Raw genomic sequence first — 53,338 nt, 5'->3', positions numbered from 1 at the left:
TCGCTTCCGACGTCACCATCTGGACCGCTCAGGCATCGCGAGCACACGCAGCCCTCACCCGAGACTCCTCACCCGACTTCTAAAACAGGCCCTAGGACGTTTGACACACTCGGCGAGGTTCACGCCGGGAGGCCAATACGCTGAATGCCATGATTCGCCCCGCGACACCCGCCGACGTGCCCGAGATCGTCAACATGATCCGCGAGCTCGCCGAGTACGAGAAGGCCGCGCACGAGGCGCGGGTGACCGAGGAGCAGCTGCGCACCGCGCTCTTCTCCGACCACCCCGCCGCGTTCGCGCACATCGCCGAGCACGACGGCGAGGTGGCCGGCTTCACGCTGTGGTTCCTGACGTTCTCGACGTGGCGGGGCGTGCACGGCATCTACATGGAGGACCTGTACGTACGCCCCTCGCACCGGGGCGGCGGCCACGGGATCGCGCTCATGAAGGAGCTGGCCCGGATCTGCGCCGAGCGCGGCTACCAGCGCTTCGAATGGTCGGTGCTCGACTGGAACGAGCCCAGCATCGTCTTCTACGACAAGCTCGGCGCGGTGCGCCAGGACGAGTGGCTGAAGTACCGGCTGACCGACGAGCCGCTGCGCAGCCTGGCCGGCCGCCAGGACTGATCGCTCACATACCGTGACAAGCCACACGTAAGATTACGGCTGATCATCGCGCCGCATTACGAGCGTGTTTCCTCCGTGACGCATGTGCGTGGCTTGTTACGCCGGTGAATCACACGTAACGAACGCACAGCCACGGATCGTCAAAGTGCGTAACGCGCGCTTCCTACTTTGGAGTTCCCCCCGGACGCCGAACGTAGGAGAAAGCCGATGGCGCGCTGGATCGCCGAGTGGCACCCCGATGACCCAGCCTTCTGGGAGAGTTCAGGCAAGCGCGTCGCACGGCGCAACCTGATCTTCTCGATCGTCGCCGAGCACCTCGGCTTCACCGTGTGGACCTTGTGGAGCATCGTGGCCACCAAGATGGGGGTCTACAAGTTCTCTACCGACCAGCTCTTCTGGCTGGTCGCGCTGCCGAACCTCATCGGCTCCGTGCTGCGCGTGCCCTACACGTTCGGCCCGGCCAAGTTCGGCGGGCGCAACTTCACCGTGGTGAGCGCGCTCCTGCTGCTCATCCCCGCGGTGCTGCTCGGCGTGGCCGTCGGCAACCCGGACACGCCGTACTGGCTGTTCCTGGTGATCGCGGCGCTGGCCGGGGTCGGCGGCGGCAACTTCGCCTCCAGCATGGCCAACATCACCTACTTCTACCCCCGCCACAAGCAGGGCGTCGCCCTGGGGCTGAACGCCGCGGGCGGCAACGTCGGCGTCAGCTCGGTCCAGCTCGTCATGCCACTGGTGATCGGGGCGCTCGGGCTGGCCGCGGCCGGGTGGTTCTGGATCCCGTTCATCGTCGTGGCCGCCGCCTGCGCCTTCTTCTTCATGGACAACCTCACCAGCGCCAAGGCCGACCCGCGCGAGCAGCTCGCGGTGGCGGGCAAGGCCCAGACCTGGATCATGTCGTTCCTCTACATCGGGACCTTCGGCTCGTTCATCGGCTACTCCACGGCCTTCCCGCTGCTCAGCAAGAGCCTCTTCCCCGACGCGCCGTTCGCCGCCGTGGCGTTCGCCGGGCCGCTGGTGGGCTCGCTGATCAGGCCGGTGGGCGGCTGGCTGGCCGACAAGCTCGGCGGCGCCCCCGTCACGCTGTGGAACTTCGCCGCGATGGGCGGCGGCGTGCTGCTGGTCTGGATGGCCAGCACCTCGGGCAACTTCTGGATGTTCTTCCTGGCCTTCCAGCTCCTCTTCCTCACCGCCGGCATCGGGAACGGCTCCACGTACCGGATGATCCCGGCCATCTTCCAGGCCAAGGCCGTCGCCGAGCGCGGCGAGGGCGAAGAGGCCCTGATGTACGGCAAGCGCCAGGCCTCGGCCGCCATCGGCATCATCTCGGCGGTGGGAGCACTGGGCGGGTTCCTCATCAACCGGGCGTTCGGGATGGCGTTCGCCGCGGCCGGGACCCCGGCGCCCGCCTTCCTCGCCTTCGGCGTCTTCTACGTGTCCTGCTTCGCCCTGACCTGGTGGTGCTACACGCGCAAGGTGGGCGCCTCGGTCGTGGCCAGCCTCGCCTATGCCCGGGTCTGACCTCATGGCCGAGCCCGTGAAGACCCACTGCCCGTACTGCGCGCTCCAGTGCGGCATGGAGATCGGCCCGGGGCTGGCGATCAGCCCCAGGACCGACATCCCTGCCAACGCCTCCGGCGCGCTGTGCCAGAAGGGCTGGACGGCGGGCGAGCTGCTCACCAACGGCGAGCGCCTGACCACCCCGCTCCTGCACGGCGAGCCCGTGGAGTGGGACGTCGCGCTCGACCACGTGGCCGAGCGGCTGTCCGCGATCCGCGCCGAACACGGCCCCGACGCCGTGGCCGTGTTCGGCGGCGGCGGGCTCACCAACGAGAAGGCCTACACGCTCGGCAAGTTCGCCAGGGTCGCGCTGGGCACCAGCCAGATCGACTACAACGGCCGCTTCTGCATGTCGTCGGCCGCCGCCGCCTCGATCAGGGCGTTCGGCTTGGACCGCGGCATGCCGTTCCCGATCACCGACCTGGCCGAGGCCGACGTCGTCCTCCTGGCCGGCGGGAACGTCGCCGAGACCATGCCGCCGTTCGTGCGCCACCTGAGCGGGCCGCGCGTGATCGTCATCGACCCGCGGCGCACCCAGACGGCCAAGCTGGCCTGGCTGCACCTGCAGCCCACGCCCGGCACCGACCTGGCCCTCGCGCTCGGGATGCTGCACCTGGCCATCGCGGACGAGCTCGTGGACGAGGCGTACGTGGCGGCCAGGACCACCGGGTTCGAGGAGGTCCGCACGTCGCTGGCCGCCTGGTGGCCGGAGCGGGTGGAGCGGATCACCGGGGTGCCGGTCTACCGGATGCGGCAGGCGGTCAGGGCGCTGGCCGCGGCGGGCAACGCGTACATCCTGACCGGGCGCGGCGCCGAGCAGCACGCCAAGGGCACCGACACGGTCACCGCGTTCATCAACCTGGCGCTGGCGCTGGGCCTGCCCGGCCGGCACGGCTCCGGGTACGGCTGCGTGACCGGGCAGGGCAACGGCCAGGGCGGCAGGGAGCACGGGCAGAAGGCCGACCAGCTCCCCGGCTACCGCAAGATCGACGACCCCGCGGCCCGCGAGCACGTGGCGGCCGTGTGGGGCGTCCCGGCCGACAGCCTCCCGGGGCCGGGGCGGTCGGCGTACGAGCTGCTCGACGCCCTCGGCACCCCAGGCGGGCCGCGGGCGCTGCTGCTGTTCGGCTCCAACCCCGTGATCTCCGCGCCCGCCGCCGAGCACGTGGCCGAGCGCATCGCCTCCCTCGACCTGCTCGTGACCTGCGACTTCGTCATGTCCGAGACCGCGGCGCTGGCCGACGTGGTCTTCCCGGTCACGGAGTGGGCCGAGGAGACCGGCACCATGACGAACCTCGAAGGCCGCGTCCTGCTCCGCAACCGGGCCGTGGCGCCGCCCGAGGGCGTCAGGAGCGACCTCGACGTGCTCGCGGGGCTCGCCGAGCGGCTCGGCCACCGCTTCGAGACCGAGCCGGTCAAGGTCTTCGACGAGCTGCGCCGGGCGAGCAAGGGCGGTGCGGCCGACTACTCCGGCATCACCTACGAGCGCATCGCCGCCGAGAAGGGCGTCTTCTGGCCCTGCCCGGAGCCGGAGCACCCCGGCACCCCGCGCCCGTTCCTCGACTCCTTCGCCCACCCGGACGGCCGGGCCAGGTTCGTGCCCGTCCAGCACCGGCCCGCGGCCGAGGAGCCCGACGACGACTACCCGATCTACCTGAGCACCGGCCGGGTGCTCTCCCACTACCAGAGCGGCGCCCAGACCCGCAGGATCGCGCCGCTCGTCCAGGCGGCCCCCGAGCCGTTCGTCGAGCTGCACCCGGATCTCGCCGAGCAGCTCGACATCTCGCCCGGGGACGTCGTACGGGTCAGCAGCAGGAGAGGCGAGGGGAAGGCCGTGGCCAGGATCAGCGACACCATCAGGCGCGACACCGTTTTCATGCCCTTCCACTGGGAGGGCGCCAACCGGCTCACCAATCCGGCGCTGGACCCGACCTCCAGGATGCCGGAGTTCAAGGTCTGCGCGGTCAGGGTGGAGAGGGACAGATGAGGCTCGTCGTCGTCGGCAACGGGATGGCCGGGTCGCGGCTGGTCAGCGAGGTACGGACCAGGGACCCGCACATGAGGATCACGATCTTCGGCGCGGAGACGCGCCAGCCGTACAACCGGGTGCTGCTGTCCAACGTGCTGGCCGGCAGCTCCCGTCCCGAGCAGGTGAGGCTGCTCGAATCCTCCTGGTACGACGCCCACAACGTCGAGGCCGCGTTCGGCGACGCGGTCGCCCACATCGACAGGGAGACCAGGCACGTGGTGACCGAGGGCGGCCGGCGCGAGCCGTACGACCTGCTGGTCCTGGCCATGGGCAGCGAGGCCGTGGTGCCGCCGATCCCCGGCGTGGAGCGGGCCATCCCGTTCCGCACGCTCGACGACTGCGAGCGGATCATGGAGGCCGCGCGGCAGGCCCGCAGGGCCGTGGTCGTCGGCGGCGGCCTGCTCGGCATCGAGGCCGCGCGCGGGCTCGCCGGGCGCGGCCTGCCCGTGACGCTGCTGCACCTGGCCGGGCACCTCATGGAGCGCCAGCTCGACGTCGAGGCGGGCGAGGTGCTCGGCGAGACGCTCGCCGGGCTCGGCGTGGAGATCCGCACCGGCGTCAGCGCGGAGTCGGTGCGGGAGGACGGCGTCCGGCTGGCCGGCGGCGAGCTGGTCGAGGCCGACCTCGTCGTGCTGGCCTGCGGCGTGCGCCCCGTCACCGGCCCGGCCGCCGCGGCGGGGCTGGAGGTGCGGCGCGGCGTCGTCGTGGATGACGAGCTGCGCACCGACGACCCGTCGATCTTCGCCATCGGCGAGTGCGCCGAGCACGACGGCACCGTGTACGGCCTGGTCGCCCCAGCCTGGGAGCAGGCCGCCGTGGCCGCCGACGTCATCACCGGCGGCAAGGCCCTCTACCGGGGCTCCCGGCTGGTCACCAGGCTCAAGGCCAGGAGCGTCGAGCTGGCCGCCATGGGCGAGACCCAGCTCACGGAGGAGCACGCCGAGGTGGTGCGCTTCAGCCATCGGGCCCGCGGCACCTACCGCAAGCTGGTCATCCGCGACGGCCGGCTGGTCGGCGCGATCCTGCTGGGCGAGAGCGACGCCGTGGGCACGCTCACCCAGCTCTTCGACCGTGGCGCGCCGGTGCCGGGCGACCGGGCGGGGCTGCTGTTCCCCGGGCTGTCGTCGGCGCCCGTGGCCGACAGCCCGACGCTGATGCCGGACGCGGCCAAGGTCTGCCAGTGCAACAACGTGACCAAGGGCCAGATCAGGGCGTGCTGGGAGGCCGGGGCCCGCGACGTGGCCGGAGTGGCGGCCGCGACCAGGGCGACGACCGGATGCGGTACCTGCCGCGACGCCGTGGAGGGCATCGTCGGCTGGCTGTGTGAGCAGGAAGGGGTTTCTGTATGAGCAGGATCGTTGTCGTTGGGTACGGGCCGACGGCCCACCGGCTCGTCGAGACCCTTGCGGACAAGGGGTTCGGCGGGCGCATCACCGTGATCGGGGAGGAGCCGCGCCCGGCGTACGACCGGGTGGCCCTGACCTCCTACCTCTCCGGCGTCACCGTGGAGGACCTCACCTACGAGGTCCCCTCGGGGGTCGTGACGAGGCTGAGCACCCGCGTGACCGGGATCGACCGGGAGGCCCGCGAGGTCACCCTGGCCGACGGCGGCACCGAGCCCTATGACGTGCTCGTGCTGGCCACCGGGTCGTCGCCGTTCGTGCCGCCGGTGCCGGGCGCCGAGCACGCGTACGTCTACCGGACCATCGAGGACCTGGACGCCATCCGGGTGGCCGCCAAGGACGCGGCCGAGGGCGTCGTGATCGGCGGCGGGCTGCTCGGCCTGGAGGCCGCCGACGCGCTGCGCGCGCTCGGCCTGAAGGCGCACATCGTGGAGATGAGCCCCTGGCTGATGCCGCGGCAGGTGGACGAGGGCGGCGGCGCGGTGCTGAAGTCCCACATCGAGGGCCTCGGGCTCAGCGTGCACGCCGGGGCGGGCGTCCAGGAGATCATCACCACGGACGGCCAGGTCACCGGGCTGCGCAAGCCGGACGGCACGGTCGTGGACGCGCAGGTCGTGGTGTTCTCCGCGGGCATCAGGCCGCGTGACGAGCTGGCCAGGTCGTCCGGGCTGGAGGTCGGCGAGCGGGGCGGCATCGTGGTGGACTCCTCGATGCTCACCTCCGACCCCTCGATCTACGCGGTCGGCGAGTGCGCGCTCGTCGGCGGCATGGTCTACGGCCTCGTGGGGCCGTGCAACACGATGGCCGAGGTGGCGGCCGACCGGATCATGGGCGGGGCCTCGGCCTTCGAGGGCGCCGACCTGTCCACCAAGCTCAAGCTGCTGGGCGTCGAGGTGGCGCAGTTCGGGGCCATGTCCGGGGCACTCGACGTCACCTACATGGACCCGGTGGGCGGCGTCTACAAGCGGCTGTTCATCAGCGACGACGCGAAGACGCTGCTCGGCGGCATCTGCGTGGGCGACGCCTCCCCGTACACCTCCCTGCGGCCCTTCGTCGGCAAGGCGCTGCCCGCCGCGCCGTCCGACCTGCTCTTCAGCGGGGCCGGGGCCAGCCTCGACCTGCCCGACGAGGCGCAGGTGTGCTCCTGCAACAACGTGTGCGCGGGCACCGTCCGCACGGCCATCGCCGACAAGGGCGTCACCGACGTGCCAGGCATCAAGGCCTGCACCCGCGCCGGCACGACCTGCGGCAGCTGCGTGCCGATGCTCAAGCAGCTGCTGGAGAAGTCGGGCGTCGAGGTCAGCAAGGCGCTGTGCGAGCACTTCACGTACTCGCGGGCCGAGCTGTTCGACATCGTACGGGTCCGCAAGATCACCACGTTCTCCCAGATCATCGCCGAGCACGGGCAGGGCAGGGGCTGCGACATCTGCAAGCCGGCCGTGGCCTCGATCCTGGCCTCGCTCTACAACGGCCACGTGCTCGAAGGCGAGCGGGTCGCGCTGCAGGACACCAACGACCACTTCCTCGCGAACATGCAGAAGAACGGCACGTACTCGGTCGTCCCGCGCATCCCCGGCGGCGAGATCACCCCCGAGAAGCTCATCGTGATCGGCGAGGTGGCCCGCGACTTCGGCCTCTACACGAAGATCACCGGCGGGCAGCGCATCGACCTGTTCGGCGCCCGGGTCGAACAGTTGCCGGAGATCTGGCGGCGGCTGGTGGACGCCGGGTTCGAGTCCGGCCACGCGTACGGCAAGGCGCTGCGCACGGTGAAGTCGTGCGTGGGCTCGACCTGGTGCCGCTACGGCGTGCAGGACTCGGTGGGCATGGCCATCGCGCTGGAGCTGCGCTACCGCGGCCTGCGCTCGCCGCACAAGCTCAAGTCGGCCGTCTCCGGATGCGCCCGCGAGTGCGCCGAGGCCAGGTCCAAGGACTTCGGGATCATCGCCACCGAGCAGGGCTGGAACCTGTACGTCGGCGGCAACGGCGGCTTCAAGCCCCGCCACGCCGACCTGCTGGCCACGGACCTGAGCTCGGAGGAGCTGATCAGGACCATCGACAGGTTCCTCATGTTCTACATCCGCACAGCCGACCGGCTGCAACGCACGTCGGCCTGGCTCGAGTCGCTCGACGGCGGCCTCGACTATCTGCGAGAGGTGATCATGGAAGACTCGCTCGGCATCTGCGCCGACCTGGACGCGCAGATGGAGAACCACATCGCCACGTACGCCGACGAGTGGGCGGCCACCTTGGACGACCCCGAGAAGCTGAACAGGTTCGTCAGCTTCGTCAACGCCCCCGGCGTGCCCGACCCGTCGATCGTCTTCGCCAGCGAGCGCGGCCAGATCAAGCCGGTGATGGCCCGATGAGCTGGATCCGGATCTGCGACTACGAGGCCATGCTGCCGGAACGCGGCGTCTGCGCCCTGGTGGGCGGCGTGCAGGTGGCCGTCTTCCGCACCCACGACGGCATGCTGCACGCGCTGGGCAACCTCGACCCGTTCAGCGGCGCGTACGTGCTCTCGCGCGGCATCGTCGGCACCAGGAAGGGCGAGCCGACCGTGGCCTCGCCGCTGCACAAGCAGGTGTTCTCCCTGGTGTCGGGGCGCTGCCTGGACGAGGACGCGGTGTCCGTGCCGGTCTACTCGGTACGGGTGGCGGACGGGGCGGTGGAGGTCGGCGTGTAGCTCGCCCTGGTGCGCTTGGTCCCAGGGCCGTCTGAGGGCCATGTCCTGTATCAGGACATGGCCCTTCGCGTCGTGCGGCTCCGGGGCTGGGCGGCACCTCCGTCACGAGTGCCGGCCGCCGCCGGTAGAGCACCGCCTTCCGGGGCGTCCAGGTCTTCCAGGGCTTTCAGAGAGCCGTCACGGCTCCGGAAGCCAGGCGAGGTGTCCGGGGGCCGCCTTCCTCGCGTTCGGGAGGCCGCGGCCGATCAGGCTTGCCGTGGGGGTCATCGCTCGGCGATGCCGTTCTGGCATATCGGCTGCGTAGCCGACGGCCGACGGCTATGCTCCAGTCTCCACCGGGGGGTAGACGTGAGGGCTTCGATGAGCTACCGGCAGCACGCAACGCCGTCCTGAATCGATGCTGTCGCAACGTTCGGCGTCCTCGCGCTGGGGGAGGGGTTCCGGGTTCGCCTGGATTCGCGGCACTGGACGGACGCTATCGGCGGGGCTCGGTGATCTGGTCTCGCGGCGGCAACGATCGCAACTCTGACCGGTCTCATCAAATCCAGTGAACCGTTACCGTGAGTAACACCCCGATGAGGCAAAAGCGGGGTGTGGAGTGGTCAAACGTCACATTCGCTCATGACGGGCGCGGGCATCTAAGCGGCCATGAGCAAGGTTTTTCAGCGCAGGGCGCTCCTGCCGGCGGCGATCGTCCCCGCACTCATGGTTGCCGGCTGTGCCACCGGCGGTGACCGTACGCAAGCGATGAAGGCGGTCGCGACCGTGTCCCCGACGGCAACGGCAACGGCGACGGCGGCCGGGCGGCCGCGCGCGGCCGTCGAGTCATATTTCAACGCGCTCAAGTCGGGGAACGTGGACCAGATCGTCGGCGCGTTCGCGGCCAACGCCGTGGTCGAGGTCGACGGTGAGGCCACGGCGCAGGGCGTCCGGGCGATTCGCGGCCTCTACCAGCAGCAGTTGCATGGCGCGACCGACCTGCTGTCGGCCAAGCACAAGATCGAGGACGTGCGTGAGGTCGGTGCCGAGGGCGCCGTCGTCCGCTCGACGAGCAAGCAGGGGGACGCGAACTACCGCGAGCTGTTCGTGCTCACCAAGGAGGGCGGGAAGTGGAAGATCTCCGAGTTCATGAACAACCAATCGGCCTGACCGTAGCCGCCCCCTGAATGGACGCCGCGCGCTTTGCGGGAATTTGTCCGGGAATGCGGGAATTCTGGGGTGGATTGACCGGGCCGGGTTATGGGTGAGCGGGCTACGACTGCGCGGTGCCGCGCGGGATGCGCGGGGTGATGCGGCCCTGGTCGACCAGCGCCAGGTACACGGCGAAGGCGCCCCGCGCCCACGTTTCCGCCTGTCGCGCGGTCAATCTGAGCTCCTCGCCCTCGTGCGAGACGATCAGGTAGCCACCCCAGGGCGTACTTCGTCGCCACGCCACCAATACGTTCTCGTAAACGAGGACGTCGAGCATTGCGGTCACATATGCGCGTCCGGTGGCGGACACGGCGCAAGCCTCCTCGCTCCTCGCCGAATTCTCGCCTTGCTTCTATTGTGCGCGCCGTATCGGGAAATGTCGCAGGCCCGTCAGAACCTGGGCCGCGCTTCCGGTGTATCTGTACCGGAGGTGGTTCCATGAAGAGGATTCTGGCCGTGCTGGCCGCCGCGGCCGCACTGGCCCTGGGCGCCCTGCCGGCCGCCGCCGCGGGCGGGTGGGCGGTGACCTACCTGGATCCGGCGCCGTCCCGGTTCGAGGGCGGCACGTCGTACGCGCTGGGGTTCTGGGTGCTCCAGCACGGATCCCATCCGTTCGAGGGGGATCTGGGGGCCGTCGGGCTGCGGTTCACCGGGGAGGGCGGGAAGAGCCTGCTCTTCGACGGCACGGCCCTGCCCGAGGCCGGGCACTACGCCACGTCGGTGGTGGTGCCTGAAGGGGTGTGGAAGGTGGAGGGCGTCCAGGGGCTGTTCCAGCCGTACGAGGTGGGGACGCTGACCGTGCCCGGTGGGCTGAAGGTCAACCCGGTGCCGCCTGAGATGGCGGCCCCTTTGCCGGCGGCGGAGTCGTTCTGGGGGGCCGTTCGGCCGCCCGGGTTCCGGGACGGAGGTTCGGCGGTGATCACCCGGTCGCCGCAGGGGCAGGAGAGCGCCGGTGCCACCGGGATGCCGCAGGGACAGGCGAGTGCTGGTGCGGCCGGCGTGCAGCGAGGGCAGGGGAGTGCCGGTGCCGCCGGCGTGTGGCAGGGGCTGGAGAGCGGGGTGCCCGCGTACGCTCTGGTGATCGCTGCCGTCGGTGGTGCGCTGGTCGTGGTGGCGGGCCTGTGGTTGCTGGCTCCGTCACGCCTGCTGGGCCTGTTGCCTCAGCCGCACCTGCCGGGTGGGGCGCTGGCGAGGCCCCTGGCCCGGGTGGTGCGCCTGGCTCGCTGGTCGCGCAGGACGGAAGCCGAGCCGGACGCGCATCCGAGCCCGTCCTCGGACCCGCCTGAGGCGGCGGGCTCGTCGGGGGAGACGATCGTCATCTCCGGCAGGTGAGCGGAGGGACCGGTGGGGAGAACGCCGGGTGTGCCCGTGGCGGGTGGGGTCAGAGTTCGCGTTCCTGGTGGTCGAGGATGGCGATGGAGACGGCGACCGCGCGGGCCGCGTCGCCGTCCTCGATCGCGCTCAGCAGGTCGTCATGGGAGCTGTCAGGGGTCAGGGCCGCCTGGTCCTGGTCCCTGACGCTGTCGCGCAGGGCGTCGCTCATGCTGCGGTAGAGGTCGCCGAGCAGGGCGTTGTGCGCGGCGTCCGCGACGAGCAGGTGGAAGTCCACGTCCGAGTCCGCGAACCCGTCGAGATCGCCGGCGCGGGCGGCCGTGTCCCTGCGGGCGAGCGCCGCGCGCATCGCGGTCAGGTCCTCCTCCGTGCGTCTGCCCGCCGCGAGCCGGGCGGCCACGAGGTCGAGGCCGCGGCGCACGTCGATGATGTCCATGGCGGCGGCGGTGTCGAGCCGCCGGCGCAGGGCGACCTTGGACTCGTCGGTGGCGGTCACGTACGTGCCGTCGCCCTGACGGGTGTGCAGCAGCCCGGCGTGCGCCAGGACCCGGACCGCCTCGCGTACGGACAGCCTGCTCATGCCGAGGCTCTGCGCGAGCTGGCTCTCGGACGGGATCTTGGTGCCGACCGGCCACACACCACGCGCGATCTCTCGGCGGAGCTCGTCGATCGCGGCATCCACGAGCGAGGTCCGAGCGACGTTTCGCATGCACCCTCTCCTCATCGGCTGGAGGACATCCACCCTAAGAGCTATCGCGGAAGGCGGGGTAGTCCACCCCGCGATCGCGCCAGGATCGGGCGGGCCGCGCGTCCGGTCAGGGCGGGTGGTGCGGCCGGTCCCCGCAGGTTGCAGGGCCGGTCGAGGGCGGGTGGCGGGGGTGGTCAGTGGGGGCGGAGGGCTGAGAGGAAGGTGGACTGGACGGCCTCGAAGCGGCGGGTGACATCGCCGAGGTCGAACGGCAGGCGCTCGCCGCCCTGGGCCTCCGCGAGGCGTTCCTCGAGCTGGCCGCGGGCCGAGAGCTGGGCCGCGCGCAGTGCCGACACGAGCGCCTCGGCCAGCTCCTCGCTGCCCATCGTGCGCAGCACCCGCGCGTCCAGGCGGATGTCCCGGACGAGCCCGTCGGCCTCCACCGTGGCCTGGATCCGGCCCCCGGCGGCGGTGCCCTCACCGGTGACCTCGTCGAGCCCGTCCATGGCCGCGGCGAGCTTCGACATGTTCTCGTCCGCGCGCCGCCCGATCCGGTCCAGCTCCTCGGGCGTGACGGCGGCCGGATCGAAGTCGAACATGCCATGACCTCCCTGTTCATCGGCGCGACCACCGGAGTCGATCAAGATTTTCTGAACCTGTTCACAGCGATCGGTTTCTCCCGGCCAAACATCCGGTGAACCCGGATGATCAATACTCTCCGTACGACAAAGATGACCTTCGATGCAAAACATCTGAAGGAGCGACATGTCCACCCAGCAGGAGACAAGAGTCATCACGTCTCGGGTCATCGCCGCCATGGGCGAGCGCTACGGCGACGTCTGGTCCGGTTTCATGAAGAGCGGAGACCGCGTCTACGACACCGACCTCGACGGCGCACTGGGGACGCTCATGGGCCGGGTCCTTGGCCCGGCTTACGAGACGGCGCAGAGGGGCTGCCAGGAAGCCCTGCAGGGCGGAGCCATCGCCTCCCTCGGCATCTCCGACAGCCTGTCCGTCTGCGCCGCGAACTGGCGCACGGCCGAGCGGGCCAGCATCGTGGAGTACCGGTGATGGCGCCCTCGCCGTGGCCGATCATCCAGACGCTCCGCCGGCTCCAGCTGTACGCGGGCGTGCCGCTGGTGTCGCTCGCGCTCCTGGAGTCCCTCCAGATGGACGACGACCGGGTCTCGGAGGTCGCCAAGGTCTGGAAGCAGATGGCCAGGGACCTCGACGCCCCCGTGGAGGCGCTGGACGCCATGCCCGCCGAGGCCCGCCGCGGCTGGATCGCCGACGACCAGCGGGAGTTCTCGCGGGTGACCGGCAAGATGCACGCGGGCACCGAGACCGTGCGGGACTCCCTCGACAAGGTCGGAGACAACCTCGAGGGCGTGGCCAACGCCTTCCGGCTCTTCAAGGGGGCGATGGCCACCTTCTCCACGATGATCGCCGCCTCCTCCGTGTACGGGGTCGCGATGATGGCGCTGTCGCCCGTGGGCGCCGTCCAGGGTCGCCTGTACCTGAGATGGCTGCTCAACGCGGCCGACAAGGTGCTGACCGTGATGTGCGGCGCCCTCCTCACGTACTGCATGGGCCAGGGGGCCGTCATCGCCTACCTGATCGCGCAGGCGCAGCAGCTGGCCGACATGGCCGAGCCCTATGAGGAGGGCGGCTGGCCGAGGGCGAGGCTGCGCGAGGCCGACTTCTCCACGATGAAGATCGACAAGTCGGCGTTCCCCACGTTCCAGTCCCCCGACCGGGGCGACACCCTGCCGGACGCCGCGAAGGACTTCCAGTGGGTCGCCCCGAGCCGGCCCCGTACGAAGTGAGCCCCGCCCGGCGCGGTCTATGAGTGACGGGAGGCGGCCAGGGCGGCGCCGATGATGCCGGCCTCGTTCTGGAGGGCGGCGGGCAGCACGGGCGTGTCGATGTGGACGTGCGGCAGGAACTTGTCGGCCTTCCTGCTCGCACCCCCGCCGATGACGATCAGCGTGGGCGACAGCAGCATCTCCACGTGCCGGAGGTACTCCTCCACCCGCTCGGCCCACTTCTCCCAGCTCAGCTCGTGCTCCTCCCGCACCCGCGCCGACGCCCGGTGCTCGGCGTCCTTGCCCCGCAGCTCCAGGTGCCCCAGCTCGGTGTTGGGGACGAGCGTCCCCTCGGTGAACAGCGCGCTCCCGATCCCCGTGCCGAACGTCAGCACGAGCACCGTCCCCCGCTCCCCGCGCCCGTGCCCGAAGGCCACCTCCGCCACGCCGGCCGCGTCGGCGTCGTTCAGCACGGTCGCCCCGCCGAACAACTCGGCCGCGTCCACGCCGATCCACGAGTGGTCCACGTTGGCGGCGGTCAGCACGACCCCGTCCTTGACCACGCCGGGGAAGGTCACTCCGACAGGACCGTTCCAGCCGAAATGTTTGACGATCTCCGCGACCGCCTCGGCCACCTCATGGGGCTTGGACGGCTGGGGCGTGGGAATGCGCAAACGCTCCTTGACCAGCTCGCCGGCCTCGATGTCGACCGGGGCGCCCTTGATTCCCGAACCGCCGATGTCAATGCCCAACACGTTCATGTCAATCCCTCTCCCCTTCAGGACACGAAAAAACTCCTGTCCTGATATTTCCAGAACTGGCTGAACCGCCCCACGGCCCTCCGCGTATCTCGCGTCACAAGCGCTAACTAGGAGGCAACGGATGCGGCCACGCATCATCACACTCTGCGCTGTCGCGAGTGTTCTGGGAGCGACTATCGCCACTCCCGCGGACGCCGCTACAACCAGGAACCGTTTCGACGTGATCAACCTTGTGTCGGATGTTCAGGGCAAAGCCCCGGTCACCGACGCCAAGGTCGTCAACCCGTGGGGCCTGGCCATGGGCAAGACTCTGTGGGTCTCGAACACCGGCACCGGCACCGCCACCGTCTACTCAGGCACGGGCAAGAAGGAGCAGACCGAGGTCTGGATCCCCGGCGGAGCCCCCACCGGCCAGGTGTTCAACCCGGGAGAGGGCTTCACCGTCAAGGGCAAGCCCGCCCAGTTCATCTTCTCCAGCCCGAGTGGTGCCATCACCGGCTGGAACAAGGACGTGGACCCGAAGAACGCGATCATCGGGGCCTTCACCCGCGGCGCCGACTACAAGGGGCTGGAGCTCGTCGAGACCGACGACGGGGACTTCCTGCTGGCCGCCGACTTCGCGAGCGGGCGCATCCACGCCTTCGACGAGGACTTCCGGCGCATCAGCCTGAAGAGCTGGCAGTTCCGCGACCCGGCTGTCCCCAGGACGTACAAGGCCTACAACGTGGCGATCGCCAACGGCAGCATCTGGGTGTCGTGGGCCATCCGTGACCCGTCCACCGGCAAGCCCGAATTCGGCGAGGGCAAGGGTTTCGTGAGCCGGTTCAACGCCGGCGGACGCCTCACCGGCCGCATCTCCAGGGTGGGGCTCAACGCCCCCTGGGGGATCACCGCCGCGCCGAAGGGCTGGGGACAGTACCGGGGCGCGCTGCTGATCGGCAACTTCGGTGACGGCACCGTGCACGCGTACAAGAACAGCCGCCACCTGGGCGCGCTGGCCACGGCCGACGGCAAGCCGATCGTGCTGCCCGGCCTCTGGGACCTGGAGCCCGGCACGGCCACCAACGGCGGAGAGAACTCCATGTGGTTCTCCGCGGGCATCGACGGCACCAAGCATGGTCTGATCGGCATCATCGCCCCGCAGGGCACGAAGCCGACGTCCACCGCGACGCCCACGTCGACACCGTCGAGCTCCCCGACGAACCACCCGTCGGGTCACCAGACGAGCGCCCCCAGTAGCCAGTCGTCGTCCTCCCAGAACCCGTACGGCGGGTACTGAGCGGCGCTCTTTCGCCGTCGCCCCCGGCCTGGCGAGAAGCGCAGCTCGCCACCCAAGGCCGGGGGCGGCGGTCACGCGAACGTTTCCGGCGCGGCTGGCGCGAGCCGCGCCGGAAACAACCCCTGGTTGGTGCTTCCCGCCGCACCCTTGCTCCTCGCCGCAGCACCTCGGCTGAGGTCTCCGAGAGAGGGATAGGGGAAGGGCTGGCTCCTCCTGGAGGACCTCGGTGTCCTCCGGGAGGAAGGGGTTGTGGTCCCCCTGGCGTTTGGCCAGGCCAGGACTTCGGTACGGTCGGATCGTGAGCGAGCGATCCTTCAGCGAATGGCTCAGGCGACAGTGCGAGCCGGAGTGGACGGCGGTGGTGACACACCCGTTCGCGATGGCGATCACGACGGGCTCGGCGCCCGACGACGGCATGCGGCGCTATCTGGAGCAGGACTTCCAGTTCGTGGACTCGTTCACGGCCTTGCTCGGGGCGGCCGTGGCGAGCGCGGACACGTTCGAGGCGCGGGTGCCCTACGGGAAGTTCCTCGGTCAGGTGGCGACCACCGAGGAGAAGACGTACTTCCACCGGGCGCTGGCCGAGCTGGGCGGGCGGACCGACGCGCCGCCCGAGCCGGTGACGGCCGCGTTCAGGCAGCTCATGGACGAGGTGCGGACGTCCCAGGACTACCTGCTGATCGTCGCCGTGCTCTGCGTGGCCGAGTGGTGCTACCTGGGCTGGGCGTCGCGCGCGGAGGAGCCGCTGCCGGAGAGCTTCGTCCACCGCGAGTGGATCGAGCTGCACGAAGGCCCGGAGTTCCGGGCCTGGGTGGCCTTCCTGCGCGGCGAGCTCGACCGGCTGGGCGCGGGCCTGGACGAGGATCGCCGGACGGCGGCGCTGGACGTCTTCCGCCTCGCGGTCGAGCTGGAACACGCCTTCTTCGACCTGGCCGCCGCCCCTTAGCCCAGCACGGCCGCCAGATCCTGGAACGAGCGGTAGTGGACGCCGGTCATGCCGAGCTCCCTGGCCGCCTCCACGTTCTGCAGCCGGTCGTCCACGAACAGGCAGCGCTCGGGCGCGACCCCGGCCCGCTCCGCGGCGATCTCGTAGATCCGCCGGTCGGGCTTGGCCACGCCGACCCTCGCGCTGCTGACCACGTCGTCGGCGAAGTACGTCAGCCCCAGCAGGTCGAGGTGCTGCTCCAGCGAGTCCGTGGCGTTGGTCACGATCACCACGGGCACGTGCTGCTGCGCCTTGGCCAGCAGCGCCCTGACCTCCTCGTCCACCCAGAACCGCACCTGCGCGAACTCCGCCACGGCCTGGCGGGCCCGCTCGTCGCCGCCGAGCGCGACCACGACCGACTCCAGCCACTCGGCCTCGGTGGCGTGGCCGAGCGTGGCGGGCTCGATCAGCGCGGGGTCGAGGGCCGTCTTCATGAGCGGCAGGCCGTACCGGGCTTCGATGCCGGCCTGGGCGTCGTGGTCGAAGAGGCGAAGCACGCCATCAAGATCGGACAGGACCGCGTCAAAGGGGATCACAGCCCCTCATTGTGACAGTCGCCAGCATTTCCTGCGTCGTCAAAGGTCCAAGGGCGACCGGCCGGACTACCATCTCCGAGACAGGATTCGGTATCGGAACGGTAGGGCATGAGCGCACGCGAGCTGGGGCGGCTGTTCGCCGACGGCGGCAGAGGTCACAGGCTGCCCGCGGGGCTGCCGCCGGGCGAGGTGGTCTGGCCCGATCCCGGCTACACCGGGCAGGGCGAGGCGGTCAGGCCGGCGTTCTGGATGAGCGAGGAGGCGGTGTCCGGCGAGGACTGGACGCGCATGCGCGAGTGGCAGCCGCACAGCGGGCTGTGGCCGGTGCTGCTGGACGAGTCGGCGCAGCCCTGGGGGGTCGGACAGATCATCCCGGACGATCCCCGCCAGATCGAGCACTTCACCGCCGAGGGGTTCATGGCCGAGGTGTGGCAGGAGTGGGTGGCCCAGATGCCGCAGGACGCGCTGGAGGAGCTGGACCCTTTCGGGGCGATCTGCCCCGGCCCCGCGCCGTCCGGGGTGCTCAGGGCCGCTCCCGAGGCGGTCGCCGACTGGCTCGCGGGCGAGCTGGCCGTCAAGGGGATGCCGCTCGGGCTGGTCGCCGCCTCCAGGGGCGCCGACGCGCTGGCCGTGATGGGCTGGCAGGGCGCGCTGCACCACAACGAGTGGATGGTCCCCATGGCCGCCGTGGTGCGCAGCTGGGAGGACCGGTTCGGGGCCCGGGTGGTGAGCGTCGGGTTCAACACCCTGGACCTGAGCGTGGCCGCCCCGCCGGTCGATCCCGAGCACGCGTTACACGTGGCCGCCGAGCACTGGACGTTCTGCCCGGACAACATCGTCCAGGGGCCCGGTGACCTGCAGGGCTATGCCGAGCAGATCGTCGGCGCGCACGCCTGGTCGTTCTGGTGGGACTGAACGGCGGCACTGAACGGGGATTCGGCCGGGGTCCCGGCCGAACCCTCCGGTGTCAGGGGATACGGGCCACGGCCCCGTAACTTCCCGAAGAACTCGGCTGTTCGGCGCAGGCGGTGTCGAGGTCGTTCGGCCGCCATTCCGGAATCCACACCAACCCCGGATCGACCAGCACCAGACCTTCGAGCAACGCCGCAACCTCCTCCCTGTTGCGGATCGCGTGACCCGGCAGCGTCATCGCCAGCAGGTCGTGAACCGCCGTCAGCAGCTCCGGCGGGATCGCGTCGAACGTGGTCTGCAGCAGCGACAGATAGCTCCCTTCGGGCACCACCTGCCGGATCCGCTTGATCACGTAGTGGAAGTACTCGTCGTCGTTCAGGCTGTGGGTCGACAGCAGCAGCACGGCCATGGGCCGGTCCCAGTCGAGGAACGTCTGCAGGACCCGGTCATCGAGGAGGTCGTCGATCTCGCGCACGTCGCCCTCTACGACGCGTACGAGGTCGGTGACGGGCTCGATGGTCGCCCGGGCTCCGGCCAGCACCATCGGGTCGTTCTCCACGTAGACCACACGGGGGACCGCGCCGCGCAGGGCGTCACGGGCCACGTCGTGCAACTGTCTGCCCGCCGGCAGGCCGGTGGGCACACCACTCCCGACGATGACGAACTGGTCCACACCTTCGCCGGCCAGATGGCGCACCACACGGGACAAATATTGGAGCACGGCCCGTGCGGCCGTCGTCATGATGGGAGCGGCCTGGTCGTAGCGGCGCACTGCGTCTCTGTCCGCCACGAAGTGGTTTTTTCCACCCGTGGCAGCGTCGAGAACCCGGGTGATCCTTGCTTGGGTCATCTCCAGCTTCGCCAGGTTTCGGATGGCACGCTGACGCATTGAGTGTTGCCCCTTTCCCCTCGCCCACTATCTCGGGAAAAAGTTGATCCTTTCGGACCCCACTCGATGACCCAGAACTTATGATCCTCGCTGGGCGGCAGATGACAACCGGAAAAGCCATTAGTTTTCGGTATATCTGGCTAACCCTCTACCGCGAATAACGATCATGCATTAGGGAAAGAGATCATTTTCCGAGGGAACGCGAAAGCCGCTCGCGATGGAAATTCAACACCTCGAAAGTCTCTTCGCGGGTCGTCGTCGTCACCGACAGCTTGGTGAACGCCTGGTGGTATGCCTCCACCACGGCGGTGTCGGTGATCAGCTCGTCGGACTCGATGCCGTGGGCGCACGCGATGTCCGCCTCGAACGCCTCGGCGAAGCGCCAGAGCGTGAACGGGCCGGTGCGCGGCACGTAGACGGGGTCGTCCGTCGGCACCACGTGGAGCGAGACGTTGGGCCGCTTGGCGTGCTCGATGAGCTGGTCGATCTGGCGGAGCTGGACGTGCGGCCCGACGATCGAGCGGGTCAGCACGCTCTCGTCGACGACCGCCCACACCACGATGCCGCTGTCGCGGGCCACGGCCTCCTGGCGGGCCAGCACGAGGGCGAGCGCCTCGTTGACCGTCTGCTGCCCGAGCGTCGCCGGCCCGGAGACGGTGACGGCCGCCCGGGCGTATTCCTCGGTCTGCAGCAGCGGCGGGACGAACTGGGGGTGGTAGGTGCGGATCACCGTGGCCCGCTGCTCCAGCGCGTACGTGGTGGCCAGCCAGACCGGCACCGACTGCGCGTCGTACCAGGCGGCCTCGCGCTCGCCCCGGGCCAGCGACAGCACGTATTCGCGGATGGGCGGGGCGGTGACGCCGTAGAGGGCGAGCAGCCGCTCGACGGTGATGGGCGCGGGTGCGATCCGGCCCTCCTCGATGGCCGGGATCGCCGCGGCTCCCTTGCCGATCGCGGTCTCCACCTGCTCGACCGACAGGTCGGCGGCCAGGCGAAGGCCGTGCAGCCGCTTGCCGAGCGCCCGCCGCTGCGGCCCGCTCAGCGGCGCGGCCGCGTCGGGGATGTCGTCGGGGGAGGGGGGCTCGGGCTCCTCGGGCAGCCCCTCGGCGCGGCGGGCCAGCTCGACCACGCCGCGCAGCACGGTCAGGGAGCTCTCGGACAGGTCTGAGGCGCCCAGGCCGATGGCGGCCGCGCGCAGCTGGAGGTCCTCGACGGCGCCGGACTCGAGATAGTCGTCGCCGACCAGCCAGCCGACGCTCACCTGCAGGCAGGAGGCCAGCGCCCGCAGCACCTGGAGCGTCGGGTTGGTCTGCTTGCCGGTGCGCAGCTGGCTGACATAGGCGCGGGTGATCGGGATGCCCGCCTCCGTCAGGGCGGAGGCGACCTGCGCGCCGGTGAAGCCGCGCTTGGTCAGCGCAAGATCGAGCCGCTCGGCGAAGTTCGCCACGGCACACCTCCATCCACCGCCCGTGAACTTTTCCAGCGTAAGGGACGCGAGCCGCACTGTCCCCTGCCATGCGGGGCAGCTCTGCCCCGCGAGTAGGTATCAACTTATGCGCAAACTGTCAGTTGACATAGTCCCACTCATAAGCGGACTATCAGAGCGCATGGTAACTGTGGCTTAACGGTTGGACGGGGAGGAGGTGGCAGGACGTGACCATGGAATCCTCGTACCTCGAAGATCAGCCCTCCACCGGGCAGGAGCGAGTGGTCCAGCGGATCTGCGCGCGCGTGGCCGGGCCGGCAGTGGGAGCCGGCGTGCACGTCGCGGGCCTTCCGCTGGGTGGCCTCCAGGTCTGGCTGGACAGCCCGGGTCACCGCTGGCGCTTCCACCACCGGATGGCCCGCGAGCTGCGGCTGGCCGGCTGGCACACGGAGACGGGACCTGATCGGCTGCTGTTGCTCGGGTGGAGTGCGGTCTGCCTGAGCCACCGGGCCAGGATGCTCAGCGCGGCCCTGGCGGGACGGCTGGCCGACTTCGACAAGACGGCCTTCATGGCCGTCATGATCGCCACCCGGCTGCGCCACGAGGGATTCCCCGTGGATGAGCTTCCGGCCGAGGTGGAGGCCCGCTGCAGCGACGCGCTGCGCTGGCCCGCCCGGCTGGACGACCTCGACGGCCTGGAACGCAGGTCGTCGCTGGAGCCGCTGCGCCTCAGGCTCGCCCAGGTGGCGGGGCTCGAGGCCAAGGTCGCCTGCCGCTGCGGCGAGCATCTCGCGCTCGTCTCGAAGGTCGCGCGTACGGTGGCCGGCGGTGCGGTGCCGGCCAGGTCGCGCGCACGTTCGTCGGCATCGTGCTTCGCCACGACGGGTTCATCCCCCGGGGTGGGGCTGACCGAGCGCATGGTCTGCGTCAGCGTGCCCAACGTGACCACCACCGGCGCGGGGACGGCGCGATGACGCCGACGCCCATCCGCGCACCCAGGGCCGCACCGGTCCCGGGAGCCGTGGCGTGGCCGCGGCACCGGGTCAGGAGGCGGTCCGCTCACGACATCGGTGTCGACCCGAAGTTCCCCGCCGCGCTCGCGCTGCCGCCCGGCGCGCCGCCCACCGGCCACAGGCCCTGGGGCGTCGCGTTCCGGTGCGCGTGCGCAGGAGCGGGAATGCTGGCGCTGTCATCAGAGAGCGGGAGGCCGGCGGCCGAGAACGGCCGGCCCGCCCTGCTCGTTTCCTGGGGGCTCGTCCCCCGTGCGGGACTGGTGGCCGCGCTTGTGCCGCTGGCCCCGGCGCTTCCCCATCCCTCCGGCACCGTGCGGCACGTGCCCGACTTAGTCGGTACGGTGCTGTCGACCAGCGCGTTAGCGGCTGGCACGCTGGCCGACGCGAGGGGTAGCGCCTGGGGCCGGCTTTATCGGTGTTCGCCGGGCCGTGCGACCGCGGCCACGGTGCTTCGCGCGGGGTCGTACGCGACCTCGCGGCGGCGCCGTGCGCGCGCGGTCGACCTGCGGCACCGGCGACGTAGCGGACTCCCTTCGGCGGCGGGCGCGTTCTGCCCGTCCGGCGCGGCCTCGTTCGCCGTGCTCGCCATGGGACCGCCTTGTGTGGAGACGGCCGTGCTCCTGCCGGCCCTGATCGCGGCGACTCCGGCGGCCACCCCGGCCGTCCGCCGCGTCGGGATCGGCGGAGCCGTCTACGGCGGAGGCTTCGCTCTGGGCGGAGGTTGCGCGCCGCTGCTCGCCCACCTGTCTTCCGACGGGTGGCGCCTGCTCGGCGCGGTGCTGGTGGGCGCCGGATTCGGCGCGTTCGCGGTCGGCCTTCTGGCGGGGACCACCGCGATGACCGAACCCGGTCAGCACGCCTCCGCGATCGGCACCATCGGCACGTGGGCGCTGCTGGGTGGGGTGATCGGCGCGATGGGCGCCACAGTGCTGATCCGGCCGTTCTCGGAGGGGCCCGGGTCCGGGCCCGTCTCCGTCCTGGTGGCCGTTCTCCAGGCCGCCGTTCTGCTCGCCGCCACGGCGCAGGTGCGGGTCGCCGGGGCGTCGGGCCATGAGACCGAACCTCGATCTCAACGCGCGGCGGAAGAGGGGCCGGCGATGCCTCGCCGGCTCCTCGCCGGGCCGCGCGGCCATCCGACCCCAGTACGGAACGCGGCCGAGGAGGAACTGGCCCGCTTCCCTGCACACGACCCCAGGGTCGTCAACCCGCGATGAACAGGAGCGATCATGCTCGCCGATGAACTGCGCCGGTCACAACCGCATGAAGTGCACGCACGCGGGGCACGCCACGCGCCGCCGTCCTGGGGCGAGGACCAGGGCGAGACGCCGCCGGCCGAACCGCCGCGCACCGTGCACCGGCTGCGCCGCATCCGGCAGGTGCCCACGCGGGCGATCACCGTGATCGACCACCCGTTACGCCACCCGGCTTCCTGACACCCACACCCTTCCCGCACAGGAGGAGAAACACATATGCGCACCGTCCTCGCCCGGAGTATGCAGTGAGCCGCGGGAGGGTGGGAGTGATCGTGGCGCCCGCCAACCCCTCGGCGGAGCCCGAGCTCACCCGACTGCTCGGGTCGCGCGCTGACATGCACGTCACGCGCTTCCCGGTACGGCCAGGACAGTCCCTGGCAGAACGGCTGGAAAGCTACAACGAGGCCCTGCCCTCCATGGTCTACGCGTTCGACGCGCTGCCGCTGAACGCGATGGTCATGGCCTGCAGCGAGCCCCGGTACCTGCTCGGCCCCGACGAGGACCGCGACCAGTGCGCCGAGCTGACGGCCGCGACCGGGGTGCCCTTCGCCTCGGCCACGCAGGCCACACGCGAGGCGATGGAACACGCCGAGGTCAACGACATCGTGCTGGTCTCCCCGTACCAGCCGTGGCTGACCGAGCTGGCCGAGCGGTTCTGGAAGACGACCGGCCTGAACGTCACCCAGGTCATCCAGGTACGCGCGAAGAACGGCTACTCCTCGTACGCGGTCACCCCAGCCGAGCTGATCAGCCAGGTCGAACTGGCGGAGCTGCCGCCGGACGCGGTGCTGCTGTTCACCGGCACCGGCATGGCCACGCTGCCCGTGCTCGGGCCCCTCAGCGCCGGCAACGACCGGATCCTGCTGACCTCCAACCTCTGCACGGCCTGGTGGGCGCTGTCCCGGGCCATCGGCCAGCAGGTGACGCTCGGCCGCGTGCCGCACCGCCGGTACATGGGAGGCGCGGCATGAACGGCGTCATCGTGGTGGGAGCGGGACCCGCGGGCCTGACCGCGGCGCTCTCGCTGGCCAAGGCCGGCATCCCGGTCACCGTGCTGGAGCGCGAGAGCGAGCTCAGCAAGCAGACCAGGGCCTGCACGTTCCATCCGGCCACGCTCGACCTCCTCGACGACCTGGGGGTGGCCTCCCAGCTCGTCGCCAAGGGTCGCGTCGTCGACCGGGTGCAGTGGCGCGACAGGTCCGGCATCGTGCTGGCCGAGATGGGCATGAACCGGCTCAACGGCCTGACCAGGCATCCGTTCCGGATCCACGCCGACCAGGCCTCGCTCACCCCGCTGCTGCTCGCCGCCCTCAGCGCCTACCCGGACGTGGACGTGCGGTTCGGCACCCACGTGGACGGCGTGACAGAAGGCGGCACAGGGATCCGGGTCCGCGTCGGCCACACCTGGACGCGGGCCCGGTACATGATCGCCGCCGACGGCGCGCACAGCACGGTCAGGGGCTCCCTGGGCCTGCCGTTCCCCAGGTCCGCCTATCCGACGCAGGCGCTGCGGGTGTTCACCGACTCGCCGCTGGACCGGCTGCTGCCGAGCCTGGCGCCGCTGACGTACGTGCGGGACGTGCAGCAGTCGTGCACGCTGCTCGGGCTGCCGGACCACTGGCGGATCATCTTCAAGATCCCCTGCGACGCGCACGAGCCGCTGTCGCCGCCGAACCTGTCCCTGCTGGTCCGCCGGGCGCTGCCCGGGGCGAGCGGGCCGATCCACGTGACGGGCGCCGACCGGTTCGGCCTGTCCCGGGGCGTGCTGACGTCGTACCGGTGCGGCCGGGTGCTGTTCGTCGGCGACGCCGCGCACCTGACCTCCACGGTCGGCGGGCTCAACATGAACGCCGGCATCCACGACGCGGCCGAGGTGGGCCAGGTGATCGCGGCCGTGATCGGCGGCTTCGCCCCGCCGGCGGCGCTGGAGGCGTGGGCCTGGCGGCGGCGCTCGGTGCTGCTGCAGCGGGTCATCCCACCTCGCGAGACCCGGCTCGTGGGCGTGCGGGAACGTGACAGCGCCAGGCTGGCGGCCGCCATGGCCGGGCTGCGCGCCATCGCCGGGGACCCTGACGCGACACGTGCCTACCTGGCACAGGCCTCATTACTGGACACCGTGCCAGGGAAGAGGTGACGACCCCCCGTTCCGCGTACTGACTGGAGGAGGTGTGACGCCGGATGTGGCGAACCCTGTCTGACGATGCTCGCCAGGCCATTCGCGACCTGTGCGACAAGCACGGAGCCCGCCTCTACGACTACTGCCGCACTGAGCTCGCCGCGGGCGATGCCGAGCAGGCGGTGGCCGGTGCGGCGCTGACGGCGCACCTGTACGCGGACCGCGTGGTCGATCCCGCCCTGCGGCGGCCCTGGCTGTACGCGGTGGCCCGCGCGCACCGGGCGTTCGTCGCCAAGCCCGCGAGCATCGGCTCGTGGTCGCGCCCCGGCCGGATGTCGGAGCTGCTGCCCGAGGCGCTGCTGTCCCTGGGGCGCCCGCAGCGGGAGCTGCTCGACCTGTCCATGCGCCACGGCCTGGCCGACACGGAGATCGCCGTGATCTTCGAGCTGCGCCAGGACGAGGTGCGGACCATCGTCACCCAGGCGGCCGCCTCCCTGGAGGAGTGGTTCGCCGCGATCATCGCCGCGCGGGGGCGCGACGGATGCCCCGACCTGACGGCACGGGTGTCGGCGTGGGTCGCCGCGCCCGGCCGGCGGGCCAGGGCCAGGATCGGCCGTCACATCCAGTCCTGCGCGACCTGCCGGGCCGCGCCCAGGACCATGTCGGCGGCGGCGCTGCTGCGCCGCCTGCCGATCACCACGTTGCCCGGCACACTTCCCAACCGGCTGGCGTTGGCGCAGCCGCTGCCCGGCGAGGGGCCGCTCTGGCGGGCAGACGGCTTTCCCGTGCAGGCACGCACACTGGTGGAGACCGGTCCTTCCCCGGCTCCTCCGGTCGCCGACGCCACGCCGCAGGTCCCGGTCGCCGACCCCACGACGGCGACCTCGGGAAAGCCCTGGTCGGCGGCGGGCGCGGCTGCCGCCGACCAGGAGCACCCGGCGGCACCCGCCGTGCGCGGACGGCACCCGTTCACGCCGCCGAGCCGTACCCGGGCCTTCCGCGGCGGCGCGTACGGCGACAAGCTCGTCTACAGCGCCGCCATCAAGGGCTCCGGCAACGGCTCCCACAGCGAGGGGGCCATCATCCGGTACGGCGGGATCACCCTGGACGGTGATCTGGTCGAGCTGCAGGACGGGCAGGTGCAGGAGTTCTGGCGCGACCGGCTGGACGACGACGATCCCGAGTCGGGGCCGCCGATCAGGGCCGTGGCCAGGCTCGGGCTGATCGTGGGCGTGGGCCTGCTGGTGGCGGGGCTGGTCTGGGCCGTGATGAACGCCCGCCAGCATCCTCCGCAGCTCACCAAGGCGTCGGCGCAGACGGGCAGCCTGCTGGACGAGGCGCCGCGCTGGGTGGCCGGGGTGGCCCCGATGGCCGCCGGGTCCGGCCTGACCCGCATGGCCAGGAAGGCCGAGCTGCCCAAACCCGCGGCGCCGGTGGCCAGGCTGTCGCCGGCGACGGCGTGGCTGGGCTCGGGGCGTACCGGGACGTTCGCGCTGTCCTGCTCGGGGCAGTGCGAGATCGTCTCCGCCAAGGGCACCGACGGCATCACCGTGTCCGGCGGCACGTTCGAAGTCGCCGCGCCGCTCTCGCGGCCCGGCTGCTCCGGGCGGTCGAGCGTGGAGCGGGGGAAGATCACCGTCCAGTGGGCGGGCCGGGCGAGCGGCGACGGCAAGACCACCGGCGGCACCGCCGCCGGAGGCGGCACCCTGGCCATGAGCGTCGCCTGGACGGTCAAGCACAAGGGCACACGGATGCTCGACATCCGGCGCGGCGTCGTCTACTGCGGGTGAGGGCCCCGGGCGGCGCGCCCGAGGCCCCCTCATGCCGCTAGAAGAACGAGAACTCGGGCTCGGGCTGCGGCAGCTCGACCCGGTCGGGACCGCGGAACCTGGTCGTGTCCTGCGGCACGTCCGCCAGCGGAGTGCCCAGGACGAACGGGACGACGACGCTGGACCTGGCCAGGTCGACCGTCACGATCGCGCCCGTGCCGCTCTCGTCGCTGTAGGTCGAGTCGGTGCCGGCCACCACGAGGCCGACCCGGTGGCCCTTCCTGAAGGTGTAGTCCTGCGGCAGCGTCAGCCACTTGACCGTCCCGTACGTGCCGGGCGGCAGCGGCGTGGCCTGGCTGAGCGAGCCGCGGTTCTGGACGTCGATCCAGCCGCGGGCGACGATTTCGAGCGGGCGGGTGGCCACGTTCGTGACGACCTTCTTGTAACAGGCGTCGTCGGCCGCGGTGCTCTCGCCGTAGCAGTCCTCCTCGGCGAGCGTGGTGATGCCCTGGCCGCGGCGCCAGTCGACGCGGGTCTCCTCGCCGAAGTCGACGAGCAGGGCGGTCAGGTTGGAGGTGGGCTTGTCCAGCTTGACCCGCAGGTCCGCGGTGGGCGTGCCGGACAGGCGCAGGTCGAGCGGGAGCGCGCCCGTGGTGAACGCGACCCGTCCGGGGTTCGCCGTCCCGACGTCGGCCACCATGTCGGTCTCGGACATGGCGACGTCGGTGAAGGAGGCGGTGCTGTTCCTGGCGGCGGGCTTCAGACCGAGCGAGCCGCCGGGCCCGGGGCGCAGGGACGCCTTGAGCGCGAACGGCGCCGGCCAGTCGCGCTGGGTGATCCAGCGGGCCGGGCCGATCTCGACGTCGGCGCGGGGCTCGTTCGTGATCCCGTTGCGTACGCCGTGCAGCCAGTAGTCGAACCACCGGTGCAGGGTGTCCACCCAGAGCGCGCGGCGGCCCTCGAAGTCGAACGGGTCCACGTGCTGGGTCTGGCCGACCCAGATCTTGCGCGGCACGTTCCGGTCGGCCAGGGCCTTCCACCAGGCCGAGAAGTTGTCGGGCTTGACGTTGAGGTCGTTGACCGTGTGGACGACGAACACGCTGGCCTTGACCTTGGAGGCGTCGCCGAGCAGGCCCTTGATGTAGTCGCGCTCGGCCCAGAACGGGTTGTAGTCACCCGTGTCGTCGCCGTCCTCGGCGTCCATCTTGTCGCGCACGGCCTGGCACTTGGCCTCGGGGTCGGTGTCGACGTAGTTGGCCAGCCAGGAGGCGTAGTCGAGGTTGTAGATGACGCCGTTGGAGCGCTGGTACTTGTACCAGGAGCTGATGGCCGAGATGGGCACGATGGTCTTCAGGCCCTCGACGCCGGTGGCGGCGACGGCGTTGGCCAGGGTGCCGTCGTACGACTTGCCGATCATGGCGGCTTTGCCCGTCGTCCAGTCGGCCACGGCCGGGGTGCCGTCCGCCCTGAACGCCTTGGCGCGGCCGTTCAGCCAGTCGATGACGGCCTTGCCGCCCAGGACGTCCGCCTTGCCGCCGATGTCCGGGCAGCCTTCGGACCGGGTGGTGCCGAGCATGTCGACGTTGAGGACGGCGTAGCCGCGGGGGACGAAGTAGTTGTCGTAGAAGAGCGGGAATTTAGCGACATTTCCGGCGGCGTCGTAAACCTTGCGCTCTGCTTCGTTTCCGCGGCCCGAGTTGTCGTAGTACGGGCTCTCATCGATGATCACCGGCACCTTGAGTCCCGGGCCGGACTCCTTGGGCCTGATGATGTCCACCCGTACCTTGTCGAGTTTGCCGTCAAGGTCGCTGTCGACGGTCGACTCGACGTACGCGTGCTCGCGGACGGCGTCCGCGTAGGAGAAGACCGGCTGCGTACGGCCGTTCTGGACGGTGATGGCGGGTGCTGCCGCCGCTTGGGCGGGAGTCGCGATCGCGAGGGTGAGGGCGACTGCGAAGAGGGCCGGGCGTAATTGTGGCACGCGTGACCTCCGGGACGTGGGTCGATTAACCCGCAATCTCTCAGACCGCTCGGGGGCCTGACAAGATTTCCTCATGCGAGTACGGGATCGAGTACGAGGCTGCCTCCTCGGCGGCGCAATCGGCGACGCGCTCGGGGCGCCGATCGAGTTCCAGTCGCTGCGGGAGATCCGCAGGGAGCACGGGGCTGAGGGCATTACCGGATATGTCGCGACGTGGCGCGGGAAAACCGGCCTCATCACCGACGACACCCAGATGACGCTCTTCACGGTGGAAGGGCTGCTCGCCGCCCGCGCCGGCGGATCGCCGGTCTCGGGGAACGGTAACGCGCAGGAGCCGGGTGCCGGCCGTGACGCGCCGGAGCGGGCGGCGTATCCGTACCAGGGGGTGGTGGAGCCGGTGCGGGCGGCGTACCTGCGCTGGTTCGAGACCCAGAACTACGTCGGCCCGCTGCCTGAGGACCGCCCGCACCGCACGGGGTGGCTGCGCGAGGAGATCTGGCTGTACTCGCGCAGGGCGCCGGGCAACGCCTGCCTGTCGGGCCTGCGCCAGCGCTTCCCCGGGCCGTCCCCGCTGGGCCGGCCCGGCCCGGTGAACCCGAACTCGAAGGGCTGCGGCACGGTGATGCGCTCGGCCCCCTTCGGCCTGGTCGCGCTCTCCGCCGAGGGGGAGCGGCCCGACCCGCGGGAGGCGTTCGAGGCGGCGGCGGCGTGCGCGCAGATCACCCACGGGCACCCGACCGGCTACCTGGCCGCGGGGGCGTTCGCCGCGATCACCGCGTGGCTCATGGCGGACGAGGCCCTGGAGCCCGCCGTCCACCGCGCTCTGGACCTGCTGGCCGCCTACCCGGCGCACGACGAGACCAGCGCGGCCCTGCGCGCCGCCGTGGCGCTGGCCGCCGCCGGCGGCGCGCACACGCCGGAGCGGGTGGAGTCGCTGGGCGGCGCGTGGGTGGCCGAGGAGGCGCTGGCCATCGGCGTCTACTGCGCCCTGGCCGAGCCCTCCGCGGAGCGGGCCCTGCTGCTGTCGGTCAACCACTCGGGGGACAGCGACTCCACCGGCTCGGTGTGCGGCAACCTGCTCGGCGCCCAGCACGGCGTCGGCGCCCTGCCCGCCGCCTGGCTGCGCCCCCTGGAGGGCCGCGACACGATCGAACGCCTCGCCCTCGGCCTGGCCTGACCGACAGGCGCCCCGTCCCGGGCGAGATATTGGGATGCGCGCCCCCTGCGGTGTGGGGCAGCATGGTCGGTTGGCTCCGGGGACGCGGGGCTCAAATATCCTGAAAGCAGTATGGGAACGCCTTCCTTGTCCTCTCCACTCGCCGAGCTCAACTCCCGCCTGCCCGAGCTCATGCCGCGCGACCAGCGGCGACTGCGGCGCAGGCTCGACGGCATGCGCCGGGTGCGGTCACGCGACGCCCGTGACAAGATCGTCGCCGAGATCCTGGCCGACGTCGAGCGCGCCGAACAGCGGCTCGTCCGGCGCCGCGAAGCCGTACCGGTGGTGAAATATCCGGAAAACCTGCCGGTCTCCCAGCGAAAAGACGACATCCTGGCGGCCATCCGCGACCACCAGGTGGTGATCATCGCGGGCGAGACGGGCTCCGGCAAGACGACCCAGATCCCCAAGATCTGCCTGGAGCTGGGCCGCGGCGTACGCGGGCTGATCGGCCACACCCAGCCCCGCCGCATCGCCGCCCGCACGGTCGCCGAGCGCATCGCCGAGGAGCTCGGCACCGACCTGGGCGAGGTCGTCGGCTACAAGGTCCGCTTCACCGACCAGGCGAGCGACCGCACGCTCGTCAAGCTGATGACCGACGGCATCCTGCTGGCCGAGCTGCAGAACGACCGCCTGCTCGACCAGTACGACACGCTGATCATCGACGAGGCCCATGAGCGCAGCCTCAACATCGACTTCATCCTCGGCTACGTCAAGCAGCTCCTGCCCCAGCGCCCCGACCTCAAGGTCATCATCACCAGCGCCACGATCGACCCCGAGCGGTTCTCGCGCCACTTCGACGACGCGCCGATCATCGAGGTCTCCGGGCGCACCTACCCGGTGGAGGTGCGCTACCGGCCGCTCAGCGAGGACGACGACCAGACCCAGGGCATCGTGGACGCCTGCCGGGAGCTGATCTCGGAGGGGCCCGGCGACGTCCTGGTGTTCCTGTCGGGCGAGCGGGAGATCCGCGACGCCGCCGACGCCCTGACCAAGGCCGAGTTCCGCAACACCGAGATCCTGCCGCTCTACGCCCGCCTGAGCGCCGCCGAGCAGCACCGCGTCTTCCAGCGCCACACCGGCCGCCGCGTCGTGCTGGCCACCAACGTCGCCGAGACGTCGCTCACGGTCCCCGGCATCAAATACGTCGTCGACCCGGGTTTCGCCCGCATCTCCCGCTACAGCCACCGCACCAAGGTGCAGCGGCTGCCGATCGAGGCCGTCTCGCAGGCCAGCGCCAACCAGCGCAAGGGCCGCTCCGGCCGCACCTCCGACGGCATCTGCATCCGGCTGTACGAGGAGGAGGACTTCCTCAACCGGCCCGAGTTCACCGACCCCGAGATCCTGCGGACCAACCTGGCCTCCGTCATCCTCCAGATGACCTCGATCGGGCTGGGCGACATCGAGGCGTTCCCGTTCGTGGAGCCGCCGGACCGCCGCCAGGTCAAGGACGGCGTCAACCTGCTCCACGAGCTGGGCGCGTTCGACGTCCACGGCAAGCTCACCGGTGTCGGCCGCAAGCTGGCCGGCCTCCCCGTCGACCCGCGCCTGGGCCGCATGGTGCTGGAGGCCGAGAAGAACGGCTGCCTGCGCGAGGTCATGGTGATCGCCGCCGCGCTGTCCATCCAGGACCCGCGCGAACGCCCGTCCGAAAAGCAGCAGCAGGCCGACGAGAAGCACCGGCGCTTCGCCGATCCCGAGTCCGACTTCCTGGCCTACCTCAACCTGTGGAACTACCTGCGCGACAAGCAGAAGGAGCTGTCCTCCAGCGCGTTCCGGCGGCTGTGCAAGGCCGAGTTCCTCAACTACCTGCGCGTACGCGAGTGGCAGGACATCTACAGCCAGGTGCGCCAGTCGCTCGGGGCCCAGCCCAACAGCGAGCCCGCGCAGCCGTACCACGTGCACGCGTCGCTGCTGGTCGGGCTGCTGTCGCACATCGGCGTCAAGGACGTCATGGACAAGCAGCGGGGGCAGGACGGCCGCCGGCCGATCCAGGAATACCTCGGCGCCCGCAACGCCCGCTTCGCCATCTTCCCCGGCTCGGCGCTGGCCAGGAAACAGCCGCAGTGGGTCATGTCGGCCGAGCTGGTCGAGACCTCCCGGCTCTGGGCGCGCGTCAACGCCAAGATCGAGCCCGACTGGGTCGAGCCGCTCGCCCAGCACCTGGTCAAACGCGCCTACTCCGAGCCGCACTGGGAGAAGAACCAGGGCGCGGTGATCGCCCTGGAGAAGGTCACCCTGTACGGCGTGCCGCTCGTGGTGGGCCGCAAGGTCAACTACGGGCGCATCGACCCCGACCTGTCGCGCGAGCTGTTCATCAGGCACGCGCTGGTCGAGGGCGACTGGGACACCCACCACCGCTTCCTCAAGGACAACCGCAAGCTGCTCGGCGAGGTCGAGGAGCTGGAGAACCGGGCGCGCCGGCGCGACATCATGGTGGACGACGAGGCGCTGTTCGACTTCTACGACCAGCGGGTGCCGGCCGACGTGGTCTCGGCCCGCCACTTCGACTCCTGGTGGAAGCAGGTCAGGCAGCAGACGCCCGACCTGCTCACGTTCTCGCCGGACATGCTGGTCAACGAGGGCGCCGACATCAGCGCCCGCGACTACCCCGACACCTGGAAACAGCTCGGGCAGCGGATGAAGCTGACCTACCAGTTCGAGCCGGGCGCGGACGCCGACGGCGTGACCGTCCACGTGCCGCTCCAGGTGCTCAACCAGGTCAACTCCGACGGCTTCGACTGGCAGATCCCCGGCCTGCGCGAAGAGCTGATCACCGCGCTGATCCGCTCCCTGCCGAAGGCCCTGCGCCGCAACTTCGTGCCCGCCCCCAACTACGCCAAGCAGGTGCTGGCGGGGGTCGAGCAGGGCGGCGAGCCGCTGCTGGCGGCCGTGGAGCGCGAGCTGCTGCGCCTCACCGGCGTACGCGTGCCGCGCGAGGCCTGGCAGCTCGACCAGGTGCCCGACCACCTGCGCATCACGTACCGGGTGATCGACGAGCGCAGGCACACGGTGGCCGAGGACAAGGACCTCGACGCGCTGAAGCGCCGCCTCGCCCCGCGCCTGCGGCAGACGCTCTCGCAGGCCGGCGACGACCTGGAGCAGACCGGCCTGCACACGTGGAGCTTCGGGACGCTGCGGAAGGTGTTCGAGCAGGGCCGGATGAAGGGCTATCCGGCGCTGGTGGACGGGGGCGACTCCGTCTCGATCAAGATCTACGAGACCGAGGCCGAGCAGCGCCGCTCCCACTGGCCCGGCGTACGCCGCCTGCTCCTCCTCAACGTCACAAACCCGGCCAAATCCCTGCTGGGCGGCCTGTCCAACCAGGCCAAGCTGGCGCTGTCACGCAGCCCGCACGGCGGGGCGGTGGCGCTGTTCGAGGACGTGGTCAACGCGGCGGTCGACAAGCTCATGCTCGACGCCGGGGGCCCGGCCTGGGACCCGGTGGCCTTCGACCGCCTCTACCAGCATGTACGCGCTCAGCTTTACGACACGGCGGCCGACGTGCTGTCGAAGGTGGAGCAGATCCTGAGCGTCTGGCACGAGGCCGGGGCCCGGCTCGACGCCCTGCGGGCGAGCGCGGCGACGGACGACATCCGCGACCAGCTCGGCAAGCTGGTCTATCCGGGCTTCGTCACGGCCACGGGCTATCGCCGCCTTTCCGACCTCCTCCGATATATCCGGGCGATCGACCGCCGCCTCGCCAAGCTCCCGGAGGAGCCCTGGCGGGACCAGGAGTGGATGGACAAGGTGCACAAGATCGAGGACGACTATCACGATGTGCTGGAGAAGCTCCCCCGGGCGCGGCGAGGGGATCCGGACGTGGTGGAGATCCGGTGGATGATCGAGGAGCTGCGGGTGAGCTTCTTCGCCCAGACGCTGGGCACGCCTACACCGGTCTCGGAGAAGCGCATCACCAAGGCGATGGAGAAGCTCACTCCATGAAGATCGAGGTGTCGAGCTTGAAGTCGACGGGGGAGGGCAGCGCGATCGGGGTGCCGGTGATCACTCTGGTCATCACCTGATAGGCGCCATCCTTGATATCGCTGAACGCGGTCACACTCGGCTCATCGGCGATCGGATCGATCAGCAGGTAGACCGGCACCCGGCCCAGGGCGTAGAGACGCCTCTTCTCCTCACGGTCGGTGTGGACACTACTGGGCGAGACGATCTCGGCGACCATCACCACCCCGGACGACAACAGCTCTCCCGGGCCCCAGCGAGGGCAGAGGGGGTGCGTCAGGACATAGTCGGGTATGAGCGAGTCTCGGGGGCCTTCGATGCAGACATTCAGGCCGCCGGGCGCTCCTCGCCATCCGCGCTCCTTGCACAGCGGAGAGAGGGCGTTGTTCAGGTCTACGGCCATCCAGGTGTGCTCTGGGGTGCCCATAGGACTCACAATCAGCTTCCCTTCGATGACCTCGACCCGGAAGCCGGGGAGGGGGGGGAGGGCATCGAACAATTCGCGGGCGGTGATCGGCGCTCGGGGGAGACGCACCCAGGTCGACTCCGGGTCGTCTTCGTGCTCTGCCTCGTCCGTGTGGCCTTCCTCGTCAGCGGAGCCGGAGTCGTGCTCCTGCTCCACCGCGTCGGTGTGGTCCTCCTCTTCCACTTCCACCGCGTCCGTGTGGAGCTCTTCTTCCACCATGGCGACCATGGAATCTTTCCCTTCGTATTCGAACGGACACGCTAAGTATTCCATCATGTGCGTGCTCGTGCCACACGAAACGGCCGCCCCGTAGGACGGCCGGCTCGCGTACCGGTCAGGCCGGGACGGCGTCCACGTCGCGTTCGTAGAAGCGGTGGCCGGCCACCGCCGTGGCGAACTTCTCGGCGATCCCGTCCCCCATCACCACCCCCACGTCGCTGGGCAGCCGCGCGGCCTCCAGGAGCTCCCGCCCCGACCCCACGGCCCCGATGGGCTTGCCGTGCTTGAACGCCTCCAAGACGAAGAACCGCGCCCGCCCCAGCGGTGCCAGGGCCGCGCCGTCGGCCGCCACCACCGCGTCGTAGAGGACCGAGCCGGCCGCGCCGAGCTGCCGGTCCACCTGGAGGCCGGCCACGGTGCCCTCCACCGGGGCCAGCACCTCGCAGATGGCGCCCTTGCCCTCCAGGGACTCGCGCAGGGCGGTCACCTCGGCGGCGTCCGTCCCGTCCGCCATGAGGATGGCGATCTTGCGGGTGGCGACGCTCTGCGGCTGGCCGGTCATGCTGAGTGCGGGGGAGGCGTTCGCGTGGACCTCGGTCCTGGGCGGCGCGGGCAGGCCGAGCCCCTGGGCCACCTGGGCGGCCAGGTCCGGGTGGATCTGGCCCAGGTGCCGCAGCACGCCCTCCTTGATCGGCGGGCGCTCCACATGCCCCAGCTCGAACAGGAACGCGGCCACGATGTGCCGCTTCTCCCAGTCCGACATGCTGTTCCAGAACAGCGTGGCCTGGCTGTAGTGGTCCTCGAAGCTGGGGCTGCGCTCGCGGATCTTCACGCCGTCCACCCGCTCCTGGTAGTGCCGGTAGCCGTCCGTGGCCTCGGGGCGGTCGCCGCTGATGGAGTTGGGCGAGTAGCTGGTGCGCGACTCGTGGATCAGGTGCTGGTGGAAGCCGTCGCGCTGGTCGTTGCGTACCTCGTTGACCGGCCGGTTGACCGGGATCTGCGGGAAGTTGGGCCCGCCCAGGCGCAGGAGCTGGGTGTCGAGGTAGGAGAAGTTGCGGGCCTGCAGCAGCGGGTCGTTGGAGAAGTCGATGCCGGGCACGACGTTGGCGGTGTGGAAGGCGACCTGCTCGGTCTCGGCGAAGAAGTTCTGCGGGTTGCGGTTGAGCGTCATCTTGCCGACGGGCCGCAGCGGCACCTGCTCCTCGGGGATGATCTTTGTCGGGTCGAGCAGGTCGAAGTCGAAGTCGTGCTCGCGCGACTCCGGCACGAGCTGCAGGCACAGCTCGTACTCGGGATAGGCGCCGCGCTCGATGGCCTCCCACAGGTCCCGGCGGTTGTAGTCGGGGTCGTTGCCCTGGATGCGCAGCACCTCGTCCCACACCAGCGAGTACGTCCCCAGCACCGGCCGCCAGTGCCACTTGACGAACGTCCCCTGCCCGGAGGCGTTCACCAGCCGGAACGTGTGCACCCCGAACCCCTGCATCATCCGGAAGCTGCGCGGGATCGCCCGGTCGGACATCAGCCACATGACCATGTGCAGTGACTCCGGCTGGAGCTGCACGAAGTCCCAGAACGTGTCGTGCGCCGACTGCGCCTGCGGGATCTCGTTGTGCGGCTCCGGCTTGACCGCGTGCACGAAGTCCGGGAACTTGATGCCGTCCTGGATGAAGAAGACCGGGAAGTTGTTGCCGACGAGGTCGAAGTTGCCCTGAGTGGTGTAGAACTTCGTGGCGAACCCGCGTACGTCACGTACGGTGTCGGCCGAGCCGCGCGAGCCCGCGACGGTCGAGAAGCGCACGAACGTGGGCGTCGGCGCCGACGTGTCGTTCAGGAAGGCCGCCGCGGTGAGGTCGCCGAGCGGCTCGTAGAGCTGGAAGACCCCGTACGCGCCCGCGCCTCTGGCGTGGACCACGCGCTCGGGGATGCGTTCGTGGTCGAAGCGGGTGATCTTCTCGCGGAAGTGGAAGTCCTCCATGAGCGTCGGCCCGCGGGTGCCCGCCCGCAGCGAGTCGTCGGTGTGGTCGACCGGGACGCCCTGGTCCGTGGTCATGGTGTGATCATCCAGCGGGACGCGGTCGGCGTCGAGCTGGCGGTGCTTCGGGTCGCGCTCCGGCTGCATGAAAGATCCCCCTATAGGCTTTGTCGGGCGACTTACCTGGATGCCCGTCCGGACGGCTTGAAACGGGGGGATCGATGATCAAGGCTGTGGTGTTCGACGTCGGGGAGACGCTGATCGGCGAGGCGCGCATCTGGGCGGGCTGGGCCGGGCAGCTGGGCGTGAGCGAGTTCGTGCTGATGGGCGCGCTCGGCGGGATGGCCGCGCTGGACCGCCCCCACACCGACGCCTTCGAGCTCATCCGCCCCGGTTTCGACGTGGACGCGGAGGAGGCAGCCTGGGAGCGCGACGACCCCGACGGCCTGCGCAACCACTTCGACGCCGACGACCTCTACCCCGACGTGCGCGACGCCCTGAGCGCGATCAGGGCGGCCGGATACCAGGTGATCATCGCGGGCAACCAGCCGGCGCGGGCCTATGACGCGCTGGTCGCCATGGACCTGCCCGCCGACTCCGTGCACACCTCCGAGGGATGGGGCGTCTCCAAGCCGGAAGCGGGGTTCTTCGCCAAGGTCGCGGCCGTGGCGGGGCGGGAGGCCGGCGAGATCCTCTACGTCGGCGACCGGCTCGACAACGACGTGCTCCCGGCCGCCGCGGCCGGCATGCGCACGGCACTGCTGCGCCGCGGCCCGTGGGGGTACCTGCACGCCGAGCGCCCGCAGGCGGCGTCCGCCGACGCGATCGTCGACGACCTGCACGCCGTGCTGCCCGTCCTGCGACGCCTCGGCTGAGCGGGGTCCGTCCTGGGATGCCTCGGCTGAGCCGGGTCCGTCCTGAGACGCCGCGGCTGAGCGCACGCGGTGGGGCGCCGTGCGGGGCGCGTGCCGGGATGCCGCGGCTGGACGCACGCGGTGGGGCGCCGTGCAGGTGGTGACGGCGCCGGGACGGCTCACGTGAGGTTCTCGTCGGGGTCGATGCGGATGGCACGTTCCTCCGCCGACAGGTCGTTCCCGTCGTCGTCGCCCCAGTCGAGGGCGATCTCCTCGCCTTCCGTGTCGGGTCCCAACCCCTCGTCCGGCTGGGTCAGCCGGTGCTTGGGCCGGGGCTCGTGGAGCCGGTCCTTGGCCTCGCGGCGCAGGCGTTCGTCGAGGGTGTCCCGGTGCTGGGGGTCGTCTTCCTTGACCTCATGGTAAAAACCGAGATCCTCGGTCCACTCCTCGAACTCGATCGCCTGTTCGTCGCTGTAGCCGAACCGGTCCGGAGGTTTTTCGGTCATATCCGCCCCCTACCCAGGACGCGGCCCGAAATCCTGCCTCCCGCCGACTGCCACAGGGCTCTCGTGGGCGCACGTACTTGTTTGCCCCAAATATTGGTCTATCGATGGTCAAACGAGCTCAAGCGGGTGATCCCTGCTCACCAGCGCCGCGTACTGGCCGGCGCGGGCCATCAGCTCGTCGTGGGTGCCGCGCTCGACGATCTTCCCGCCGTCCAGCACGACGATCTGGTCCGCGTCCCGGACCGTGGACAGCCGGTGCGCGATCGTGATGGTCGTACGCCCCCGCGCCAGCGCGTCGAGCGCCTCCTGCACGGCCCGTTCGGTCTGCGTGTCCAGCGCGCTGGTGGCCTCGTCGAGGACCAGCACCGGCGGGTTGCGCAGCAGCGTGCGGGCGATGGCCAGGCGCTGCTTCTCCCCGCCCGAGAACCGGTAGCCGCGCTCGCCCACCAGCGTGTCGTAGCCGTCGGGCAGCGAGGCGATGTGGTCGTGGATGCGCGCGGCCCGCGCGGCCTCCTCCAGCTCCTCGTCGGTGGCCGACGGCCTGGCGAAGCGCAGGTTGTCGGCGATCGAGGCGTGGAAGAGGTACGTCTCCTGCGACACCACGCCGACCGCCTCGCTCAGCGTCTCGAACGTCAGCTCCCGCACGTCCACCCCGTCGATCGTGACCCGCCCGCCGGTGACGTCGTAGAGCCGGGGCAGCAGGTAGCTGAGCGTGGTCTTGCCGGAGCCGGTCTCGCCCACGATGGCCAGGCTGGTGCCCGCCGGGACCTTGAGGTCCACGCCGGTGAGCGTGGGGGTCTCGTCGTACGAGAAGTCGACGTCCTCGAAGCGGACCTCCCCGCGCACGTCCTTCAGCTCCCGCGCGCCGGGGCGGATGTCCACCGGCAGGTCCAGATACTCGAAGATCCGCCCGAACAGCGCCAGCGAGGTCTGCACCTCGACGCCCAGCCGCAGCAGCGAGACCATCGGCCGGAACAGGCTGGTCTGCAGGGTCGTGAAGGCCACCAGCGTGCCGACCGAGATCGCGCCCGTGTAGCCGACGGCCCAGTAGATCAGCGCGGGCATGGCCGCCATGACGATCTGGATGGACGACTGCCGCCAGCGCCCGGCCATGCTCGTCCGTACGCCGAGGTCGGCCAGCTCGTCGGAGGCGCGGCCGAAGCGCTCGGTCAGCCCGTCGGAGCGGCCCATGGTGCGGCCGAGCAGGATGCCGCTGATCGACAGCGACTCCTGGACCATGGAGGCGATGCTCGCCAGCTTGCGCTGCCGGTCGTTGGTGATGCGCTTGCGCTCGGTGCCCACCTTGCGGCTGATCCACACGAACACCGGCATCAGCAGCAGCGAGACGACCGTCAGCCGCCAGTCGAGCGCGACCATGGCGGCGATCGTGGCGACCACGGTGGTGAGGTTGGAGACGAGCGAGGAGGCCGTCGAGGTGACGACCGACTGCATGCCGCCGATGTCGTTGGCGATGCGCGACTGGACCTCGCCGGTCCTGGTACGGGTGAAGAACGCCAGCGACATGCGCTGCAGGTGGCTGTAGACCGCGATGCGCAGGTCGTGCATCACCCGCTGGCCCACGGTGGTGGACATCAGCGTCTGCACCACGTCGAGCACGCTCGTGGTGACCGCCACCGCGATCATGCCCAGGGCCAGCAGCGCGAGCAGGACGGCGTCCCTGGCCGGGATCGCCACGTCCAGCACCTCGCGCAGCAGGAAAGGCGAGGCCAGCGACACGAGTGAGGACAGCAGGATGATGGCGCCCACCAGGGCCAGGCGGCCCCGGTAAGGGCGGAACAGTTTGATGATGCGCCCGAGAGGCGCGCGTGGTTCCTCCGCCAAGTGGTGCCTCCTTATGAGATGTCCACTCAAACAGAGGTTAACTCATATTTGTTCCGGTAAACTTCTCGGCATGGCAGAAAAGGAGCTCGCCGAGCTCTTGCACCTGGTCGGCCGGAGGTTGCGGCACGGATACGTGCGTCGGCTGGTCCCGCTGGGGCTCAACCCGGGGCAGGCGCGGGCCCTCCGGGCGCTCGCCGAGGCCCCGCAGGCGCTGCGGATGGTGCGGCTGGCCGACGAGCTGCGGATCGTGCCGCGCTCGCTCACGCCGGTGGTCGACGCGCTGGAGGAGGCCGGGCTGGCGCGCCGCGAGGTGGACCCCGCCAACCGCCGCTCCACGCTGGTGGTGATCACTCCCGAGGGCCGCCGGATGGCCGAGAGCGCCCGTGACGCCCGCCGGGACGCGGGCCAGGACCTGTTCGCGATCCTGACGCTGGAGCAGCGCGACGAGCTCCGTGACCTGCTGGGGCTGGTGGAGTCCCAGTTCGGTTAGCGGTCGGGCGGCGGGGATCGCGGCGGCGTTCAGGCTGCGGGTAGGACGGTGCCGCCGCTGTTCAGGCCGCTGGGAGGATCGTGCCGCCGACGACGGTGCCGAGGCAGGGTGGCTGGGCCAGGAGGGCCGCGTACGGGTAGCGCCCGCGGGCGTCGAAGACGGCGAAGTCGGCGCGGGTCCCCGGGGCCAGCGATCCGATGCGCCCCTTGCCCCGGTCCATCCCCAGCGCACGGGCCCCGCCGAGGGTCGCGGCCGTCACCAGCCGGCAGTCCAGCCCCCGGGTCCGCAGCCCGAGCTCGCGGGCGTGCTGCCGGATGCCCCGCGCGACTCCGAGCACGCCGCCGGTGCCGCCAGTGGGGCGGCCAGTGGGTCCGCCGGGGGCCCCGGTGCCGAGGGCGACGGTGTTGCCCTCGTCGAGCAGGGCCAGCACGTCGGGGGCGGGCGACGCGCAGACGGTCACCACGGTCTTGCGCAGCCGCAGCAGCTTGCGCTCCCCGGGGTCCAGGGGCCGGGTGACCGCCACGTGGCACAGCGGCCCCAGCACGCCGGCCTCGTCCAGCGCCGCGGGGGAGTGCCGGTCCAGATCGACCAGCAGCCGCAGCCCGAACGTCCTGGCCAGCACCGCCACGTCCTCCAGCACCTGCGGGTCCGGCGTGTGCGCCGCGATCCCCACCGCGCAGGGCCGGTCGACCTCGCGGATCGCCGTGATCACCGCGTCCCGCCCGTGGGTCTCCCACTCCTCCTCGCTCGCGCTGGTCACCTCGACGTACGAGATCCCGGGCACGCCGGGCGGCTCGGCCAGATCGGAGACCACGCCGGCCCGCGCGGTCACCCCGGGCCCGGCGGCGGACCCGGGGGCGGAGGCCGTGGCGCGGGCGTCGATCAGACCGGCCACGATCATCCCGGTCCACCGCAGTTCCTCGGCGGCGGGAAAGGACGCGGTGACCGAGTCCCGGGTGCCCACCTCGACCACCCGGTCACCCTTGAGCGCCACGGCCCCGTCGCGGACGGGATCGGCGCAGACGGGCAGGACGAGCGGGGCGGAATGGATCACGACAGGCACGGACGCGCGTCGGCTCTGGACCGGACCGGCACGCTTCGCAGACGGCATCGGCACTCCCGTCGGATCTCCCCTTCACGGCATTAAACGTGAGCCACGTCATGTGCGCAAATCAGAACGAATTATGCGATTCCTTCGGTAAATATCGCCCGGAGAGGCGAGCGAGTTTCAGGCTCAGGTGCAGCGCGAGCCGCTCGCCTCCGTCTTTCAGATCGGTACGGGCCAGCTCCTCCACCCGCTGCAGCCGGTAATACAGGGACGTCCGGTGCAGCCGCAGCGCCCGAGAGGTGGCGACCGCGCTCCCGGCCAGGTCCAGATAGGTCTCCAAGGTCTCCAGCAGCGGCAGGTACTGGGCGTCCGCCAGCAGCTCCTCCAGCCCCGGATGCAGCTCCTGGTCGGGCAGCTGGGTGAGCATCCGGTAGACGCCGAGCCGCGCCCACTCGGCCGTGCGCCCGAGCCCCGGCACCCGCGAGGTCACCTCGGCCGCGTGCCTGGCCTCCCGGTACGAGCCCGCCGCCTCCGCCAGCGCCGGCCTGGTCCGCCCCACCCCGACCACCACCGGTACCGGCATGGCCGCGTGCAACTCGTCGGGAGAGATCGGCGGCCCGGCGGTCAGCAGCACGGCGTGGTCGTAGCGGACCAGGTGCAGCGGGTGGTGACCGCTCAGCCGCCGCCGCAGCGCCAGCAGCCCCTGCTCCAGCGCCAGCCTGAGCGCCTCGTCCGGCTCGGCTCCGCGGGGCCTGGCCACCAGCACGGTCACCGCCTGCGCCTGCGGGAACGCGCCCGCCTCGATGAGCTGCCTGGCCGCGTCCCGCTCGCCGGCCAGCAGCCCGGTGACCGCCTCCAGCTCCCGGTGGGAGGCCAGCCCGCTGGCCAGGCTCTCGTGGAACAGGGCCAGCGCCAGCGCGGGGGCGGCGGCCGCGGCCCCGGCGATCTCGGCGTCGGACATGGCCGGCTCCGTGTTGACGAACCACAGGAAGCCGAGCAGCGCGTCCACGTGCCGTACCGGGACGCACACCCGCGGCAGCAGGCCGAGGTGCGGCGCGCCCGGGGTGCGCACGGGCCCGGTCGCCTCGTGCACGCCGGCGGCGCGGAACCAGTCCCGCACCTCGGGAGTGGTGCTGCGGCGCAGGATCGAGTCGCGGCGGATGTCGTCCATGGCGCCGTTCTGCTCGCTGTAGGCCACGACGCGTTGCACGCGGTCCTCGAGCAGGAGGGGGCGGCCGAGCCGGTCGGCGAGTTCGTCCACGGTCCGCTGGAGATCCGCCACAACAACACCTTTACGTGGATATTTCGACAATTGTCGGAAAGACAGCTACTGGTCTTCCCTACAACTGATCGGTGATCTCCGTCAATATCGTCTATACCGTCGATCCGTGATTGCCCCGAAGAAGCTGCTGAAGGGTTTGCTGGCGGCCATCGTGCTGATCCCGGTGAGCCTTATGGCGACCCCTGCTTCCGCAGCACCCCCCAGCGATCCCGAGTATCCGTGGCGGCAGAACCACTGGCCGCAGACGCAGCCCTGGCAGCTCGACGAACCCGCCGACGCCCAGGCCCTGCGCTCCCAACCGGTCGGCGGCATCAAGCCGATCGATCCGCAGAACTGGGAGAATCCCGACAACATGACGTGGGCGGACTACAAGCGGCCGCCCGGTACCAAGTGGAACGACCCCGCCGTCAAGGGGTCGAAGCGCACGTTCAAGGGCGCGCTCGTGCTGCTCGACTACCCGAACCAGCCGTTCGTGGTGACGCAGCCCCAGGGCTCGACGATCTACGCGAACCCGAGCGCCGAGGCCCACGACGTGCCGCGTGACCAGGTGGCCAAGTTCTACCAGGACTTCCTCAACACCCCGAACACCCTCAACAAGGGTCACACCATCCACGAGTACTGGATGGAGGACTCGGGCGGCAGGTACGGGGTGGAGCTGACGGGGTTCGGGCCCTACACGCTGACGGGCAAGGACCACGAGTACGCGATGGAGTTCCAGGCGGGCACCGGCTGCCCGGCGGGCGACTCCTGCAACAAGAACCTGCGTACCGAGGGCAACGCGGCCTGGGTCGGCGCCGTCGGCGAGGAGGTGGCCAAGCAGTTCGACTTCGTCTTCTACCTGAGCGCGGGCCAGGACGAGTCGTCCACCTGGCAGGAGTTCGGGATGATGAAGTTCCCGACCAAGGAGGACGTGCCGGACGAGTGGGGCCCGCCGGACCCCGCGCTGCCCAACTGGGTGGCCACCCGCTACGTCGACTGGACCTCGTGGCAGGCCGGCTCCAACTTCTGGCCGAACGCCCGCTTCGGCGTCGACTCGGTCCAGGCCGAGAGCTCGGGCATGGCCGTCTACGCCCACGAGCTGAGCCACATCATGGGCATCGCCGACAACTACAACAACCCGTACGGCGTGCCGCCGCGCAGGGCGTACACGGGCGTCTGGGAGATGCTCAGCCGCGGCAGCTTCAACGGGCCGGGCGGCCCGCACTCGCGCTGGCTGATCCCGCCGACCGCCGGCGCGTCCATGGGCGCCCAGCACATGCTCCGCAACAAGATCAAGCTGGAGATGGTGGACGAGCAGAACGTCCTGCGCCTCTCGCGCGAGGCGCTCGACGAGTCGGGCCTGGTCACCGCCAGGGTCGTGGCCCGCGCGATCCAGCCGGGCAAGAACGAGCTGTCCGGCGTCAACATCTCCTTCGACACCGGCGACAAGAGCCCCGCCTGCGACGTCAACACGAACGCGCTCTGTGACGGCGGCGGCTACGAGAACTACACGGTCGAGGTCGTGGACCGCGTGGGCACCGACTCCTTCACGCCCGACTCCGGCGTCCTGCTGGCCAAGACCAAGAACCAGGACCGGTCCCCGTTCGAGTGGGTGATCGACGCGAACCCGCAGGACATCGGCATGACCGACTACGTGCTGCCCGACGGGACGAAGGTGCCGATCACGATCGGCGACTACCGCCAGCTCTCCGACGCCCTCTTCCACGCCGGCACCGACTCCGGCAGCGAGTACGAGTACGTCGACGAGGCCAACCGCCTGCACTTCTACATCACCGACGTCAAGCGCGACCGCGACGGCGAGCTCTCCTACACGGTGGCCGTCCGCTCGCTCGACGGCGCGGGCCCGCAGAAGCGCGGCGTCAGGCTGCTCCCCTCGGCCGGCCTCCCCGCCGGCAAGAACATCTCCACCTGCAAGTTCCCGCTGTTCAACACCGGCAAGTCGGCCCCGGCCCAAGGACAGCACCCGGAGGACGTCAGCGCCTACCTGAACTCCGACGTCTACCGGCTCAAGGCCGAGGTCCAGGGCAAGGGCTGGACCGCCCAGCTCCCGAACGCGCTGGCCTCCGTCGCGTTCGGCAAGCAGGACCTCGTCACCGTGAACGCCGTGCGCGGCTCGGGCGGCGACCGCCTGGCCAGGGTCAAGCTCACCGCCACCTCGGAGAGCGACCCGACCCGGACGGCGACGGCCACCTGTCATGTGATCAGCTGACAGATGAACGATGGGGTACGGCTGGCGCAAGCCGTACCCCATCGGTTTGAATCACCCCATAGGGGGGTGCTCGTTGACAGGGGAACTACCCGACAAACCACGTAAAAGACGTAGAAAGGTGCAGTGGGCCGCGCCCGTCTCCGCGGGCCTCGCGGCCGCCGCGGCGAGCGTGCTGACCGCCTCCGTGGACTGGGAGATCCCGCCGGTGGCGAAGATCGCCGTGACCGGCGCGGCGGCCCTTCTCGTCGGGCTGACCACCTGGGCCACCACCGAGCCGCGCGAACCCCGCCGCAAGTCCCTCCCCGCGCCCAGCTCGCTCGCGCCCGACCAGTGGCCACCCGCCCCCGAGCACTTCACCGGCCGCGCCGAGGCGCTGGCCGAGTTACGCGAGGTCTTCGCCGAGCGCAGGAAGGCCTCCGACCTCTCACCGCCCCTCGTGGTCTCCGTGTACGGCCGGGGCGGCGTCGGCAAGTCGGCGCTGATGACCAGGTTCGCGCAGGAGGTGGCCGGCTGGTTCCCCGACGGCAGGCTCTACGCCGACCTGCGCGGCGGCGTGGACGCCCCGGTGCGCCCCGACGAGGTGCTGATCGGGTTCCTGCGCGCGCTGGGCGTGCGCCTGACCACCGACCCCGGCGGCCTGGACGAGTTACGCCAGCTCTGGCTGACCTGGACCAAGGGCCGCAGGATCCTCATCGGCCTGGACAACGCCCACGACGCCGCCCAGGTCAAAGCGCTGATCCCGGCCGAGCCCGGCTGCGCGGTGCTGGTCACCTCACGCGCGCCGCTGTTCCTGAACGGCACCCATGACACTCGGCTGAGAGTGTTCAGCGAGGCGCACGGCGTGGAGCTGCTGGCCAGGCTGGCCGGCGGCGACCGGATCGTCGAGGACCTCGAGGCCGCCAGGGACGTCGTCCGGCTGTGCGACTACCTGCCGCTGGCGATCAACATCTGCGGCGCCCGGCTGGCCACCCGCGAGCAGTGGACCATGCGCGAGATGGCCGCCCGGCTGGCCGACACGCGCCGCCGCCTCGACCAGCTCGAAGTGGCCCCGACGGTGGACAAGAGCGTGCGCGCCTCCGTGCAGCTCAGCTACGACGACTGCACGGGCATGCAGCGCCGCCTGCTGCGCCTGCTCAGCGCGCTCACCGCGCCCGACGTGCCCGGCTGGGTGGCCGGCGAGCTGCTCGACATCTCCGGGCTTGACGGCGCCGACCAGCTCGAAGCCCTCATCGACGCCCAGCTCGCCGAGTGCTCGGGCACCGACCAGACCGGCACGATGCGTTACCGGCTGCACGACCTGGTCAGGGTGTTCGCCGCGGAGCTGGCCGAGCAGGACGAGGCCGAGCGGCGCAGGGCCGCCATCGAGCGGGTGCTCCACGGCTACCGCCGCCGCGCCGAGGAGGCCGCGCAGAACCGCTGGCCGCAGGACTGGAGCAGGGGCGGGCGCCGCTCCGACACCGACAGGGAGGTCCGGGCCGGCGACTGGCTCAACGCCGAGCGGCTGACGCTGCTCGCCATGATCCACCTGGCTCGCCAGCTCCGGCTGTGGGAGCTGAGCTGGGGGCTGGCCAGGGCGTTCTGCTCGCTGTGCCACTCGCTGCGCGCGTACTGGGCCGACTGGGCGGCCGTCGCCGAGCTCGGCTGCGAGGCCGCCGCGCAGAGCGGCGACCGGCGCGCGCTGGCCATCGCGCTGCTCGACAGCGCCTCCGTGCACGGGGGCCTGGGCCTGCGCGAGCGGGCGCTGGAGGAGGCCAGGCGGGCGCTGACGACGTTCGAGGAGCTGGGGGAGTCCTGGTGGGCGGCCAGGGCCATGCGCACGGTCGGCATGACCTTGTTCAGCGACGGTCACCTGGACCGGGCGCAGGACTACCTGATCGGGGCGATCACCGCGTTCAAGGGTGAGGAGGACCTGTGGTGGATGGCCCGCACCCAGCGCAACCTCGCCGAGATGCGCATGTCGGAACGCCGTCCCGACGAGGCCAGGGAGCTGCTGGAGGACGCCCTGGAGATCTTCAAGCGGGACGGCAACCGCTACTCCGAGGCCCAGACCCTGCGCGTCTACGGCGAGGTGCTGGCCGCGCAGGCGCGTGGCGAGCATCTCGCGGGCGACCACCGGCTGGCGGCGAACCTGTTCACCAGGGCCGGGTTCAGCCTCGACCGGGCCTCCGAGATGTTCAGGCAGCGCGGGGAGCTGTGGGAGGAGGCCCGCTGCCTGCGGGCCGCCGGGGAGGTCGGCGACCCCGACAACGGGCTGCGCGAGCTGGACTTCGTCCGGCGGGCCGAGAGGATCCTGGTCGCGCTGGGCGACTCGTGGGGGGTGGCCAGGACCGCCGTGTCGGCCGGGCGGGCCCTGGCGAGGCTGGGCCGGATCGAGGAGTCGGAGCGGGAGCTGCGGCGGGCGGTGCGGGGGTTCGAGGAGCTCGAGGACCGGTGGTGGATGGCCCGGAGCCTGCGCTACCTGGGGGAGGCGCACCTCTACGCGGGCGGCCGCGACGCCGCGGTGCAGCCGCTGGAGCAGGCCAGGGACATCTACCGCAGCCTCGGCAACGAGGCCGGCATGCGCCGCACCCTGGAGCTCCTCAGACGCGCCGGCCCCTGAACCTCAGGCCCGTGGCGTCCCTCAGGCCCGTGGCGTCCCTCAGGTAAGGGGCGTCCTGATCAGCTCGCCCGCCGCCAGCCTGGCCTGGGTGATGCTCTCCTCGAACAGCTTGCGCACGTGCGCCGCCTGGTCGGCCAGCTCCCTGATGTGCTCGCGGGCCTGCGCGTCCCGCACGGTGTCGGCGATCAGCTCCTGGTACTCGGGCGTCTTGGCGGCCAGCGACTCCAGCCGCCGGTGCGCGTGGTAGACCTTGTCCGCCTTGATCACCTGCTTGGCGTACTTCTCCAGGTGGCGGACCCGGTGCGACAGCGACGTCCAGGCGGCGTCCAGCGCGGTGGTGTAGGGCTTGAACGCGTCCTCCATGCCGGGCGGCAGCTCGCGGGGGATGATCTTGCCCTGGTCGGCGTGCATGGACGACAGCTTCCGCAGCCGCTGGGCGATCTGCCAGACCTCCTCGGGCAGTGACACCCGGTTGTCGATGCTGTCGATCAGGCCGTCCCGGTGGACGCGGGAGCCCAGGATCGCATCCACCGCGTTCTGCGCCCTGCGCAGCAGCATCTGGCAGGGGTAGTCCAGGTCCTCGGGCAGGACGTAGTGGTTGGCGTGGGCCCTGGCGGCCTGGATCCGCCGCCTGGTCGAGCGATAGGTGCCGTCCAACGCCATCCACCTGAACAGGACGATCAGCCCGAGCCCCACACCCGGGACCAGCAGGAGGCTCGTGTCAGTCACCAGGGCGATCACCATGAGGAGAGCCGGGATCACGAAGAGGACGGCAGGGTTCTTCGTGGTGTCCACGCGCATACCGGACCGGGCCAGGCGAAGGATGTGCGGGCTGGACCGCAACTCGACCGAGACCTCCGGGTGCAGCGTTGGATCGATCACCAGCCGAGGCGGCAGACGTCGTGGATCCATACGTTCATGCTGCGTTATGAACCTCGAATCCGCTCATGTTTGGCGGACATATAGGGTCGCAATGATGGATGAGATGACAAGGTGGATAGACCTGGAAGGCGCGGTCAACGCGCGTGACCTGGGCGGATTGCCCACCCGTGACGGTGGCAGCACCCGTCGCGGGCGGATCTTCCGCGCCGACAACCTGCAGGGCCTCACGCAGGGTGACGTGGCACTGCTGGTGGGTGAGCTGAACCTGCGGCACGTCGTGGACCTGCGCTCGAACGCCGAGGTCTCGATGGAGGGGCCGGGGCCGCTCACCCTGGCGCCCGAGGTGCGCCACCACCACCTGACGCTGTTCGCGGAGGGCGGGACGCACACCGACGTCGAGGCCGACACCATCGACGCCGACCGGGTGCTGCCGTGGGCCGAGCGCGCGCTGGACGAGGAGCTGCGGGTGACCGGCTTCTACTTCGGCTACCTGCGCGACCGCCCGGACGCGGTGGTGGCGGCGCTGCGCGCGATGTCGCTGGACGACGGGGCGGCGCTGGTGCACTGCGCGGCGGGCAAGGACCGCACCGGGGTGCTGTCGGCGCTGGCGCTGGAGGTGGCGGGGGCGACCCGCGAGGCGATCGTCGAGGACTACGTGGCGACGGGGGAGCGGCTGGAGCTGATCCTCAAGCGGTTGCGCGCCAGCGAGACGTACCGGGGCGACCTGGACTCGCGCCCGGCCGACGACCACATGCCCCGGGCCCGCTACATCGAGCAGTTCTTCCAGGTGCTCGATGAGCGGTTCGGCGGGCCGACGGGCTGGCTGACCCAATACGGCTTCACCGACGCCGACGCAACCGCCCTGCGCGCCCGCCTGCGCGACTGATCCGCCGCTGGCCCCGGGTCAGCTCAGGTGGGTGACGATGCGCTGGGTGGCCGAGAGGTGGGCGGCCTCGATGACGGTCAGCGTGTCGATCACGCTCTCCGGGTCCACGGGTGGTGGCGCGCCCTCGCGCAGCGCCGCCACCACCCCACGGTAGAAGTCCAGGTACGCCCCCGGCTCCGTGCGCTCGGCCCGGTGGGCCTCCTCCGTGCCGAGCAGCCCCCAGCTCCCCTCGTCGTCCTCCCCGAACTCGGGCGAGCCGGGCGCCATCCCCGCCCGCAGCCGCTCCTCCTGCACGTCCATCCCGTACTTCACGAACCCCGCCGACGTGCCCAGCACCCGGAACCGGGGCCCGCGCCAGGCCGCCACCGAGCTCATCCACAGGTGCGACCGGGCCCCGCCCGCGTGCGTGAGCGCGATGAACGTGTCGTCGTCGGAGGCCACCCCCTGGCGCCGCACGTCGCTCTCGCAGTAGACCTCGCGCGCGGGACCCAGCAGTTGCAGGGCCTGGTCCACGAGGTGGCTGCCGAGGTCGTAGAGGAGCCCGCCGATCTCCTCCGTGCCCCCGGCCTCCCGCCAGCCGCCCTTGGGCACCGGCCGCCACCGCTCGAACCTCGACTCGAAGCGCAGCACCTCACCCAGCCGTCCCTCCTCGACCAGCCTGCGGACGGTGCGGAAGTCGCCGTCCCAGCGCCGGTTCTGGAACACGGTCAGCATGAGACCCCGCTCCTTGGCCAGCCGCACCAGCCCCCGGCCCTCCTCGGCGGTCCTGGCCAGGGGCTTGTCCACGACGACGGGCAGGCCGTGGGTGAGCGCGGCGGCGGCGGTGGCCACGTGGGTCCTGTTGGGGGAGGCGACCACGACGAGATCGCACCGGCCCCACAGCTCCTCCACGCCGGACACGGGGGTCGCGCCGTACTTCTCGGCCACCTCGGCCTGGCGGGCGGGATTCCCGGTCACGACGGCGGCCAGGGACAGGCCGGGGGTGGCGTGGATGAGAGGGGCGTGGAAGTACGCTCCGGCGGTGCCGTAGCCGACCAGTCCGACCCGGATGTCAGTCATTTCCTCAGGCTAACGGGCAGGCCCGGCGAGATCGCCGGGCCGTGCCCCTGGTTCGAGCGGCTTTCGAGGGTACGGAGGCGCCGTTCGGTTCAGGGGCACGAGGCACGGTATGCGTGTTCCCGGGGTCAGGAAGGCACCACCCGGACGGCCCACGGGGCGCCGTGACGGCGGCCCGCCACGCGCACCTGGTGAGCGTCACCCTGGACAGGGGCCGGCCACGTGCGGCGGGTGGTGCGGGCTTGGGCCACCGTGAAATATGGGGGTTTTACTCGTCGTCGCGTTCGGCGAGGAACCGTTCGAACTGGGCGGCGAGCTCGTCGCCGGTGGGCATCGGGGTGGTCTCGGCCATCAGGTTCTCGCGCTCGGCGCCGCCCGCGAACGCGTCGTACTGCTGCTCCAGCCCCTTGATCGCCGTGGAGAGCTCGGTGGAGGCCTGGATCTGCTCCTCGATCTCCGTCGTCGTGCGGCGGGCCGCGTCGCGCAGCGCGTCCATCGGGAACACCAGCCCCGTGCCCCGCGTCACGGCCTCCAGGCCCGTGACGGCGGCGGTCGGGTACTCGGCCTGCGAGAGGTAGTGCGGCACGTGGATCGCGTACCCCAGCGCGTCGTGCCCCTGCGCCCCCAGCCGGAACTCCAGCAGCGCCGCCACGCTCCCCGGCACCTGGACCCGCCCGAACGCGCTCGTCTGGGAGTTGATCAATTCGGGCCTGCTGGCGTGCATCGTGAGGCCGAGCGGCCGGGTGTGGGGGACCGCCATGGGGATGCCGTGCAGGGTCACGAGCTTGCTCACCTTCAAGCGGTCCACCAGGTCCGACACGGCCTTGGTGAACAGCTCCCACTCCCTGTCGGGCTCGGGCCCGCTCATCACCAGGAACTGTGTTCCCGTCGCGTCCTTCGCGACATGAACGGCAAGCTCCGGGCTCTCGCACTCCACCCATCGGTCGGTGTCGAAGGTCATGATGGGCCGGCGAGACCGGTAGTCGAGCAGCCGGTCCACGTCGAACGTCGCCACGACCCGGTGCTCCAGCTCGGCCAGCAGGTGGCCCAGCGCAAGGCGTCCGGCGGCTCCCGCGTCGACGAAGCCGTCGAAGTGGTACAGCAACACCGGATCGGGCAGCTCGGGCGCATCGTCTGCGAGCTTGTAGAGGTCCTTCGGGTCGAACACGGTTGGACAGCCTTTCCCTAGGTACTCTTCACCAGAACCTACGGCGGGTCGGAACGATTCCGCGCACGGCACCCTATCTGGGGTCAATAGGACACATGGCCACGGATCCGGAACTCGGGGGGTTCCGCGCCAGGGCGTTCGGCCTGGCCAGGGCGGGTGACGCCGCCGCCGCGACCGGCGTATGCCGAGGCAGGAGCCCCAATCGAGGCGACCGGCGGGAAAGGTGACACTTTGCTGGTGCTCGCGGCTCATTACGGTCACGCCGGGACCGGTCGGCCGTATGTAACATACGGCGCCGGTCACCGCCGGGCCGGCGACAGCGGGCGGAGATCACGTGCCGATGTGGTCTTCAGGGAGAAATCCGCCGTGGTCAGAGCGTCGCCGGAGGGGGAGGCGGTCGCGGTGCGGGTTCGTGGTCGGGCTTTGGGCTCGGCGCGAATGTTCGCGAATGACCTGTTTATCCAATGGTTCACGCAAAGCGATTCATAGTATGAAATAAGCATTAAAGGCCTCGAAGTTGCCGAGTGTGGCCTTTCGTGCACGCCATCGTCATGCTGGATTACGTGGCTACTTCTGCGCAAACCTTTGGTAGGCGACCACTCCACATCCCTCCGTTGCCATGTCCGTTCCCGAGTGAGATCAACGTGCATGCCACGGAGGTCGACGCGGAGAGTCACGCATGGCTGGCCGCCTCGAACATGCTCAGCGCCGAGACGATCGAGCACTTCCAGCGCTCCAAGATCGGCCTGCTCTCGGCCCGGACGAACCCGACCGTGCCGCGTGACAGCCTCCGGTTGATCAACGATTGGTACAACTGGCTCTTCGCGTTCGACGACGCGTTCTGCGAGGGCGAGCTGATGGGACACCGGGCCTCCGGGCTGGCCCGCGCCCTGCCGCCGCTCCTCGAGATCCTCGACGGACGCAGGGAGCCGGACGCCGACGACCCGTTCGGCCTCGCCCTCAACGAGCTCCTGCACCGCATCTCCGAGGCCGCCACCCCCGCGCAGGTGGACCGGTGGCGGATCACGGTGAAGGAGTACCTGTTCGCCCAGATCTGGGAGGCGGCCAACCGTGAGGTCGACCTGATTCCCACCCCTGAGGACTACGTGCTGATGCGCCGCATCACGGGGGCCACGTACACCTGCTTCGCGCTCATCGACGCGGGCGGCGGCTACCGGCTCGAGGCCGAGGAATGGCATCATCCCGACGTGCGCGCGCTGTCCGATCTGGCGTGCGACCTCATCGGCTGGGACAACGACCTGCTCTCGTACGCCAAGGAACGGGGGAACGACAAGGCCAGGCACAACCTCGTCACCGTGCTGGCCACGCACAAGGCCCTCTCGCTCCAGAACGCGCTGCGCGAGGTCGCGGAGATGCACAACGACGCGATCGCCGCGTTCGTCGAGCGGCGCGCCGCGCTGGAACACTGGGCTTCGCTGCCGGTCCGCAAGTACGTACGGGGACTCGAGCACTGGGTGCGCGGGCACATCGAGTTCTCCCTCGGCAGCGCACGTTACGTACACGCCTGGCCCGACGACACGCAATGGCCCCAGGCGGTCTGAGGCCGGCTCCAGTCTGAGGTCGGCTCTAGTCTGAGGCGTCCGGCTCGCCCCCGAGCGCGAGTTCGGACGCCTCGTCCAGGTCGAGCCTGGCGCCCTCCTCGAACGCGTTCTTGTAGGCCAGCTCACCCATCCGCCGCACGCACTCGCGTACACACGCGTTGTGGTCGTCGGTCAGGAACGGCGCGCCCATCTGCGGCAGGCCGGCCGACTTCCAGTTCTGCTGCAGCGCGCCGAGCAGCCTGGCGGCCAGCGTCAGATCGTCGCGCATGACGAAGATGCGCGCGGAGGTCTCCAGCGCCAGCAGGGTGCCGAGCGTGTCGTGGAAGTGCCGCTTGATCCGCAGCCCTTCCCTGGCGCTCTGCAGCGCCTCGTCCGGCCTGCCGGTCGCGAGCCTGGTGAACGCCAGCGCCCACTGCGCGTACGAGCTGACCCAGAGCTCGCCGCGCTCCCGGCACACCTGCAGGCAGTCCAGCAGCAGCGACTCCGCCTCTGCGCGTACGAGCTGACCCAGAGCTCGCCGCGCTCCCGGCACACCTGCAGGCAGTCCAGCAGCAGCGACTCCGCCTCGTAGAACTCACCCTGCGACGACAGCACCAGCGACAGCTCGACGATGGCGGGCAGCAGGCCGGGGTTGAGCTCCTTGTTGTCGGTGTTGAACTCGATCGCCACGCCCAGCAGCGCGCTGGCCTTCTGCAGGTCGCCCGAGAGCAGCGCGGCCGTGCCCTGCATCTTGGAGGCCAGGATCACGGCCCTGGAGTCGCCGACCCGGACGGCCTCGGTGCCGCACTGCTCGGCCGCCTTCAACGCGCCCGCGTTGTCGCCCTGGGCGCTGCGCACGTACGAGAGCACCCACAGGGCCTTGCACCGCTCCTTGCTCGCGG

At 70.7% G+C, this 53,338-nt stretch carries 45 protein-coding genes and 1 pseudogene; 28 read left to right on the top strand and 18 right to left on the bottom strand.

The window, feature by feature from the left end:
* Nucleotides 1-122 precede the first annotated feature (122 nt).
* From ABZS69_RS07900 to ABZS69_RS07870, 7 genes and pseudogenes are all read left to right on the top strand, one after another.
* A pseudogene (locus ABZS69_RS07900) lies at nt 123-626 on the top strand (GNAT family N-acetyltransferase); the annotation flags it as partial.
* A 207-nt stretch (nt 627-833) separates the two neighbouring features.
* Complete coding sequence (locus tag ABZS69_RS07895) at nt 834-2,144, top strand: MFS transporter (protein ID WP_355368301.1); 1,311 nt, start codon at nt 834-836, stop codon at nt 2,142-2,144.
* A gap of 4 nt (nt 2,145-2,148) precedes the next feature.
* Nucleotides 2,149-4,170 carry a molybdopterin-dependent oxidoreductase gene (locus ABZS69_RS07890; RefSeq protein ID WP_355368298.1) on the top strand — a complete coding sequence of 674 codons (2,022 nt, stop codon included), beginning with the start codon at nt 2,149-2,151 and terminating at the stop codon, nt 4,168-4,170.
* Nucleotides 4,167-5,561, top strand: coding sequence for an FAD-dependent oxidoreductase (locus ABZS69_RS07885; RefSeq protein WP_355368295.1), 1,395 nt, complete (start codon nt 4,167-4,169; stop codon nt 5,559-5,561). The genes ABZS69_RS07890 and ABZS69_RS07885 overlap by 4 nt, the downstream gene beginning before the upstream one ends.
* Complete coding sequence (gene nirB / locus ABZS69_RS07880; protein ID WP_355368292.1) at nt 5,558-7,984, top strand: nitrite reductase large subunit NirB; 2,427 nt, start codon at nt 5,558-5,560, stop codon at nt 7,982-7,984. Before ABZS69_RS07885 ends, nirB begins: the two co-directional genes overlap by 4 nt.
* Nucleotides 7,981-8,301 carry a nitrite reductase small subunit NirD gene (gene nirD / locus ABZS69_RS07875; RefSeq protein WP_355368289.1) on the top strand — a complete coding sequence of 107 codons (321 nt, stop codon included), beginning with the start codon at nt 7,981-7,983 and terminating at the stop codon, nt 8,299-8,301. The genes nirB and nirD overlap by 4 nt, the downstream gene beginning before the upstream one ends.
* A gap of 648 nt (nt 8,302-8,949) precedes the next feature.
* Nucleotides 8,950-9,450, top strand: a complete 501-nt coding sequence (locus ABZS69_RS07870; RefSeq protein ID WP_355368286.1) for a nuclear transport factor 2 family protein — start codon at nt 8,950-8,952, stop codon at nt 9,448-9,450.
* Between the two features lie 103 nt (nt 9,451-9,553).
* Here the strand turns inward: ABZS69_RS07870 and ABZS69_RS07865 are convergent, their stop codons facing one another.
* Complete coding sequence (locus ABZS69_RS07865; RefSeq protein ID WP_355368283.1) at nt 9,554-9,802, bottom strand: hypothetical protein; 249 nt, start codon at nt 9,800-9,802, stop codon at nt 9,554-9,556.
* Nucleotides 9,803-9,930: 128 nt separating this feature from the next.
* On the opposite strand from ABZS69_RS07865, the gene ABZS69_RS07860 reads away from it, so the two are divergent.
* The gene (locus tag ABZS69_RS07860) at nt 9,931-10,824 is read left to right on the top strand and encodes a hypothetical protein (protein ID WP_355368280.1); all 894 of its coding nucleotides are present in this window, start codon (nt 9,931-9,933) and stop codon (nt 10,822-10,824) included.
* Nucleotides 10,825-10,873: 49 nt separating this feature from the next.
* Here the strand turns inward: ABZS69_RS07860 and ABZS69_RS07855 are convergent, their stop codons facing one another.
* Together ABZS69_RS07855 and ABZS69_RS07850 are read right to left on the bottom strand one after the other, a co-directional pair.
* Entirely contained in the window at nt 10,874-11,533 is a 660-nt protein-coding gene (locus ABZS69_RS07855; protein ID WP_355368277.1) for an FCD domain-containing protein, read from the bottom strand.
* A 173-nt stretch (nt 11,534-11,706) separates the two neighbouring features.
* On the bottom strand, nt 11,707-12,111 hold the full coding sequence (locus ABZS69_RS07850; RefSeq protein WP_355368274.1) for a YbaB/EbfC family nucleoid-associated protein: 405 nt from the start codon (nt 12,109-12,111) through the stop codon (nt 11,707-11,709).
* 166 nt (nt 12,112-12,277) lie between these two features.
* Between ABZS69_RS07850 and ABZS69_RS07845 the strand changes: the two genes are divergently transcribed.
* On the top strand, nt 12,278-12,583 hold the full coding sequence (locus ABZS69_RS07845; RefSeq protein ID WP_355368271.1) for a hypothetical protein: 306 nt from the start codon (nt 12,278-12,280) through the stop codon (nt 12,581-12,583).
* Nucleotides 12,580-13,338, top strand: coding sequence for a hypothetical protein (locus tag ABZS69_RS07840; RefSeq protein ID WP_355368268.1), 759 nt, complete (start codon nt 12,580-12,582; stop codon nt 13,336-13,338). The genes ABZS69_RS07845 and ABZS69_RS07840 overlap by 4 nt, the downstream gene beginning before the upstream one ends.
* A 17-nt stretch (nt 13,339-13,355) precedes the next feature.
* Here the strand turns inward: ABZS69_RS07840 and ppgK are convergent, their stop codons facing one another.
* Nucleotides 13,356-14,078: a polyphosphate--glucose phosphotransferase gene (gene ppgK, locus ABZS69_RS07835; protein ID WP_355368265.1), complete on the bottom strand. Its 723-nt coding sequence runs from the start codon at nt 14,076-14,078 to the stop codon at nt 13,356-13,358.
* Nucleotides 14,079-14,298: 220 nt separating this feature from the next.
* Between ppgK and ABZS69_RS07830 the strand changes: the two genes are divergently transcribed.
* Together ABZS69_RS07830 and ABZS69_RS07825 are read left to right on the top strand one after the other, a co-directional pair.
* A complete protein-coding gene (locus ABZS69_RS07830) occupies nt 14,299-15,357 on the top strand; it encodes a TIGR03118 family protein (RefSeq protein ID WP_355368262.1) in 1,059 nt (352 codons plus the stop codon).
* A 298-nt stretch (nt 15,358-15,655) separates the two neighbouring features.
* The gene (locus ABZS69_RS07825) at nt 15,656-16,303 is read left to right on the top strand and encodes a TenA family protein (protein WP_355368259.1); all 648 of its coding nucleotides are present in this window, start codon (nt 15,656-15,658) and stop codon (nt 16,301-16,303) included.
* On the opposite strand, the gene ABZS69_RS07820 is transcribed toward ABZS69_RS07825, so the two are convergent.
* Nucleotides 16,300-16,878 carry an HAD-IA family hydrolase gene (locus ABZS69_RS07820; protein WP_355368256.1) on the bottom strand — a complete coding sequence of 193 codons (579 nt, stop codon included), beginning with the start codon at nt 16,876-16,878 and terminating at the stop codon, nt 16,300-16,302. The genes ABZS69_RS07825 and ABZS69_RS07820 overlap by 4 nt on opposite strands.
* 108 nt (nt 16,879-16,986) lie before the next feature.
* On the opposite strand from ABZS69_RS07820, the gene ABZS69_RS07815 reads away from it, so the two are divergent.
* Complete coding sequence (locus ABZS69_RS07815) at nt 16,987-17,793, top strand: DUF4253 domain-containing protein (protein WP_355368253.1); 807 nt, start codon at nt 16,987-16,989, stop codon at nt 17,791-17,793.
* A 52-nt stretch (nt 17,794-17,845) separates the two neighbouring features.
* Here ABZS69_RS07815 and ABZS69_RS07810 read toward each other — a convergent pair whose 3' ends face one another.
* The gene (locus ABZS69_RS07810) at nt 17,846-18,640 is read right to left on the bottom strand and encodes an SAM-dependent methyltransferase (RefSeq protein WP_355368250.1); all 795 of its coding nucleotides are present in this window, start codon (nt 18,638-18,640) and stop codon (nt 17,846-17,848) included.
* Nucleotides 18,641-18,863: 223 nt separating this feature from the next.
* Complete coding sequence (locus tag ABZS69_RS07805) at nt 18,864-20,126, bottom strand: Scr1 family TA system antitoxin-like transcriptional regulator (protein ID WP_355368247.1); 1,263 nt, start codon at nt 20,124-20,126, stop codon at nt 18,864-18,866.
* 206 nt (nt 20,127-20,332) lie between these two features.
* On the opposite strand from ABZS69_RS07805, the gene ABZS69_RS07800 reads away from it, so the two are divergent.
* The 6 genes from ABZS69_RS07800 (at nt 20,333) to ABZS69_RS07775 (ending at nt 26,277) form a co-directional block, all read left to right on the top strand.
* Nucleotides 20,333-21,079 (top strand): hypothetical protein, encoded by a 747-nt coding sequence (locus tag ABZS69_RS07800; protein WP_355368244.1) that lies wholly within the window; start codon nt 20,333-20,335, stop codon nt 21,077-21,079.
* Nucleotides 21,076-22,332, top strand: coding sequence for a hypothetical protein (locus tag ABZS69_RS07795; RefSeq protein ID WP_355368241.1), 1,257 nt, complete (start codon nt 21,076-21,078; stop codon nt 22,330-22,332). The genes ABZS69_RS07800 and ABZS69_RS07795 overlap by 4 nt, the downstream gene beginning before the upstream one ends.
* Before the next feature lie 12 nt (nt 22,333-22,344).
* On the top strand, nt 22,345-22,551 hold the full coding sequence (locus tag ABZS69_RS07790; protein ID WP_355368238.1) for a hypothetical protein: 207 nt from the start codon (nt 22,345-22,347) through the stop codon (nt 22,549-22,551).
* Nucleotides 22,552-22,616: 65 nt separating this feature from the next.
* The gene (locus ABZS69_RS07785; RefSeq protein ID WP_355368235.1) at nt 22,617-23,342 is read left to right on the top strand and encodes a hypothetical protein; all 726 of its coding nucleotides are present in this window, start codon (nt 22,617-22,619) and stop codon (nt 23,340-23,342) included.
* Nucleotides 23,339-24,505 (top strand): FAD-dependent oxidoreductase, encoded by a 1,167-nt coding sequence (locus ABZS69_RS07780; protein ID WP_355368232.1) that lies wholly within the window; start codon nt 23,339-23,341, stop codon nt 24,503-24,505. Before ABZS69_RS07785 ends, ABZS69_RS07780 begins: the two co-directional genes overlap by 4 nt.
* Nucleotides 24,506-24,549: 44 nt before the next feature.
* Nucleotides 24,550-26,277: a hypothetical protein gene (locus tag ABZS69_RS07775; protein WP_355368229.1), complete on the top strand. Its 1,728-nt coding sequence runs from the start codon at nt 24,550-24,552 to the stop codon at nt 26,275-26,277.
* Nucleotides 26,278-26,314: 37 nt separating this feature from the next.
* On the opposite strand, the gene ABZS69_RS07770 is transcribed toward ABZS69_RS07775, so the two are convergent.
* Entirely contained in the window at nt 26,315-28,237 is a 1,923-nt protein-coding gene (locus ABZS69_RS07770; protein ID WP_355368226.1) for a Xaa-Pro dipeptidyl-peptidase, read from the bottom strand.
* Between the two features lie 73 nt (nt 28,238-28,310).
* On the opposite strand from ABZS69_RS07770, the gene ABZS69_RS07765 reads away from it, so the two are divergent.
* Together ABZS69_RS07765 and hrpA are read left to right on the top strand one after the other, a co-directional pair.
* Nucleotides 28,311-29,414, top strand: coding sequence for an ADP-ribosylglycohydrolase family protein (locus ABZS69_RS07765; RefSeq protein ID WP_355368223.1), 1,104 nt, complete (start codon nt 28,311-28,313; stop codon nt 29,412-29,414).
* 111 nt (nt 29,415-29,525) lie between these two features.
* Nucleotides 29,526-33,398, top strand: coding sequence for an ATP-dependent RNA helicase HrpA (hrpA, locus tag ABZS69_RS07760; RefSeq protein ID WP_355368220.1), 3,873 nt, complete (start codon nt 29,526-29,528; stop codon nt 33,396-33,398).
* Here hrpA and ABZS69_RS07755 read toward each other — a convergent pair.
* Entirely contained in the window at nt 33,388-34,110 is a 723-nt protein-coding gene (locus ABZS69_RS07755; protein ID WP_355368217.1) for a Uma2 family endonuclease, read from the bottom strand. The genes hrpA and ABZS69_RS07755 overlap by 11 nt on opposite strands.
* A gap of 106 nt (nt 34,111-34,216) precedes the next feature.
* Nucleotides 34,217-36,220: a catalase gene (locus ABZS69_RS07750; RefSeq protein ID WP_355368214.1), complete on the bottom strand. Its 2,004-nt coding sequence runs from the start codon at nt 36,218-36,220 to the stop codon at nt 34,217-34,219.
* A 74-nt stretch (nt 36,221-36,294) separates the two neighbouring features.
* On the opposite strand from ABZS69_RS07750, the gene ABZS69_RS07745 reads away from it, so the two are divergent.
* Nucleotides 36,295-36,948 (top strand): HAD family hydrolase, encoded by a 654-nt coding sequence (locus tag ABZS69_RS07745; protein WP_355368211.1) that lies wholly within the window; start codon nt 36,295-36,297, stop codon nt 36,946-36,948.
* Between the two features lie 158 nt (nt 36,949-37,106).
* On the opposite strand, the gene ABZS69_RS07740 is transcribed toward ABZS69_RS07745, so the two are convergent.
* Together ABZS69_RS07740 and ABZS69_RS07735 are read right to left on the bottom strand one after the other, a co-directional pair.
* The gene (locus ABZS69_RS07740) at nt 37,107-37,433 is read right to left on the bottom strand and encodes a DUF5709 domain-containing protein (protein ID WP_355368208.1); all 327 of its coding nucleotides are present in this window, start codon (nt 37,431-37,433) and stop codon (nt 37,107-37,109) included.
* Nucleotides 37,434-37,541: 108 nt separating this feature from the next.
* Nucleotides 37,542-39,275, bottom strand: coding sequence for an ABC transporter ATP-binding protein (locus ABZS69_RS07735; protein WP_355368205.1), 1,734 nt, complete (start codon nt 39,273-39,275; stop codon nt 37,542-37,544).
* Between the two features lie 70 nt (nt 39,276-39,345).
* Between ABZS69_RS07735 and ABZS69_RS07730 the strand changes: the two genes are divergently transcribed.
* The gene (locus ABZS69_RS07730) at nt 39,346-39,765 is read left to right on the top strand and encodes a MarR family transcriptional regulator (RefSeq protein ID WP_355368202.1); all 420 of its coding nucleotides are present in this window, start codon (nt 39,346-39,348) and stop codon (nt 39,763-39,765) included.
* 61 nt (nt 39,766-39,826) lie between these two features.
* On the opposite strand, the gene ABZS69_RS07725 is transcribed toward ABZS69_RS07730, so the two are convergent.
* Nucleotides 39,827-40,819 (bottom strand): amidohydrolase family protein, encoded by a 993-nt coding sequence (locus tag ABZS69_RS07725; RefSeq protein ID WP_355368199.1) that lies wholly within the window; start codon nt 40,817-40,819, stop codon nt 39,827-39,829.
* A 118-nt stretch (nt 40,820-40,937) separates the two neighbouring features.
* A complete protein-coding gene (locus tag ABZS69_RS07720) occupies nt 40,938-42,095 on the bottom strand; it encodes a helix-turn-helix domain-containing protein (protein WP_355368196.1) in 1,158 nt (385 codons plus the stop codon).
* Nucleotides 42,096-42,201: 106 nt separating this feature from the next.
* Here ABZS69_RS07720 and ABZS69_RS07715 point away from each other — a divergent pair, with 106 nt between their 5' ends.
* Complete coding sequence (locus ABZS69_RS07715; RefSeq protein WP_355368194.1) at nt 42,202-44,304, top strand: M6 family metalloprotease domain-containing protein; 2,103 nt, start codon at nt 42,202-42,204, stop codon at nt 44,302-44,304.
* Between the two features lie 118 nt (nt 44,305-44,422).
* Nucleotides 44,423-46,903 (top strand): tetratricopeptide repeat protein, encoded by a 2,481-nt coding sequence (locus tag ABZS69_RS07710; protein ID WP_355368191.1) that lies wholly within the window; start codon nt 44,423-44,425, stop codon nt 46,901-46,903.
* A 39-nt stretch (nt 46,904-46,942) separates the two neighbouring features.
* On the opposite strand, the gene ABZS69_RS07705 is transcribed toward ABZS69_RS07710, so the two are convergent.
* On the bottom strand, nt 46,943-47,815 hold the full coding sequence (locus ABZS69_RS07705; RefSeq protein WP_355368188.1) for a hypothetical protein: 873 nt from the start codon (nt 47,813-47,815) through the stop codon (nt 46,943-46,945).
* A 73-nt stretch (nt 47,816-47,888) separates the two neighbouring features.
* Here ABZS69_RS07705 and ABZS69_RS07700 point away from each other — a divergent pair, with 73 nt between their 5' ends.
* Nucleotides 47,889-48,671, top strand: a complete 783-nt coding sequence (locus ABZS69_RS07700; protein WP_355368185.1) for a tyrosine-protein phosphatase — start codon at nt 47,889-47,891, stop codon at nt 48,669-48,671.
* 18 nt (nt 48,672-48,689) lie between these two features.
* On the opposite strand, the gene ABZS69_RS07695 is transcribed toward ABZS69_RS07700, so the two are convergent.
* The gene (locus ABZS69_RS07695) at nt 48,690-49,730 is read right to left on the bottom strand and encodes a Gfo/Idh/MocA family oxidoreductase (protein ID WP_355368182.1); all 1,041 of its coding nucleotides are present in this window, start codon (nt 49,728-49,730) and stop codon (nt 48,690-48,692) included.
* A gap of 265 nt (nt 49,731-49,995) precedes the next feature.
* Nucleotides 49,996-50,895, bottom strand: coding sequence for a PAC2 family protein (locus tag ABZS69_RS07690; RefSeq protein ID WP_355368179.1), 900 nt, complete (start codon nt 50,893-50,895; stop codon nt 49,996-49,998).
* A gap of 644 nt (nt 50,896-51,539) precedes the next feature.
* Here ABZS69_RS07690 and ABZS69_RS07685 point away from each other — a divergent pair.
* Nucleotides 51,540-52,457 (top strand): hypothetical protein, encoded by a 918-nt coding sequence (locus tag ABZS69_RS07685; protein WP_355368176.1) that lies wholly within the window; start codon nt 51,540-51,542, stop codon nt 52,455-52,457.
* A gap of 25 nt (nt 52,458-52,482) precedes the next feature.
* Here the strand turns inward: ABZS69_RS07685 and ABZS69_RS07680 are convergent, their stop codons facing one another.
* Nucleotides 52,483-52,989 (bottom strand): hypothetical protein, encoded by a 507-nt coding sequence (locus ABZS69_RS07680; protein ID WP_355368173.1) that lies wholly within the window; start codon nt 52,987-52,989, stop codon nt 52,483-52,485.
* Nucleotides 52,990-53,106: 117 nt separating this feature from the next.
* On the opposite strand from ABZS69_RS07680, the gene ABZS69_RS07675 reads away from it, so the two are divergent.
* Nucleotides 53,107-53,338, top strand: a 232-nt coding sequence (locus ABZS69_RS07675; protein ID WP_355368169.1) for a hypothetical protein, incomplete at its 3' end; no start/stop codon positions are given.

Origin of the sequence: Nonomuraea sp. NPDC005650, from assembly GCF_040605375.1 — a bacterium.
Classification (GTDB): domain Bacteria; phylum Actinomycetota; class Actinomycetes; order Streptosporangiales; family Streptosporangiaceae; genus Nonomuraea.
This window is presented reverse-complemented; position numbering and strand designations above follow the sequence as displayed.

Bases quoted from the DNA above. Each gene is read 5' to 3' on its own strand.
- nirD (WP_355368289.1), top strand. From the start codon at position 7,981: ATGAGCTGGATCCGGATCTGCGACTACGAGGCCATGCTGCCGGAACGC.
- ABZS69_RS07885 (WP_355368295.1), top strand. From the start codon at position 4,167: ATGAGGCTCGTCGTCGTCGGCAACGGGATGGCCGGGTCGCGGCTGGTC.
- ABZS69_RS07815 (WP_355368253.1), top strand. From the start codon at position 16,987: ATGAGCGCACGCGAGCTGGGGCGGCTGTTCGCCGACGGCGGCAGAGGT.
- ABZS69_RS07750 (WP_355368214.1), bottom strand. From the start codon at position 36,220: ATGCAGCCGGAGCGCGACCCGAAGCACCGCCAGCTCGACGCCGACCGC.
- ABZS69_RS07765 (WP_355368223.1), top strand. From the start codon at position 28,311: ATGCGAGTACGGGATCGAGTACGAGGCTGCCTCCTCGGCGGCGCAATC.
- ABZS69_RS07890 (WP_355368298.1), top strand. From the start codon at position 2,149: ATGGCCGAGCCCGTGAAGACCCACTGCCCGTACTGCGCGCTCCAGTGC.
- ppgK (WP_355368265.1), bottom strand. From the start codon at position 14,078: ATGAACGTGTTGGGCATTGACATCGGCGGTTCGGGAATCAAGGGCGCC.
- ABZS69_RS07705 (WP_355368188.1), bottom strand. From the start codon at position 47,815: ATGGATCCACGACGTCTGCCGCCTCGGCTGGTGATCGATCCAACGCTG.
- ABZS69_RS07745 (WP_355368211.1), top strand. From the start codon at position 36,295: ATGATCAAGGCTGTGGTGTTCGACGTCGGGGAGACGCTGATCGGCGAG.
- ABZS69_RS07845 (WP_355368271.1), top strand. From the start codon at position 12,278: ATGTCCACCCAGCAGGAGACAAGAGTCATCACGTCTCGGGTCATCGCC.
- ABZS69_RS07740 (WP_355368208.1), bottom strand. From the start codon at position 37,433: ATGACCGAAAAACCTCCGGACCGGTTCGGCTACAGCGACGAACAGGCG.
- ABZS69_RS07755 (WP_355368217.1), bottom strand. From the start codon at position 34,110: ATGGTCGCCATGGTGGAAGAAGAGCTCCACACGGACGCGGTGGAAGTG.
- ABZS69_RS07790 (WP_355368238.1), top strand. From the start codon at position 22,345: ATGCTCGCCGATGAACTGCGCCGGTCACAACCGCATGAAGTGCACGCA.
- hrpA (WP_355368220.1), top strand. From the start codon at position 29,526: ATGGGAACGCCTTCCTTGTCCTCTCCACTCGCCGAGCTCAACTCCCGC.
- ABZS69_RS07730 (WP_355368202.1), top strand. From the start codon at position 39,346: ATGGCAGAAAAGGAGCTCGCCGAGCTCTTGCACCTGGTCGGCCGGAGG.
- ABZS69_RS07855 (WP_355368277.1), bottom strand. From the start codon at position 11,533: ATGCGAAACGTCGCTCGGACCTCGCTCGTGGATGCCGCGATCGACGAG.
- ABZS69_RS07695 (WP_355368182.1), bottom strand. From the start codon at position 49,730: ATGACTGACATCCGGGTCGGACTGGTCGGCTACGGCACCGCCGGAGCG.
- ABZS69_RS07700 (WP_355368185.1), top strand. From the start codon at position 47,889: ATGACAAGGTGGATAGACCTGGAAGGCGCGGTCAACGCGCGTGACCTG.
- ABZS69_RS07795 (WP_355368241.1), top strand. From the start codon at position 21,076: ATGACGCCGACGCCCATCCGCGCACCCAGGGCCGCACCGGTCCCGGGA.
- ABZS69_RS07895 (WP_355368301.1), top strand. From the start codon at position 834: ATGGCGCGCTGGATCGCCGAGTGGCACCCCGATGACCCAGCCTTCTGG.
- ABZS69_RS07810 (WP_355368250.1), bottom strand. From the start codon at position 18,640: ATGACCCAAGCAAGGATCACCCGGGTTCTCGACGCTGCCACGGGTGGA.
- ABZS69_RS07780 (WP_355368232.1), top strand. From the start codon at position 23,339: ATGAACGGCGTCATCGTGGTGGGAGCGGGACCCGCGGGCCTGACCGCG.
- nirB (WP_355368292.1), top strand. From the start codon at position 5,558: ATGAGCAGGATCGTTGTCGTTGGGTACGGGCCGACGGCCCACCGGCTC.
- ABZS69_RS07775 (WP_355368229.1), top strand. From the start codon at position 24,550: ATGTGGCGAACCCTGTCTGACGATGCTCGCCAGGCCATTCGCGACCTG.
- ABZS69_RS07860 (WP_355368280.1), top strand. From the start codon at position 9,931: ATGAAGAGGATTCTGGCCGTGCTGGCCGCCGCGGCCGCACTGGCCCTG.
- ABZS69_RS07850 (WP_355368274.1), bottom strand. From the start codon at position 12,111: ATGTTCGACTTCGATCCGGCCGCCGTCACGCCCGAGGAGCTGGACCGG.
- ABZS69_RS07870 (WP_355368286.1), top strand. From the start codon at position 8,950: ATGAGCAAGGTTTTTCAGCGCAGGGCGCTCCTGCCGGCGGCGATCGTC.